At 70.0% G+C, this 55995-nt stretch carries 48 protein-coding genes, 1 pseudogene and 1 riboswitch (1 of these 50 only partly in view); of the genes and pseudogenes, 20 read left to right on the top strand and 29 right to left on the bottom strand.

The features are described from left to right. Together ACWGI6_RS31595 and ACWGI6_RS31590 are read right to left on the bottom strand one after the other, a co-directional pair. Positions 1-37 carry the 5' end (the start) of a hypothetical protein gene (locus tag ACWGI6_RS31595; protein WP_453270676.1) on the bottom strand. It extends 176 nt beyond the left edge of the window, so the window shows 37 of its 213 coding nt (coding positions 1-37); it begins with the start codon at positions 35-37; the stop codon falls past the left edge of the window. Between the two features lie 202 nt (positions 38-239). Continuing rightward, a complete protein-coding gene (locus ACWGI6_RS31590; RefSeq protein WP_453270675.1) occupies positions 240-1838 on the bottom strand; it encodes an acyl-CoA mutase large subunit family protein in 1599 nt (532 codons plus the stop codon). Positions 1839-2008: 170 nt separating this feature from the next. Between ACWGI6_RS31590 and ACWGI6_RS31585 the strand changes: the two genes are divergently transcribed. Then, on the top strand, positions 2009-2848 hold the full coding sequence (locus ACWGI6_RS31585; RefSeq protein ID WP_453270674.1) for a L,D-transpeptidase family protein: 840 nt from the start codon (positions 2009-2011) through the stop codon (positions 2846-2848). A gap of 355 nt (positions 2849-3203) precedes the next feature. Here the strand turns inward: ACWGI6_RS31585 and ACWGI6_RS31580 are convergent, their stop codons facing one another. The 3 genes from ACWGI6_RS31580 to ACWGI6_RS31570 all read right to left on the bottom strand — a co-directional run bounded on the left by ACWGI6_RS31580 (position 3204) and on the right by ACWGI6_RS31570 (position 7370). Then, positions 3204-4244 carry a hypothetical protein gene (locus ACWGI6_RS31580; RefSeq protein WP_453270673.1) on the bottom strand — a complete coding sequence of 347 codons (1041 nt, stop codon included), beginning with the start codon at positions 4242-4244 and terminating at the stop codon, positions 3204-3206. After that, positions 4244-5047 (bottom strand): RNA polymerase sigma factor, encoded by an 804-nt coding sequence (locus tag ACWGI6_RS31575; protein ID WP_453270672.1) that lies wholly within the window; start codon positions 5045-5047, stop codon positions 4244-4246. Before ACWGI6_RS31575 ends, ACWGI6_RS31580 begins: the two co-directional genes overlap by 1 nt. A gap of 610 nt (positions 5048-5657) precedes the next feature. Next, positions 5658-7370 (bottom strand): beta-N-acetylhexosaminidase, encoded by a 1713-nt coding sequence (locus tag ACWGI6_RS31570; protein WP_453270671.1) that lies wholly within the window; start codon positions 7368-7370, stop codon positions 5658-5660. A gap of 194 nt (positions 7371-7564) precedes the next feature. Between ACWGI6_RS31570 and ACWGI6_RS31565 the strand changes: the two genes are divergently transcribed. The 5 genes from ACWGI6_RS31565 to ACWGI6_RS31545 all read left to right on the top strand — a co-directional run bounded on the left by ACWGI6_RS31565 (position 7565) and on the right by ACWGI6_RS31545 (position 11926). After that, positions 7565-8299 (top strand): 2-oxo-4-hydroxy-4-carboxy-5-ureidoimidazoline decarboxylase, encoded by a 735-nt coding sequence (locus tag ACWGI6_RS31565; RefSeq protein ID WP_453270670.1) that lies wholly within the window; start codon positions 7565-7567, stop codon positions 8297-8299. Between the two features lie 203 nt (positions 8300-8502). Further along, positions 8503-8883 carry a succinate dehydrogenase, cytochrome b556 subunit gene (gene sdhC / locus ACWGI6_RS31560; protein ID WP_393906646.1) on the top strand — a complete coding sequence of 127 codons (381 nt, stop codon included), beginning with the start codon at positions 8503-8505 and terminating at the stop codon, positions 8881-8883. Positions 8884-8889: 6 nt separating this feature from the next. Beyond that, positions 8890-9378 carry a succinate dehydrogenase hydrophobic membrane anchor subunit gene (locus ACWGI6_RS31555; RefSeq protein ID WP_393906645.1) on the top strand — a complete coding sequence of 163 codons (489 nt, stop codon included), beginning with the start codon at positions 8890-8892 and terminating at the stop codon, positions 9376-9378. A 20-nt stretch (positions 9379-9398) separates the two neighbouring features. Next, positions 9399-11153, top strand: a complete 1755-nt coding sequence (gene sdhA, locus ACWGI6_RS31550) for a succinate dehydrogenase flavoprotein subunit (protein WP_453270669.1) — start codon at positions 9399-9401, stop codon at positions 11151-11153. Continuing rightward, positions 11153-11926: a succinate dehydrogenase iron-sulfur subunit gene (locus ACWGI6_RS31545; RefSeq protein ID WP_453270668.1), complete on the top strand. Its 774-nt coding sequence runs from the start codon at positions 11153-11155 to the stop codon at positions 11924-11926. The genes sdhA and ACWGI6_RS31545 overlap by 1 nt, the downstream gene beginning before the upstream one ends. Here the strand turns inward: ACWGI6_RS31545 and ACWGI6_RS31540 are convergent. The 7 genes from ACWGI6_RS31540 to ACWGI6_RS31510 form a co-directional block, all read right to left on the bottom strand. After that, positions 11910-12767 (bottom strand): hypothetical protein, encoded by an 858-nt coding sequence (locus ACWGI6_RS31540; protein WP_453270667.1) that lies wholly within the window; start codon positions 12765-12767, stop codon positions 11910-11912. The two genes, ACWGI6_RS31545 and ACWGI6_RS31540, sit on opposite strands and share 17 nt — an antisense overlap. Before the next feature lie 416 nt (positions 12768-13183). Next, positions 13184-13690 carry an FBP domain-containing protein gene (locus ACWGI6_RS31535; protein WP_453270666.1) on the bottom strand — a complete coding sequence of 169 codons (507 nt, stop codon included), beginning with the start codon at positions 13688-13690 and terminating at the stop codon, positions 13184-13186. A gap of 78 nt (positions 13691-13768) precedes the next feature. Further along, on the bottom strand, positions 13769-14950 hold the full coding sequence (locus ACWGI6_RS31530) for a S8 family peptidase (RefSeq protein WP_453270665.1): 1182 nt from the start codon (positions 14948-14950) through the stop codon (positions 13769-13771). Positions 14951-15065: 115 nt separating this feature from the next. Further along, a complete protein-coding gene (locus ACWGI6_RS31525) occupies positions 15066-16493 on the bottom strand; it encodes a hypothetical protein (RefSeq protein ID WP_453270664.1) in 1428 nt (475 codons plus the stop codon). Positions 16494-16549: 56 nt separating this feature from the next. Continuing rightward, positions 16550-16861 carry a hypothetical protein gene (locus ACWGI6_RS31520; protein ID WP_453270663.1) on the bottom strand — a complete coding sequence of 104 codons (312 nt, stop codon included), beginning with the start codon at positions 16859-16861 and terminating at the stop codon, positions 16550-16552. Between the two features lie 212 nt (positions 16862-17073). After that, the gene (locus ACWGI6_RS31515) at positions 17074-18351 is read right to left on the bottom strand and encodes a metallophosphoesterase (RefSeq protein ID WP_453270662.1); all 1278 of its coding nucleotides are present in this window, start codon (positions 18349-18351) and stop codon (positions 17074-17076) included. A 22-nt stretch (positions 18352-18373) separates the two neighbouring features. After that, positions 18374-18664: an SCO4848 family membrane protein gene (locus ACWGI6_RS31510; protein WP_453270661.1), complete on the bottom strand. Its 291-nt coding sequence runs from the start codon at positions 18662-18664 to the stop codon at positions 18374-18376. Positions 18665-18674: 10 nt separating this feature from the next. On the opposite strand from ACWGI6_RS31510, the gene ACWGI6_RS31505 reads away from it, so the two are divergent. Next, complete coding sequence (locus ACWGI6_RS31505; protein WP_453270693.1) at positions 18675-20099, top strand: D-alanyl-D-alanine carboxypeptidase family protein; 1425 nt, start codon at positions 18675-18677, stop codon at positions 20097-20099. A 225-nt stretch (positions 20100-20324) separates the two neighbouring features. Here ACWGI6_RS31505 and ACWGI6_RS31500 read toward each other — a convergent pair whose 3' ends face one another. From ACWGI6_RS31500 to trpS, 3 genes are all read right to left on the bottom strand, one after another. Continuing rightward, positions 20325-21287: a YihY/virulence factor BrkB family protein gene (locus ACWGI6_RS31500; protein WP_453270660.1), complete on the bottom strand. Its 963-nt coding sequence runs from the start codon at positions 21285-21287 to the stop codon at positions 20325-20327. Positions 21288-21576: 289 nt separating this feature from the next. Next, positions 21577-22161, bottom strand: a complete 585-nt coding sequence (locus tag ACWGI6_RS31495; RefSeq protein ID WP_393906634.1) for a 2'-5' RNA ligase family protein — start codon at positions 22159-22161, stop codon at positions 21577-21579. A 204-nt stretch (positions 22162-22365) separates the two neighbouring features. After that, positions 22366-23376, bottom strand: a complete 1011-nt coding sequence (gene trpS / locus ACWGI6_RS31490) for a tryptophan--tRNA ligase (protein ID WP_393906718.1) — start codon at positions 23374-23376, stop codon at positions 22366-22368. A gap of 347 nt (positions 23377-23723) precedes the next feature. On the opposite strand from trpS, the gene ACWGI6_RS31485 reads away from it, so the two are divergent. Then, complete coding sequence (locus ACWGI6_RS31485; protein WP_453270659.1) at positions 23724-25007, top strand: cytochrome P450 family protein; 1284 nt, start codon at positions 23724-23726, stop codon at positions 25005-25007. Positions 25008-25230: 223 nt separating this feature from the next. Here the strand turns inward: ACWGI6_RS31485 and ACWGI6_RS31480 are convergent, their stop codons facing one another. Next, positions 25231-26502, bottom strand: a complete 1272-nt coding sequence (locus ACWGI6_RS31480) for a serine hydroxymethyltransferase (RefSeq protein WP_453270658.1) — start codon at positions 26500-26502, stop codon at positions 25231-25233. A 42-nt stretch (positions 26503-26544) separates the two neighbouring features. Then, positions 26545-26636: riboswitch (ZMP/ZTP riboswitch) on the bottom strand. 291 nt (positions 26637-26927) lie between these two features. On the opposite strand from ACWGI6_RS31480, the gene rocD reads away from it, so the two are divergent. Continuing rightward, a complete protein-coding gene (gene rocD, locus ACWGI6_RS31475) occupies positions 26928-28139 on the top strand; it encodes an ornithine--oxo-acid transaminase (protein WP_453270657.1) in 1212 nt (403 codons plus the stop codon). A gap of 108 nt (positions 28140-28247) precedes the next feature. Here the strand turns inward: rocD and ACWGI6_RS31470 are convergent, their stop codons facing one another. The 4 genes from ACWGI6_RS31470 to pdxR (ACWGI6_RS31455) all read right to left on the bottom strand — a co-directional run bounded on the left by ACWGI6_RS31470 (position 28248) and on the right by pdxR (ACWGI6_RS31455) (position 39028). Then, positions 28248-29438, bottom strand: a complete 1191-nt coding sequence (locus ACWGI6_RS31470) for a glutathionylspermidine synthase family protein (RefSeq protein ID WP_453270656.1) — start codon at positions 29436-29438, stop codon at positions 28248-28250. Positions 29439-29455: 17 nt separating this feature from the next. Then, positions 29456-29863, bottom strand: a complete 408-nt coding sequence (locus ACWGI6_RS31465) for a hypothetical protein (protein ID WP_453270655.1) — start codon at positions 29861-29863, stop codon at positions 29456-29458. 226 nt (positions 29864-30089) lie between these two features. Beyond that, a complete protein-coding gene (locus ACWGI6_RS31460) occupies positions 30090-36971 on the bottom strand; it encodes an Ig-like domain repeat protein (protein WP_453270654.1) in 6882 nt (2293 codons plus the stop codon). A gap of 644 nt (positions 36972-37615) precedes the next feature. Further along, positions 37616-39028 (bottom strand): MocR-like pyridoxine biosynthesis transcription factor PdxR, encoded by a 1413-nt coding sequence (pdxR, locus tag ACWGI6_RS31455; RefSeq protein ID WP_453270653.1) that lies wholly within the window; start codon positions 39026-39028, stop codon positions 37616-37618. Positions 39029-39075: 47 nt separating this feature from the next. Here pdxR (ACWGI6_RS31455) and ACWGI6_RS31450 point away from each other — a divergent pair, with 47 nt between their 5' ends. Together ACWGI6_RS31450 and ACWGI6_RS31445 are read left to right on the top strand one after the other, a co-directional pair. Further along, the gene (locus ACWGI6_RS31450) at positions 39076-39594 is read left to right on the top strand and encodes a carboxymuconolactone decarboxylase family protein (RefSeq protein ID WP_453270652.1); all 519 of its coding nucleotides are present in this window, start codon (positions 39076-39078) and stop codon (positions 39592-39594) included. Continuing rightward, positions 39591-40343: an isocitrate lyase/PEP mutase family protein gene (locus ACWGI6_RS31445; protein WP_453270651.1), complete on the top strand. Its 753-nt coding sequence runs from the start codon at positions 39591-39593 to the stop codon at positions 40341-40343. The genes ACWGI6_RS31450 and ACWGI6_RS31445 overlap by 4 nt, the downstream gene beginning before the upstream one ends. A 41-nt stretch (positions 40344-40384) precedes the next feature. On the opposite strand, the gene ACWGI6_RS31440 is transcribed toward ACWGI6_RS31445, so the two are convergent. Beyond that, positions 40385-40951: a carboxymuconolactone decarboxylase family protein gene (locus ACWGI6_RS31440; RefSeq protein ID WP_453270650.1), complete on the bottom strand. Its 567-nt coding sequence runs from the start codon at positions 40949-40951 to the stop codon at positions 40385-40387. Positions 40952-40997: 46 nt separating this feature from the next. On the opposite strand from ACWGI6_RS31440, the gene pdxR (ACWGI6_RS31435) reads away from it, so the two are divergent. Beyond that, positions 40998-42425, top strand: coding sequence for a MocR-like pyridoxine biosynthesis transcription factor PdxR (gene pdxR, locus ACWGI6_RS31435; RefSeq protein WP_453270649.1), 1428 nt, complete (start codon positions 40998-41000; stop codon positions 42423-42425). An 80-nt stretch (positions 42426-42505) separates the two neighbouring features. Here the strand turns inward: pdxR (ACWGI6_RS31435) and ACWGI6_RS31430 are convergent, their stop codons facing one another. The 3 genes and pseudogenes from ACWGI6_RS31430 to ACWGI6_RS31420 form a co-directional block, all read right to left on the bottom strand. Continuing rightward, complete coding sequence (locus ACWGI6_RS31430) at positions 42506-43363, bottom strand: alpha/beta hydrolase (protein ID WP_453270648.1); 858 nt, start codon at positions 43361-43363, stop codon at positions 42506-42508. A gap of 167 nt (positions 43364-43530) precedes the next feature. Beyond that, a pseudogene (locus ACWGI6_RS31425) lies at positions 43531-43914 on the bottom strand (transposase); the annotation flags it as partial. 269 nt (positions 43915-44183) lie between these two features. Beyond that, positions 44184-44983, bottom strand: a protein-coding gene (locus tag ACWGI6_RS31420) for an IS5 family transposase (protein ID WP_453270692.1) whose coding sequence is annotated in 2 segments (ribosomal slippage) — positions 44184-44644 and positions 44644-44983 — 801 coding nt in all. Because the reading frame shifts where the segments join, the coding sequence is not laid out codon by codon here. Between the two features lie 343 nt (positions 44984-45326). On the opposite strand from ACWGI6_RS31420, the gene ACWGI6_RS31415 reads away from it, so the two are divergent. The 4 genes from ACWGI6_RS31415 to ACWGI6_RS31400 are packed head-to-tail and all read left to right on the top strand — an operon-like array spanning position 45327 to position 47512. Continuing rightward, the gene (locus ACWGI6_RS31415; protein WP_453270647.1) at positions 45327-46082 is read left to right on the top strand and encodes a hypothetical protein; all 756 of its coding nucleotides are present in this window, start codon (positions 45327-45329) and stop codon (positions 46080-46082) included. Positions 46083-46094: 12 nt separating this feature from the next. Next, positions 46095-46400, top strand: coding sequence for a hypothetical protein (locus ACWGI6_RS31410; protein ID WP_453270646.1), 306 nt, complete (start codon positions 46095-46097; stop codon positions 46398-46400). A 12-nt stretch (positions 46401-46412) separates the two neighbouring features. Continuing rightward, positions 46413-47159 (top strand): hypothetical protein, encoded by a 747-nt coding sequence (locus ACWGI6_RS31405; protein WP_453270645.1) that lies wholly within the window; start codon positions 46413-46415, stop codon positions 47157-47159. 2 nt (positions 47160-47161) lie between these two features. Next, on the top strand, positions 47162-47512 hold the full coding sequence (locus ACWGI6_RS31400; protein WP_453270644.1) for a hypothetical protein: 351 nt from the start codon (positions 47162-47164) through the stop codon (positions 47510-47512). A gap of 279 nt (positions 47513-47791) precedes the next feature. Here the strand turns inward: ACWGI6_RS31400 and ACWGI6_RS31395 are convergent, their stop codons facing one another. Further along, positions 47792-48040 (bottom strand): hypothetical protein, encoded by a 249-nt coding sequence (locus tag ACWGI6_RS31395; RefSeq protein WP_453270643.1) that lies wholly within the window; start codon positions 48038-48040, stop codon positions 47792-47794. A gap of 230 nt (positions 48041-48270) precedes the next feature. After that, a complete protein-coding gene (locus ACWGI6_RS31390; protein WP_453270642.1) occupies positions 48271-48663 on the bottom strand; it encodes a nuclear transport factor 2 family protein in 393 nt (130 codons plus the stop codon). Between the two features lie 89 nt (positions 48664-48752). Here ACWGI6_RS31390 and ACWGI6_RS31385 point away from each other — a divergent pair, with 89 nt between their 5' ends. Beyond that, a complete protein-coding gene (locus ACWGI6_RS31385) occupies positions 48753-49196 on the top strand; it encodes a MarR family winged helix-turn-helix transcriptional regulator (protein ID WP_453270641.1) in 444 nt (147 codons plus the stop codon). A gap of 273 nt (positions 49197-49469) precedes the next feature. Here ACWGI6_RS31385 and ACWGI6_RS31380 read toward each other — a convergent pair whose 3' ends face one another. After that, on the bottom strand, positions 49470-50630 hold the full coding sequence (locus ACWGI6_RS31380) for a trypsin-like serine peptidase (RefSeq protein WP_453270640.1): 1161 nt from the start codon (positions 50628-50630) through the stop codon (positions 49470-49472). 515 nt (positions 50631-51145) lie between these two features. Here ACWGI6_RS31380 and ACWGI6_RS31375 point away from each other — a divergent pair. Together ACWGI6_RS31375 and ACWGI6_RS31370 are read left to right on the top strand one after the other, a co-directional pair. Continuing rightward, positions 51146-51697 (top strand): hypothetical protein, encoded by a 552-nt coding sequence (locus ACWGI6_RS31375; protein ID WP_453270639.1) that lies wholly within the window; start codon positions 51146-51148, stop codon positions 51695-51697. Between the two features lie 171 nt (positions 51698-51868). Beyond that, positions 51869-53140, top strand: coding sequence for an MFS transporter (locus ACWGI6_RS31370; RefSeq protein ID WP_453270638.1), 1272 nt, complete (start codon positions 51869-51871; stop codon positions 53138-53140). A 104-nt stretch (positions 53141-53244) separates the two neighbouring features. Here the strand turns inward: ACWGI6_RS31370 and ACWGI6_RS31365 are convergent, their stop codons facing one another. After that, complete coding sequence (locus ACWGI6_RS31365) at positions 53245-53574, bottom strand: ArsR/SmtB family transcription factor (RefSeq protein ID WP_453270637.1); 330 nt, start codon at positions 53572-53574, stop codon at positions 53245-53247. Between the two features lie 90 nt (positions 53575-53664). On the opposite strand from ACWGI6_RS31365, the gene ACWGI6_RS31360 reads away from it, so the two are divergent. Beyond that, positions 53665-54639, top strand: coding sequence for a quinone oxidoreductase family protein (locus ACWGI6_RS31360; RefSeq protein WP_453270636.1), 975 nt, complete (start codon positions 53665-53667; stop codon positions 54637-54639). A gap of 597 nt (positions 54640-55236) precedes the next feature. On the opposite strand, the gene ACWGI6_RS31355 is transcribed toward ACWGI6_RS31360, so the two are convergent. Then, on the bottom strand, positions 55237-55737 hold the full coding sequence (locus ACWGI6_RS31355) for a phospholipase A2 (protein WP_453270635.1): 501 nt from the start codon (positions 55735-55737) through the stop codon (positions 55237-55239). Positions 55738-55995: the final 258 nt, after the last annotated feature.

Here is a 55995-nt window from a genome sequence, read left to right as displayed (position 1 = left end):
GGGTGCAGACGGGGCACGCGCGGCGGGGTGACGACATCACACCAGTGTGACTCAGTCCAGCTCGGCGGTCACAAGTTCCCGCACCCGCCCGGCCGGCGCCCGCGCACACCGCCTTCACGGCCCCCATCGCATTGGCCGGCGCACTGCGTCCATCACGAAGCCTGCGCGGCCCGCCACATCCCCCGGGTCGTAGAGCCGCCCGCACGGTCCGTCCGTCCGGCACCCCTTCAACTGCCCACTCAGAACGCATCCGTGGGCACATACGTCCCCCACACCTCCCGCAGCGCATCGCATACCTCGCCCACCGTCGCCCTCGCCCGCAGTGCCTCGCGCATGGGGTGGAGGACGTTGTCCGTGCCCTCGGCGGCCTTGCGCAGATCGCCGAGGGCCGCCGATACCGCACGGGCATTACGGCGGTCCCGGAGCACGACGAGCCGTTCGATCTGCTGGGCCTCGATCGCCGGGTCGACCCGCAGCGGCTCGTACGGCTCCTCCTCGTCCAGCCGGAAGCGGTTGACGCCGACCACGACCCGCTCGCCGGCGTCCGTCTCCTGCGCGAGGCGGTAGGCGTTGCGCTCGATCTCGTCCTTCTGGAAACCCCGCTCGATGGCGGCCACCGCACCGCCCATGTCCTCGACCCGCCGCATCAGCGCCACGGCCGCCTCCTCGACCTCGTCCGTCATCGACTCGACGGCGTAGGAACCGGCGAACGGATCGACGGTGGCGGTCACATCGGTCTCGTAGGCGAGCACCTGCTGGGTACGCAGCGCGAGGCGGGCCGACTTGTCAGTGGGCAGGGCCATGGCCTCGTCGAAGGAGTTGGTGTGCAGCGACTGGGTGCCGCCGAGCACGGCGGCGAGCCCCTGGAGGGTGACCCGTGCCAGGTTCACCTCCGGCTGCTGGGCGGTGAGCTGCACCCCCGCGGTCTGGGTGTGGAACCGCAGCATCAGCGACTTGGGGTTCTTCGCACCGAACTCCTCCCGCATCACCCGGGCCCAGATCCTGCGCGCGGCCCGGAACTTGGCGACCTCTTCCAGCAGCGTCGTACGGGCGACGAAGAAGAAGGAGAGCCGCGGCGCGAAGTCGTCGACGTCCATCCCGGCGGCAACGGCGGTGCGCACATAGGCGATGCCGTTGGCGAGCGTGAAGGCGATCTCCTGCGCGGGCGAGGCGCCTGCCTCCGCCATGTGGTAGCCGGAGATGGAGATGGTGTTCCACCGGGGGATCTCGGCCCGGCAGTACTGGAAGATGTCCGCGGTCAGCCGCAGCGACGGCTGCGGCGGGAAGATGTAGGTCCCGCGCGCGATGTACTCCTTGAGCACATCGTTCTGAATCGTTCCGTTCAGCTGACCGGCCGCCACCCCTTCCTCCTCCCCCACCAGTTGGTAGAGGAGCAGCAGCAGCCCGGCGGGCGCGTTGATCGTCATCGACGTCGACACCTTGTCGAGCGGGATACCGCCGAACAGCACCCGCATGTCCTCGACGGAGTCGATGGCCACCCCGACCTTGCCGACCTCGCCCGAGGCGATCGGGGTGTCCGAGTCGTGGCCCATCTGCGTCGGCAGATCGAAGGCGACCGACAGCCCCGTGGTGCCGTGGGCGATCAGCTGCCGGTAGCGGGCGTTGGACTCGCGCGCGGTTCCGAAGCCGGCGTACTGCCGCATCGTCCAGGGCCGCCCGGTGTACATCGACGGGTAGACGCCACGGGTGAAGGGGTAGCTGCCGGGCGTGCCGAGGCTGCGCTCCGGGTCCCAGCCGTCCAGCGCCTCCGGCCCGTACACCGGCTCGATGGGCAGGCCGCTCTCGTTGTACCGCTCACTGCCCGACTCGTGCGCCATGGGTGTACGCCTCCCACTGAGTGACCGGCATCGGGGATACGCCTTGCTCACAGCATGCCCGCAGGTTCGCCGCCCCGCAGCACTGGGAAGAGTCTCCGATGGCCGGTCGGGCCGCCGAGATGCGGGGGTTGCGCATGCAGCGGAGCAGTGGAAGACGTACGGCGCCTGCGGTGGCCGCGGTGCTGGTGGTGGCGACGCTGGCGGTGGGCTGCCACCCCGTGACGGTCACCGGATCCGGTTCGCCGGACAGCAAGGGCACCCGCTACGCCCCCACCACCCCCGCTCCCCCGCCTCTCGGCCGTCACGCACCACCGGCCGCGGCCAAGCACACCACCGCGCCGCGCCCCCACCGCACCACCCACCACTCGCCCGCCGCCGCCCGGCCGCTCATGGCGGCCGGCTCGCGCGGCGCACAGGTCCGCGAACTCCAGGCGAGGCTGGGCCAGCTGGGTCTCTTCGACCGCGCCCCGACGGGCTACTACGCATCCGTGACCACCGCCTCGGTCCGCGCCTTCCAGCGGCGGCAGGGCCTGCCCCGTACGGGCGCCCTGCAGCCCACGGCCTGGCGGGCACTGCGGTCCCAGACCCGCCGGCCGTCGCACACCGAGCTCTACCCGCCCACCACGAGGCCGGTCGGCACCCCCGACCCGCGCTGCATGAAGGGGAAGGTGATCTGCATCAGCAAGCGGAGCAACACCCTCACCTGGAGGGTGGACGGCCGGATCGTCTCGGCGATGGATGTCCGCTTCGGCTCGCAGTACACCCCCACCCGCGAGGGCGTCTTCGCCCTCACCTTCAAGAGCCGCCACCACGTCTCGACGCTCTACCACACGGCCATGCCGTACGCGATGTTCTTCAGCGGCGGCCAGGCCGTCCACTACTCCGCGGACTTCGCCGCCCGCGGCTACAGCGGCGCCTCACACGGCTGCGTCAACGTCCGCGACAAGTCCAAGATCGCCGCCCTCTTCGACACGGTGAGGAAGGGGACCAAGGTGGTGGTTTATCACTAAGGGCTGTCCCGTAATCCCTGGCGGATCGGCGCACGGCGTCAGATGCACTGCGTTCTCCCCACGCCTTAAGGGCGCGGGGGCACCCCCACCGCTCACTCCGTCTCGGCTCCTCATTTGATGCACGGATGCCGAGCTGCATCGCAAGGCGGAGGGAGGGGAAGGAAGGGCGCGGGCAGGGCCGGGGGAACGTGCCCCGCCCGCGCCAAATGCGCGGAGCCGTAGGTACGGGGGGAACCCCGGCTCGTCGCGCAGCCGATGACCAGTCGGCTTCATTCATTACTGCGTCACGGGTTCAAAAAACGTCACACCTGGGCCGTGCCCCGGTTCAGCGCGAGCTCGCGACGTCCGGCACGGTCTAGCCGGTGGCGGATGCGCTCGGCGTGGCACTCCCGGGGTCCGGGGCGGTTGCCGAGGGGCCGGGGGCCGGGGTGGAGGTGCCGGAGCTGGGGCCGGCACCGGGCGACGGGGGCGGGTGTCCGTCGTCGTCCTCGTCGCCGCCCGACCCGCCGTTGCTCTGGCCGGATCCGCCGGTGCCGCCGCCGAAGCCGTCGTTGCCGCCCGAGCCGCCACCGTTCTGGTACCGCGCCAGGTAGGCGCGGCAGAAGACGTGCACCTTCGTCGCCCCGCCGGCCTTGCTTTCGAGGCGCCGCAGCGTGTCACGGTCCATGGTGTCCCGTTTGCCGGACTCGTAGTCCCGGCACAGGGCGAGCAGAAAGTTCTTCTTGTCCTCGTGGCCGGGAAGGGTGCCGCCGTCACCGGGCTTGCCGTGGCCGTGCCCCGTGCCGCCGCTCGGAGCGCCGCTGCCGGGTCTCGTGCCGGCGCCGGGGCTGCTGCCGGGTCTGGGGGTCTCGGCGGGTGCGGTGTCCTGTCCGCCGGGGGTGGCGTCGGGGGTCTGCGCCGTGGTGCCGTCGGTCTGGGCGCCGGGCTCCCCGGTGTTGAACGGTCCGGGGCTTTCGGCGGCGGAGACACTGGCGGCGGGTGCGGGTTCGCCGCCCCGGAAAGGGCTGGGTAGGACGCCGGTACCGGCCGCGACGGCGACGCCGCCGATGGCGCAGGCGGCGAGGGCCACGGCGAAGCCGCGCCGGAGGGGGCGGCCGAGCCGGGTGCGTTCGGCGACGTCCGCGGCGTGGGCGGTGCGTGCGCCGGGGAACGGTTCGCCGGCGGCGCGGTGGCGGGCGCCGGAGCCGCTGCGGGCAGCCTGGCGGAATGCGGCGACGGCCGCCTCTTCGCCGGGCAGCTCGACGGTTTCGGGCGTCCTTGCGGCGACCGCGGCGGCGGCATCCAGAAGCTGTTCGAGTTCACGTGCGCCGTCGCCGTGCCGGGCACTGACCGGTTCACCGCGCAGCAATTGCTCCGCGGTGTCCTTGTCGAGCCAGTTGTACCGGTCGTCGGCCATCACATGTCCTTCTGCGTTCGTGCGGCCGTTTCCGTCACACCCGGTACGTACGATTCCGCCACGCCGTCGCGGCGTCTTCTGCCCTGTACGGGCACTCCATTCACCGTTCCGCCACCTCCGTGCGGGCCCTGTACGGGCCGGCCGGAGGGGGCTCCTTCACCCTGGTCGGCGCCCTCGTCGCCGCCGTCCGGGCCGTGCTGCCGACTGCTGTCCCGACGTCCGTCCTGGTTGCCGTCCGGCTCCTCGCCGATCAGCTCGGCGAGCCGCCGCAGTCCGCGGTGTGCGGCGGTGCGCACCGCGCCGGGCCGCTTGCCGAGCACCTGCGCGGCGCTCTTGGCATCGAGCCCGACCACCACCCGGAGCACCACGGCCTCGGCCTGGTCCTGCGGCAGCCGGGCTATCAGCCGCATGGTGCGACCGGTGCCGAGGGCTTCGAGCGCCTCGCCCGCGGTGTCGGAGGCACTGGGGGTGTCGGCCAGTTCGCTTTCGTCGCCGCCGGTCGCCGGTCGGCGGCCGCGCATCCTGATGTGGTCGAGGGCGCGGTTGCGGGCGATGCGGGCGGCCCAGCCGCGGAAGCGGTCGGCGTCGCCGCTGAAGCGGGCGAGGTCGCGGGTGATCTGGAGCCAGGCCTCGGAGGCGACATCCTCCACATCCGGTTCGCTCACCAAGGTCCGTACATATCCCAGCAGTCGGGGATGCACGGCGCGGTAGACGGTACGGAACGCCGCCTCGTCACCGTCCTGTGCCGCCTGCACGGCCACCGTCAGCCGACGGTCGTCCGGCTGAATGTCGTCCCCTCGCACGGGTCCATCCTGTCGCACGCGGAATGTCCGCCGCCCGGTCCTTGCTGCATTACTGCTTCGCTCGGCCGTGTCACCGGCCTTGGCTCCCCGTTCCCGGTGTCGTTCGGGCGGGCAGTGCCCTCCGTACGCGCCGGAGACGGGCCGGCTACCGCGCGCCGCCGGCCGCGGCCGGCCGGAAACCGCCGGTAACCCGGATGTTCCCGCAGACCGTATCCCGTGTGGGCAAACGATCCGAACCCGGGATGGGGGCGCCGCCCGCTGCGGCGGCGTCGAGGGAAGAGGGGCGCCGAGCGACCGACGCTCCGGCGGAGTACGCGCACGGATCCATCTGGAACTCCCGGGGAGGAGGGCTTTTCTCCCGCCGCGGCCGACGGCCTGAACAGTGCGCCGACCGGCGCGGATCCGCACGTTACGGGCCTGTCCCGGCCTGCGTCCAGACCACTGGCCGTACGCCTGCCCGTACCCCGTGTGACGCTTTCGCGCCGTCTGGCGCTGTACCGGATAGGGGGCCGTCACAGGCCCTTCGCGAACGACGGCCGGGGCCTCTCCTGTGGGGGGTGGCGGCCCCGGCCGTCCTCGTTCTCTCACCCGTTTCTTACCGGGTCGTCTCTCACACCCGGCCGGCCAGCGCCTTGAAGTCCGTCCAGGACAGGGCGGGCGTCCGCGGGTCCCAGGTCTTCTGCGCCAGCGCCGCCAGCGGCAGCTGGATTCCGGCCGCCACCTGCGCCGCCGTCTGCGCCTGGGACCGGTCGCACCAGATCGCGAAGCGCGCCCCGGGGATGCGGTCCGGGCCCGTCATGCTCACGGGCACCGCCACCGGCTGGGTGCCGCGGATCACCCGCGGGGTCCAGCTCTGGTAGATCCGCTGCCCGGTCGGATAGGTGAACTGATTGGGCTCGCCGAGCACGTAGTAGAGGTACTCGTCGTTGAAGTTCATGACGTTGCGGCCCTCGCGCAGGAATTCCGCGGGGTCACGCTTGCCGGCCTCCTTGCCGGTCCAGTAGTCGACCATCCGGTTCTTGTCCGCGGCCACGACCCCACCGGCGAAGAATCCGTCGTTCCAGGCCTCGACGCGGTTCTTGCCCTTGGCCGCCACGGTCTTCTGCCGGTCGTTGAGCCAGCCGGTCGTCAGGTCCTCGATGGTGCCGCGGGAGCCGTACTTCTGCCGCGCGGCCCGCGCCAGCTGCGGATACGAGGCGGCGGGGGAGGACGACATCAGCGCCTGGTACTCGTCGCCGCCCAGGTGCCAGTACGCCGGGGCGCCCTTGGGGTTGGTGAACAGCTCACTGAATTCCCGCAGCAGCGAGTCGACCAGCGGGGCCGACTTGGGGTTGGAGATGTCGATCGCGCCATGGATCACCCGGCCCTGGGCGTTGCGCAGCTGCAGAGCGGGATAGTGGTCGAGCACGGCGCCCAGGTGGCCGGGCGAGTCCAGCTCCGGGACGACGGAGATGTGCAGGCTGCGCGCGAGCGCGATGATCTGGCGGACCTGGGCCTTGGTGAGATGGTCGGCGGAGACGATCTCGGGGTGGGTGTCGCTCTGGATGCGGAAGCCCTGGTCGTCGGAGAAGTGCAGCTGGAACTGGTTGAGCTTGAGGTCGGCGATCTCCCTCAGCCGGGCCTCGATCCAGTCCTGGGTGAACGGCTTCCGGGCGTTGTCCAGCGACAGTCCGCGCTGCGGGCGGCCCGGCCGGTCCTGGATGGTGCCCTCGGGAAGTCCGCCGGCGGCGTGGACGGCCTGCTTGACGGTGCGGGTGCCGTAGAAGATTCCGGCGTCGGTGGGAGCCGTGAGAGTGAGCTTGGTGCCGCCGGCGGTGAGGGTGTAGGCCTCGTCGGCGGCGCCCTGGACGGGAACGTTGTTGTCACTGTTCTTGCCCGTCAGCTTCACCTCGATGTCGCCGGGCCGTACCTTCTGGTCGCCGTAGACGACGGTGAGTCCGAGGTCACGGGCCATCAGCTGGGCCTCGTCGGCGACATTGCTCTTCTCGCCGGCCGGCACCACCACACGGGCCCCCTTGGACGGGCGCCAGCCGCGCCCCTCGGCCCGGCGGAAGTCCCGGACGGCGGGGATGACCTGCGGTGATCCGGTCACCGGCGCCCACGTCGGGGTGGCGTCGGACGAGGGGTTCACCTTGGCGCTGGTGCTCCCGGGCGGCTCGGTGTCGGCGGCGCCGGAGCAGCCGGCGAGCAGCAACGCACCGGTGAGGGCCGCGGCCGACAGCGTGTACCGGGCCGTCGGGGCGGTCCGCGTACTCGGGCTCGTCAGGGGGCGCAGGGAGGCCGAGGGCCGCGGGGCGCGCGGCGGCCGCATCGGATTCGACATCGTGCAATCCTCACTTTTCGGGGCGAAGGCATTGCCAGGTGCGCGGAGCCGGTCGTCCACCGAAGGCACGAAAGCTCTCCCATCCGGGTGAAATTCGTGCATCCATCGGACAGCGAACGACAAGCGTCGTTAGCGTGGCGGTTCCGGTCGGCACCCCTTCACAGGGCCCTCCGGAACCACCGGACACGGCCGGGGTGTCGTGTCACACGCACCACCGTCACACCCGCCGCCGCTTCCTACGCGTCCCGGCTTCGGTCCGCTTCCCCCAGCTTCCGTCAGTCGCCCGTCCCGCACCCGTCGAACCGATCCATTCGCATCCGTCCGAGGAGCCCACGCTGTCCGGTGACACCCCGGCCGCCCGGCCGACGACGCTGCGTCATCCGCAGCCCCCGTGGTGCGGCATATCTTCACGGGCCCCCGGATCCGCCCTGCCCCGCCCCCGTCGTGAGGACATCGGGCTCGGCCGTTTCAACGCCCTGACCCCGGACGACACCCTGACCGCGCTCCTGAGCTGCTGCGGCAGCCGCCGCTGGGCCGAGCGGGTTGCCGCTCACCGTCCGTACCCGGATCCGGAGTCCCTGCTCGCCGCCTCCGACGAGGCCTGTTACGACCTGACCGCGGCCGAGCTGGACGAGGCGCTCGCCGAGGAGTCCCTCTCGTCGCAGCCGCTCGTCGGCGCCCGCGGGCCCGGCACCCTCGCCGCCCACACCGCACTGCGCGCGGCACATGCCGAGTACGAGCGGCGGTTTCGCCACGTCTTCGTGATCTGCCTGGACGGCTACCGCGACGACGAGCTGCTCGACCAGGTGCTGTCCGGCATCCGCACCCGGCTGGGCAACGAACCGGACGAGGAGCGGGCGGTCGCCGCGGACGAACTGCGCCGGCTGGCCCGCGGACGGCTGGCGCGGCTGATGAGCTCCGGACAGTAACGGATCAGGGCCTTTGGCCGGTAAAGTCTGGTTCGTACTTGTGTGATAGCCCGTTGGTGCCTGTTTGATCACACCTAAGGACCCCGGCGCAAGGAACCGACAACACGTCGCTACGATGGCCAGGGCCGGTGGACCGTACCCGGCCGGGCCCGACCGACAGAGAAGCCGGCTGGCCCCAATCCCCGCTCCCGGAGGGTTTTTCCGTGCCGGCTGGAACGCTGTACCGCGGCCGGGAAGGCATGTGGTCCTGGGTGGCTCATCGAGTCACCGGCGTCCTCATCTTCTTCTTCCTGTTCGTACACGTCCTCGACACCGCTCTCGTACGCGTCTCCCCCGAGGCCTACGACAACGTCGTTGCGACATACAAGACGCCGATCGTCAACGTGATGGAGTACGGCCTGGTGGCCGCCATCCTCTTCCACGCGCTCAACGGCCTGCGGGTCGTCGCCGTGGACTTCTGGTCGAAGGGCCCGAGGTACCAGAAGCAGATGCTGTGGACGGTTGTCGGTGTCTGGGTCGTGCTGATGGCCGGTGCCTTCTACCCCGTGCTGCAGCACACCCTGCGCACGCTGTTCGGGAGCTGACGCGAGATGTCCGCTGAAACCACCTCCGCAGGTGCCACCGCGACGGGTGCGCCCGACAACGTCCCGCTCTACGACGTGGACCACCCGGCTCCGGTCATCGAGCCGCCGCGCAAGCGCACGAGGAAGACCGGGCGTGCGTCCCGGGGCAACTTCGAGCTGCAGGCCTGGCTGTTCATGCGGCTGTCCGGCATCGTGCTGGTCGTCCTGGTCCTGGGTCACCTGCTGATCCAGCTGGTCCTTGACGGCGGCGTCTCCAAGATCGGCTTCGCGTTCGTGGCCGGCCGCTGGGCCTCGCCGTTCTGGCAGGTCTGGGACCTGGCGATGCTCTGGCTCGCCATGCTGCACGGCGCCAACGGCCTGCGTACGGTCATCAACGACTACGCGCAGCGGGACAACACCCGCTTCTGGCTGAAGATGCTGCTGTACACCGCGACGGTGTTCACCGTCCTTCTGGGCACGCTGGTGATCTTCACCTTCGACCCGAACATCTCCTGAAGCCGGGGCTGACTGGAACCATGAAGATCCACAAGTACGACACCGTCATCGTCGGCGCCGGTGGCGCGGGCATGCGTGCGGCCATCGAGTCGACCAAGCGCAGCCGCACCGCGGTCCTGACGAAGCTCTACCCGACCCGCTCCCACACCGGCGCCGCCCAGGGCGGTATGGCTGCCGCCCTCGCGAACGTCGAGGAAGACAACTGGGAGTGGCACACCTTCGACACGATCAAGGGTGGCGACTACCTGGTCGACCAGGACGCCGCCGAGATCCTCGCGAAGGAGGCCATCGACTCGGTCCTCGACCTCGAGAAGATGGGCCTGCCGTTCAACCGCACACCGGACGGCACGATCGACCAGCGCCGCTTCGGCGGTCACTCCCGTAACCACGGTGAGGCCCCGGTCCGCCGGTCCTGCTACGCCTCGGACCGCACCGGCCACATGATCCTCCAGACGCTGTACCAGAACTGCGTCAAGGAGGGCGTGGAGTTCTTCAACGAGTTCTACGTGCTCGACCTGCTGCTCCAGGACGTCGACGGCGTCAAGAAGTCCGCGGGCGTCGTCGCGTACGAGCTGGCCACCGGCGAGATCCACGTCTTCCAGGCGAAGGCGATCATCTTCGCTTCCGGCGGCACCGGCAAGTTCTTCAAGGTGACCTCCAACGCGCACACCCTGACCGGTGACGGCCAGGCCGCGGCCTACCGCCGCGGGCTGCCGCTGGAGGACATGGAGTTCTTCCAGTTCCACCCGACGGGCATCTGGCGCATGGGCATCCTCCTCACCGAGGGTGCGCGCGGCGAGGGCGGCATCCTTCGCAACAAGGACGGCGAGCGCTTCATGGAGAAGTACGCGCCCGTCATGAAGGACCTCGCGAGTCGCGATGTGGTCTCGCGCTCCATCTACACGGAGATCCGCGAGGGCCGCGGCTGCGGTCCGGACGGCGACCACGTCTACCTGGACCTCACCCACCTGCCGCCGGAGCAGCTGGACGCCAAGCTCCCGGACATCACCGAGTTCGCGCGGACCTACCTCGGTATCGAGCCCTACACGGACCCGATCCCGATCCAGCCGACCGCGCACTACGCCATGGGCGGCATCCCGACCAACGTCGAGGGTGAGGTCCTGGCGGACAACACCACGGTCGTGCCGGGCCTGTACGCCGCCGGTGAGGTGGCCTGTGTCTCCGTGCACGGCGCCAACCGCCTGGGCACCAACTCGCTCCTGGACATCAATGTCTTCGGGCGCCGGGCCGGCATCGCCGCCGCCGAGTACTCCGCGGGCGCCGACTTCGTCGAGCTCCCCGAGAACCCGGCGCAGCAGGTCATCGACCAGGTCGAGCGGCTGCGCAGCTCCAACGGCACCGAGCGGATCACCGAGATCCGCAAGGAGCTGCAGGAGTGCATGGACGCCAATGTGATGGTGTTCCGCACCGAGCAGACGATCAAGACCGCGGTCGAGAAGATCGGCGAGCTGCGCGAGCGCTACCTCAACGTGTCCGTCCAGGACAAGGGCAAGCGGTTCAACACCGACCTCCTGGAGGCCATCGAGCTGGGCAACCTGCTCGACCTGGCCGAGGTCATGGCGGTGTCCGCGCTGGCCCGCAAGGAGTCCCGCGGCGGTCACTACCGCGAGGACTACCCCAACCGCGACGACGTCAACTTCATGCGGCACACCATGGCGTACCGCGAGGTGGGCGCAGACGGCACCGAGTCGATCCGCCTCGACTACAAGCCGGTCGTGCAGACCCGCTACCAGCCGATGGAGCGTAAGTACTGATGAGCACCCCGACTCTCGACAAGCACTCCGCGGCACTGGACGCGGCCGAGGACGGCGCTTCGCAACTGATCACGGTCACCTTCCGGATCCGCCGGTTCAACCCGGAGGTCTCGGAGGACGCCAGCTGGGAGGACTTCCAGCTGGAGATCGACCCGAAGGAGCGCGTCCTGGACGCCCTCCACAAGATCAAGTGGGAGCTGGACGGGTCGCTGACCTTCCGTCGTTCCTGCGCCCACGGCATCTGCGGCTCGGACGCCATGCGCATCAACGGCCGCAACCGCCTCGCCTGCAAGACGCTGATCAAGGACATCAACCCGGAGAAGCCGATCACGGTCGAGGCCATCAAGGGCCTGACCGTGCTGAAGGACCTTGTCGTCGACATGGAGCCCTTCTTCCAGGCGTACCGCGATGTGATGCCCTTCCTCATCACGACCGGCAACGAGCCGACCCGTGAGCGGCGCCAGTCCGCCGAGGACCGCGAGCGCTTCGACGACACCACCAAGTGCATCCTGTGCGCCGCCTGCACGTCCTCGTGCCCGGTGTTCTGGAACGACGGCCAGTACTTCGGCCCGGCGGCGATCGTCAATGCGCACCGCTTCATCTTCGACTCGCGCGACGAGGGCGGCGAGCAGCGGCTCGAAATCCTCAACGACAAGGACGGCGTCTGGCGCTGCCGGACGACCTTCAACTGCACGGACGCCTGCCCGCGCGGTATCGAGGTCACCAAGGCCATCCAGGAAGTCAAGCGGGCACTGATCACCCGGCGCTTCTGAGGCCGGCGGCGATCCGGGTTCCGACCCGGCCGCCGAGCAGAGCCGGTACGTCCCGAAGGGCCTCGCCTCCATGTCCACGGAGGCGGGGCCCTTCGGCATCACCCGCCGTGTCCCGCGCCGGGTACACGAGCACCGGCGGCAGCGCCTCGTCCACCAGCGCCAGCGGGTGGTCACAGCAGAAGTACGAGGGGACGAAGACCAGGCCGCGTCCCTGCAGATGCAGCTCCCGCTCCACCGGATAGCCGACCTCCAGCACCGGCGGCCGCCAGCGCATCGGCGCCCCGAACGTCCGCAGCATCGCCTCCATCCCGGACTGCCCCAGCGCATGCTTGCGCAACTCCCGGTCCGCGCCGACCCGTTGGGCGATCCGCGGCCAGGCCGGCGCCACCGCCAAATGGTGGTACGTCCGCAGGCTGCGCGCGAGCCGGCGCAGTGCGGCCGGCTCGCCCTCGCCGATACCGCGCGCCCATCCCGGCAGCGCCCGGTGCCCCGACAGCCGTGTCAGCTCGGTCCGCAGCCGCTGCCGCGGGGTGCTCATCACGGCCTCCAGACCGGACTCGACCCCGTACTGGGACGCGGACGGCGTGAGGAAGTCCGGGAAGTACCCGTAGAGCGGGACCAGCGCGAACAGCGTCCGCAGCGGCCCCGGCCCGTGCCGCACGGCGTGCTGCCGCCAGGCCGCCAGCGCCGGATCGGTCCGGTCCTCCCGCAGACTGTGCAGGCTCAGCACCGTCTCCCAGAGCGGGTCGGCCCCGTCGGCCACTCGCGTACGCGCCAGATCCTGCGCGGTGAAGTGCACTCGCAGCACATCGACCCCCTGCTTCTGCGCCGCTCCCCTCACGGCGTGGACACGAGGATCTGTCCGACGGGTGGATGGTGGCAAGCAGAACCGGCGGGTAGCATCCGGCACTCTGCCCGGAGATTTCCCCCACCCCTTCAGGCGGGCCGCAGCGCCCTCGCCGCCGGTGCCTCGTCCTGCGCCCGGCGACTCCCGCATGACCTGCGCGGATACCCCCCGGCCGGCTCGACGTCGCGTCAAATCAACTGCCACGCCCTCAAGTTGGGCCGTCTGCCGCCCGACGAAGCCACCGGAGGGCCCACAGGGCGTCAGCCCGGGTCCACCCTGCCCACAGGGCACCAAGGCACGGAGGTCGTCGGTATTCGGCCCCGCGGCGAGACCTTCCGGAGAACCCGTGGCCGCAAAGGAAGGAGGGGGAGCGGATGCCCCCGCTCCCCCTCCTGCTCCCCTCCGGTCCGCTACCGCTCCCCCTCAAGCACCTTGTCCAGAAAGACATCCAGGTTCCGTACGGTGCGTGCGATCCGCTCCTCCAGCGGCAGCGTCTCCTCGTGCCGCCCGGCGAGCTGGGACCGCTTGCGCCCGCGGACGTAGAGGGAGCAGGCGAGGTCGGCACACAGGTACGTCCCGACGGTGTTCCCCTGCCGCCCCAGCGGCCCGGCGCGGCGCGCGGCGAGCAGGCTGACGCCGGATCCCGGATGCCCGGTCACACAGACCGAGCAGACCGTCGTCTTCGTGAAGCTCCGTCGCACGCCCTGCGGCACCCGCAACGTCACCCCGACGATCCCCTCGCCCCGCGGCGCGACCAGATAACTCCGGTCCGGCGCCCCCGGATCACGCCACCCCAGAAAGTCCAGGTCCCCCCAGGGGAGTTCGGCCAGCCCCACGGGCAGATGGAGTCTGCTCGCCTCGCCCTTCGAGCAATTGACGAACGAGGCACGTATGGCTTTTTCACCTACGGGGTCCATGGTTGGGGAAGCTAACAGCGCCCCGGGGCCACGTCTTCCGAATTTCTCCCCGCCGGGGCGGGCCGTGGCAGTCCCGGCTCAGCCCCAGGCCTGGTTACGGGGGTTGTTGCGGCGGCGGACGGCGACCACGACGGCGATGATGATGCCGGCGATGACGACCACGCCGAGTCCGATACCGCCGTAGAGCATGACTGCTTGCTTGCCACCCATGGGCGGGTTGGGGTCGTAGCCCTTGTCGGCGGCGTTCTGGGACACCTTGTCATCCGGCATCGGCAGCGGCCCCTGCTTGGAGCCTGCTGAGATGTTCTTCCGCAGGGCAGGGCCGGGCTGGATGAAGCCGTAGCCGTAGTGGGCGTCCGGAAGCTTGAGGTGCTCGTCCTTCTCCGCCTGTCCCAATCCGGCAGTCTTGACGAGGCGGTTGGCAATCTGGCCGGGAGTGAGGTCCGGGAACTTCTGCTTGAGGAGAGCCGCTGCCGCGGAGACATATGCGGTGGCGGCCGAGCTGCCGTCGGCAGCCGTCCGATAGTCGGAGTCGCTCTTGCCCATGGCGACGGGAACCTTCACTCCGGGCGCGAGCAGATCCATGTCGGAGTTGTAGTTGTTGTCGTCGGACGCCTTGCCGTACTCATCTACCGAGCCGACACCGATCGCTCCTTTGCAGCCCACCGGATAACTCTTCTGGGACCAGCCGTCGTTACCCGCAGCAGCCACGACCACTACGCCCTTTTTCAGGGCGTACTGGATGGATTCACACATGTCACCCATCACACCCCCGCCATAGGACATGTTGATGACATCCGCACCGTGTTCCACAGCCCACCGCGTGGCCTGCCCGCTGTTTTTGTACTGTGGAACGGGGAGGATCTTCGCGTCGGGAGCCAGCCCCTTGACGCCCTGGGAGCCATTCGGGCCGTGTCCGTGACCTGCGATGATTCCGGCCATCGCGGTGCCGTGATCGCGAATGTCCTGATTCGGCGAAAGGTGCTTCGCTCCCTCGGCTTCCGCCGTCTTTCCGAAATCCGGCCCGGGCAGGAACTGCCCCTTCAGGTCTTGATGGGTCTCCCGAAAGCCGCTGTCGAGTACAGCAACTGTTACACCCTTACCCGTGGCGTCCTTCCAGAGCTGCTGGGCCCCGAACGCTTCCAACGGCCATAGATCCTTGCGTACTTGATCCGCGGAGGCGGTCCCGCCCGCGGCCAGCAGCAGCGCTCCGGTCAGCGCCGCACCCACCGTCGCGCGCAGTGTTCGGGTGACCCTCATCCTTCGCTCCTTCTTGCTGTGCTGTCCGGGCGGCATTGTTCCGTCTGAGGAAAAGCCCCGCACATCCGGGTGCGGGGCCATGCCTCAAGGGGCCGCAGGCGACGTTATCGCCGGCTCACTCGATGACGCGAGGGGCAACATTACGTTGCGGGGTCCAGGTCTCCTCGTCCTCGACGAGGTAGTCGGGACGCTGCCCGGTGGTGCGCTCCTTCTCCCCCTTGCCCTTGCCCTTGGCTCCGGCGGCGCCTGCCATGCCTGCCTGCTTGCCGCCACGGCTGCGGTGCAGCCCCGAGCCGCCCTGCTTGGCGCCGCCCGCCGGGCCGCCCGGCCTGCCGGCCATTCCGCCGCGGGTACGTGCCTGCGGACCGCTGCGGCCGGCCTTACCTGCCGCGCCGGCCTTGCCCGCACCGGCTCCGGCACCCGGCATGCCGCCACCACGCATACCTCCGGCACCACCCGCACCGCGCGCCCCGCCGGAGCCCATGGCACCCGGCATCCCGATGACGCCGGGCGGGAACGCGCCGCCAGAGAAGCCACCGCCCGAGCCGCCGGTCACACCATGACCGCCGCCCGCCATACCCCCACCGATGGCACCTCCGCCGCCTGTCGACGGAGCGAAGGTACCGCCCTGCACGCTGTCGAGTCCGGTGGTCACAGGCAGTTCAGGTCGGTGGATCTTGGGGCCGTCGAACCCGTGGGGCACGGCGCCCCCGCCGTTGGGCGTGTGCGCGTCCGAGGATGACTGGCGCGGTCGCGGACCGCCCGTGACCGGCATGTTCACCGGCGGCGGAGGCGGAGTCGTGGACGGATGCTTCGGCCAGTCGCCCACGGGGCCGGCCGGGTCGGTCCCCTCGTTGAGCCGATTGCCCTGTCCGTCGTAGTGGGCTGCCAGCTCATCCATCACGACGACCGCTTCGACCTGGCGCTCCTTGCTCAGGGACAGATTGTCCCTGTTGAGCTCCAGGGCCATACGGGTATCCATCTTGGGATTGGCCATGTCCCGCTTGAACTGGCTGTCGTCGCCGCTGCTGTCGGTCGCCCGGTCCACGACACCCGGGTCATGGATCTTGGACATGGCCTTCTTGGCCTCGCGCAAATTGTGCGCGACACCGGCTTCCGGCCCCGACGAACGCGTGCCGATCAGCGTGGACTCGACATTCCGGGAGTGCTGGTACGTCCGGTCGATCTTCTCCAGCACCTTGCCGGCTTCCCTGCGGAACGCCTCGGCCGCCGAACCCTCCCAGTGCGCCGAGGCGTGATCGACGGCGTCCATGAAGGCCTTACGGATACCGCCATGCCCATCGTCACCGCCCAGCCGGTCCGCGGAGGCGCGCCAGTGATTTCCGGAGGTCTCGATCGCCTCAGGGTTGGCGTTCTCGATCATCGCTCGGAGCGCGTTGATGCCGTGGTGGTGGAAGTCGGAGGCGGACCGGGGAGTCAGCCGCTGCCCCTTGAACGACTTCAGCCGCTCTTCCCGCTCGTGATTCTTCCGCTGCTGCTCCATCGCCTTGGCGTTGTCGTACTCCTGCTTGGCGTCAACCATGCCGGCCCCCCTTCGTCTGCACCTTCGCGTCCCGCCCGCACGTCGTCACGAGCCACTCAGCCATTCATCGACGTCTTGGTCTCGTGCTCCTGGTCTTCGTACGCACCCCGGCTGGCTTCCGTCTTCTCACCGAACTTGTGGATGAGTTCCTGGAGCGCGTTGATGACCTGCGACATGTACTCCTGCATGCCGTCATGAGCCTTGGCGAGCCCCTCTGCCTCAAGGAAGTCGACCCCGAATGCCGATTTCGGAATCGTCGTGCTGTATTTCACCTTCTGGCTGGGTTCATCCATATCGGCCCGAAGGTGCCTGAGCTGACGCACGACGCTGTCCAGTTCGTCGAGATCGACCTTGAACCGCTCGCTCATGTCCCGCTCTCCCCGTTTCCGTACACCCCGCTCGCCCTCGCGCCGCGCCGTGGAGCCGGAACGGTAAGGGCAACGTAAAGTCAATAAATACTAGGGAGTTGAGCCCTGTTGTTGCAAGATCGAAAGTCATGATCTGTCCGATTTAACGCAGGATGGCTCCGCACTTTGTAGGGGGGTTGTTATCTTCGCGGCGCAGCCTCGCCGGATATCGATCACGCACGCAGCGCAGCGAGTTCGACCACCGTGATGTCCGGCGGTGCCCCCAGCCGTACCGGTGGTCCCCAGGTGCCCGCACCGCGGGTGACATAGAGCTGGGTGTCGCCGTAGCGCTTCAGGCCGGCGACGGTGGGGTTGGTGGCGGCGACGACGTAGGTGAAGGGCCACATCTGGCCGCCGTGGGTGTGGCCGGAGAGCTGGAGGTCCACGCCGAACCGCACGGTGTCGTGGATGGTGACCGGCTGGTGGGCCATCAGGACGACGGCGCGGGACGGGTCCCGGCCGCCCAGGGCCAGGTCGTAGTCCGGGCCCGCGTGTTCGGTCTGGCCCGTGACGTCGTTGACGCCGGCGAGGTCGAAGCCGGGGAGTTCGGTGCGGGCGTTCTCCAGCGGGTGGATGCCCAACTCCCGTACGTGGTCGACCCAGGGGGCCGCGCCCGAGTAGTACTCGTGGTTGCCGGTGACGAAGAACGCGCCGTGCCGGGAGCGCAGCCCGCGCAGCGGTTCGGTGGCCGGGGCCAGGTCGGCGACGCTGCCGTCGACCAGGTCGCCGACGATGGCCACCAGGTCGGGCTGGGTGCGGTTGATGGTCTCGACGATCCGCCGGGTGTGGGCGCGGCCCAGGACCGGGCCCAGGTGGATATCGCTGACGACGGCGATCCGGAAGCCGTGGGCGGCGCGCGGCAGTTTGGCCAGGGGGACGGTGACGCGCTTCACGACCGGTCCGCGGAGGGTGGTCGCGGTGCCGTAACCGACGGCGGCCGTGGCGGCGAGGGAGGCACCGGCGGCGACCGCTCGGGCGAGGAAGAGGCGGCGGGGCGGAACGGCGAGCGGCGGCAGGGCGGGGGTGCGGGGCGGGAGGAGCGTGGGCGCCTCGGAGGGGGACGGGGCGCGGGGCGGGTCGGGGGACGGTGCGGGAGCCGGGACGGCGGCGGCCGGCGGCGTCGCTCCGTCCGGCTCGCGGCCGCGGAGCGCCCATAGCCCCACCCCCCGGACCACCTCCCCCACCAGCAGCGCCAGTGTGAGATAGAGCACCAGCGCCAGCCAGAGATAGCCGGGCCAGGCCAGTGCCTGCTGGAGGGGGAAGGGGGCGCCGGCGCGGCCGGCCAGCAGGGCGGCGAGGGTCGTCAGGGGGAGGACGAAGGCGGCGGCGGTGCCCGTACGGCGCGGCCGGCTGCCCGGTGTCGTGGTGTCGCGGACGAGCCGGCACCACAGGTAGCGGTGCACGCCGAAGAACAGTCCGAGGACCGGGACCACGATCAGGGCGAAGATCACGGCGTCTCCCCGTGGCCGTGGGTCAGGAGGCGGACGAGGAGGGGGCGGTGGGCTGGTCGGACCTGCCCTGAGGGGCCTCGCGGCGCAGGGCCCGCACGCCGCGGAACCCGATCACGCCAATCGCCGTCCCCAAGAGAAAGGAAGCCACCGCGAGCAGCAGATGGACCCAGAAGTAGGCAGTCGGGTCACCCGCAGCGTCGAAGGCGAGACCGCTCCCGTCCTTGCAGAGGTTTTTGACGAAAGTGATCCAGATGAACCAGCTCCACACCCCGAAGGCGAGCAGGAACCAGGACACGGGGCGAGAGAGCTTCATGTGTCCCAGTATGGGCAGCGGCTCCATCCGGCGGTCGGCAGGGGCACTCTTCCGTGGGGTGCTGTCGGCGTCCGGGGCAAAGACGGGTACGTTCACCGACGTGCCGACGACCTTCTGTGCTTCCACGGCTTCCACCGATCCGACCTCCTCGACCGCATCGGCTGCCTCGGCCGCGACCGGCAGCGCCGGCCGCGCGGCGCGCAACGGCTTTCCCCTGCGCACCGTCGCCGCACTGGCCGCCTCCGGACTGCTGGCCGCCCCGCTGCTGGCCGGCACCGCACACGCCGATCCCAAGGCTCCCGCGCCGCCGACGAAGATGTCGCAGATCGGCGGGGACCGGCTGGGCACGCCCGGCGTCCAGGTGGCCCAGACGCCCGGTGCCCCGAAGCTGCCGGGCCCGGACGCGCTGACGGCCCGCTCGTGGATCGTGTCCGACGCCCGGTCCGGCAAGGTGCTGGCCGCCAAGAACCCGCACTGGCGGCTCGCGCCCGCCAGCACCCTGAAGATGCTGTTCGCCGACACCGTGCTGCCGAAGTTCCCCAAGGACCAGAAGCACACGGTCAAGCCCGCCGACCTGGCGGGCATGGGCGCGGGCAGCAGCCTCGTCGGGATAAAGGAGAACCTGAGCTATACGGTCCATGACCTGTGGCTGGGTGTCTTCCTGCGGTCCGGCAACGACGCGGTGCACACCCTCTCGGCGATGAACGGCGGGACGGCGGCCACCGTCACGCAGATGCAGCGGCATGCGAAGGAACTGAACGCCAACGACACCCACGTGGTGACCCCGGACGGCTATGACGCGCCGGGCCAGGTCTCCAGCGCGTACGACCTGAGCCTGTTCGCCCGGTCGGGGCTGCAGAACGCCGACTTCCGCGAGTACTGCTCGACGGCCAGCGCGCAGTTCCCCGGCGAGAAGGGCAAGGGCGGCAAGCGCGCGACGTTCGGCATCCAGAACACCAACCGGCTGCTCAGCGGCGATTACGACATGAAGCCGTACCCGGGTATCGCGGGGGTGAAGAACGGCTCCACCACCAACGCGGGGTCGACCTTCACCGGCGTCGCCCAGCGCGGCGACCGCAAGCTCCTCGTCACGGTCATGAACCCGCAGAAAAAGGAGCACAACGAGGCCTACAGGGAGGCCGCCAAGCTGCTGGACTGGGGCTTCGCGGCGGCCGACAAGGTGGAGCCGGTCGGCCGGCTCGTCGGCCCCAAGAGCGAGGACGACGGCACCGGCGCCGTGAGTGCCAAGGGCAAGGGCAAGGGCGCGCACGAGAGCACCCAGGCCGCGCTGAACAGCTCCGGCGGCGCGGGCGGCGCCTGGACCGCGGTGGGCATCGGAGGCGGCGTGCTGGCGCTGCTGGGCGTCGTGGCGTTCGCCGTGCACCGGCGGCGGCCGCTGCCGGAGCTGCTGCGGGGCCGTCAGTCCCGGAAGTGACCGCAGGGCCGGCAGTGACCGCAGTCCCGGAAGTGACCGCAGGGCCCGGAGGCAGCCGGAGTCGGCCCGGAAGTGCGCCGGGCCGAGCCGGAGTTGAGGCACGCGTCTGAGACGGTGCCGAGCCGGACGCCGGGCCGGGGCCGCGGGTGCGGCGAGCGGCAGGCAGAGGGCGAAGGGCGGAGGGCGGAGGATGGGTGACCGCGGGCGGCGCGAGGGCGGATGACGTCAGGCCGCCCGGGGCCGCTCCCGCTCCTCCGGCCCGCCCGGCGTCTCCCGCCCCTCCGGCACCTCCGGCCGCTCCGGTCCGCCCGGCACCTTGCGCTCCTCGTCCTCCGCGCGCTCCTCCCCCTCCGTGGCCGTCCAGGAAGCGCAGTACACCAGCAGCTTCGCGGTGAAGTTGATCCACAGCAGCAGCGCGACCGGGGTGCCGAAGGCGCCGTACATGCTGCGCGAGGCGACGCCCTGGAGATAGCCGCTGAGCAGCAGCTTCAGCAGTTCGAAGCCGATCGCGCCGAGGAGGCCGGCGATCACGACGGCGCGGCGCGGCGGATGGACGCCGGGGAGCCTGGTCAGTATGTAGGCGAGCAGCAGGAAGTCCGCCAGAACGGCGATGACGAAACCGGCGGCCGAGAGCAGGATGCTGCCGATGCCGCCCTCCGGAAGGCCGATCGCATCGGCCACCTTGCCGACCGCGGCGGACGCGAAGGTCGAGCAGGCGAGGGAGAGCACGGCGACGCCGCCGACCCCGAGCAGCAGGACACCGTCCCGGAGCTTGCCGAGGAAGAAGTTGGTCTTCTCGTTGTCCTTCTCCCATACGGCGCGCAGACAGTCGCGCAGCGACTCGACCCAGCCGATGCCGGTGAGCAGCAGCGCGGCACCGGCGACCAGGCCGATGGTGCCGGCGTGGTCGACGAGTGCGGCGATGTCGAGCTGTCCCGAGATGCCGGGGAGCTGCTCGGCGATCTTGCCCTCCAGCGTGTGCAGCCGGCTGTCGCTGAGCAGCGCGGCGCCGATCGCGGCGGCGACGGTGAGCAGCGGGAAGAGCGCGACGAAGCTGGTGAAGGTGATCGCGGCGGCGAGCCTGGTCCAGTGCACCCGGAGCATCCGCTCGTAGGCACGCCAGAGGTGTGTGGTCATCAGCCGGCCGGCGGCCGGGCCGATCACCGGCAGTTTGCTCAACCAGTCCATGGCGTCCCCTCGTACGGTCGAAGGCGTTCGTTGCCCTCGTGCCCTTTTGCCCGCCGGTCCGTGCAGGATGTCAGGCCGCTGTCCGGGAAGATCCGGAACGCCGGGGTGTGTCTTTGGGATCAGCCGAGATCGCGCCGCGGTCCCCGGGCGCTCGAAGGACACGCCGTCCTCGCGGTGGGGCTACCGGCGGCCCGGGTACCGGGACGCCCTGCGCCCGAGGGGGCGGCGCCGCGGCGGGTGCCGCGGGCGGTGCGCCCCTGGCCGCCGCTCCGCGGGCAGGCCGCGGCGGTCAGCAGGACGGCGCCGGCGGCCTGGAGAGATCGGCTGCCTGGCGCGGGACGCCGGCCGTCTGCGGCCCGAAGGGGTACTCCCGCTCCAGCCGCCACACCGCGTCCGGGCCCTGCTCGTAGAGCGCGAAGCCGCCGATCGTCCAGGTCGCGCAGAAGTCCCTGAGCCCGGTCTGGGCGCGGTCCATGGCCTCTTCGTCGATGCCGTGGGCGACGGTCACATGCGGGTGGTACGGGAACTGCAGCTCGCGGGCGCAGGGGCCGGAGGCGGCGCGGATCCGGGCCTGGAGGGCGGTGCAGCCCGTCACGCCCTCGGTGACCTTGACGTAGACGACCGGGGAGAGCGGCCGGAAGGTCCCGGTGCCTTCCAGGCGCAGCGGGAAGGGGCGGCAGCCGGCGGCGACCTCGGCGAGGTGGCGTTCGATGCCGGGCAGCGCGTCGGCGTGGACCTCCGTCGGCGGGAGGAGGGTGATGTGCGTGGGGATGCCGAATGCGGCGGGATCCCCGAAGCCCTCGCGCGTCCTCTGGAGGAAGCTGCCGTATGGCTCCGGGACCGCGATCGAAACGCCCAGCGTTACGGTCCCCACTGCGTTCTCCCTCCTGATGTGTGTGCGGCGCGCTCGCGCACCCTCTTAGTGTGCCGGGTGCGCGCCCTTCGCGGGGAGCGTCCTCGGTCGACTTGTGAGCGGGCATATGAACCCTCACGGGTGAGGGCCCCGGGCTCTGTGCAGCCCACGCGGCCGGGCGCGGCCCGCCGTAAGGACGCTCCCGGCCGTGCGCGGACGGTCCCGTCAGTGCTTGGCCGGCAGCAATCCGAGCCGGTCATAGGTGGTGGCGAGGGTCTCGGCGGCCACCGCACGAGCCTTCTCCGCACCCTTGGCCAGGATCGAGTCCAGCGTCTCGGGGTCGTCCAGATATTCCTGTGTACGGTCCCGGAACGGTGTGACGAATTCGACCATCACGTCGGCGAGATCCGTCTTGAGAGCGCCGTACATCTTGCCCTCGTACTTCTGCTCCAGCTCCGGGATCGTGGTGCCGGTGAGGGTGGAGTAGATGGTGAGGAGGTTGGAGACACCGGGCTTGTTCTCGGCGTCGTAGCGGATCACGGTGTCGGTGTCCGTGACCGCGCTCTTGACCTTCTTCGCGGAGACCTTCGGCTCGTCGAGGAGGTTGATCAGGCCCTTGGCGCTGGCGGCCGACTTGCTCATCTTGGCCGACGGGTCCTGGAGGTCGTAGATCTTGGCCGTCTCCTTGAGGATGTACGGCGCCGGGATCGTGAACGTCTCGCCGTAGCGGCCGTTGAAGCGCTCGGCGAGGTCGCGGGTCAGCTCGATGTGCTGGCGCTGGTCCTCGCCGACCGGGACCTGGTGGGCCTGGTAGAGCAGGATGTCGGCGATCTGCAGGATCGGGTACGTGAACAGGCCGACGGAGGTGCGGTCGGCGCCCTGCTTGGCGGCCTTGTCCTTGAACTGCGTCATCCGCGACGCCTCGCCGAAGCCGGTGAGGCAGTTCATCACCCAGCCGAGCTGGGCGTGCTCGGGCACATGGCTCTGGACGAAGAGTGTGCAGCGCTCCGGGTCGAGGCCGGCGGCCAGCAGCTGGGCGGCCGCGATCCGGGTGTTGCGGCGCAGCTCCGCCGGGTCCTGCGGGACGGTGATCGCATGCAGGTCGACCACCATGTAGAAGGCGTCGTGGGACTCCTGGAGCGCCACCCACTGGCGCACCGCACCAAGGTAATTGCCGAGGTGGAAGGAGCCGGCGGTGGGCTGAATGCCGGAGAGCACACGCGGAGGACGCTGCATGGCGGAGCCATTCCCCTGAGGGTGGTGGTGGGCGACGGGCGGGCGATCGAGAGCCATGCCATCGATTGTCTCAGGTCCGCAAGGGGCCCCGGCGCATGGTGGCAGCAGACGGTGGAGACAGCGGCGTTCCGCCCGCGGGCAGGTCGTGCCAACGGCCGCCGCGGGGCCGGACGGCGGCCTGTTCGGGGCGGCCGGGAGCTGGAATCGTGGCCCGCAGTGGCTCCGTGATGACCAGGCACAGGTCGGGTGCCGGCCGCGGCCCGACCGTGCGGGCGGCCGAAGTCGTGGCCGCGCTCATGGGCCCGTGCACCGCCCGGATCTCCGCCCCCGATCTGTGAGGACCGCCGATGACCGACGCCCGCCGTCCCGCGCCCCCGACCGGCACCGCCTGCCCCGCACGCTCCGACGGGCCGCACCCGCTCGCCCCCGGCGGCGCCGGCCGGGCCGCGGCCGATGCGCTGCTGCGGGAGGCCGGGGCGGTGGTCCCCGTCCTGCTGCCCGGGGAGGTGCCCGCGGTCGCCGTCACCCGGCACGAGGTGCTGCGCGAGGTCCTCGCGCACCCCGAAGTCGCCAAGAACGCCTGCCACTTCGCCGCCCTGCGCGACGGCACCGTGCCGCCCGGCTGGCCGCTGACCACGTTCGCCACCGTCGACGGTATGACCACGGCGGACGGGGCCGATCACCGGCGGCTGCGCGGCCTGGTGACCAAGGCGTTCACCGCGCGGCGGGTGGCGGAGCTGCGGCCCCGGGTGGCGGAGCTGACGGCCGGGCTGCTGGACGGGCTGCCCCGGGCCGCCGCGGCCGATGGCACGGTGGATCTGCGCCGGCACTTCGCCTATCCCCTGCCGATGAGTGTGATCTGTGAACTGCTGGGTGTGGACGCCGCGTTGCGCGACCGGCTGCACGAGCTGTCGAACCTGATCGTGAGCACGACCGGCACGACCGGCACGGCCGACGAGGCGCAGGCCGCCCACCGCGAGATCATCGCCGTCCTCACCCAGGTCGCCGAGGCCCGGCGGGCGGACCCGGGCGACGATCTGACCAGTGCGCTGCTCGCCGCCCAGGAGGAGGACGGCGACCGGCTCAGCGCCCGGGAGCTGGTCGGCACCCTGCTGCTGATGATCATCGCCGGGCACGAGACCACGCTCAATCTGATCACCAACGCGGTCCGGGCCCTGTGCACCGACCGCGGGCAGCTGGAGCTGGTGCTGACCGGGCGGGCCACCTGGGACGACGTGGTCGAGGAGACGCTGCGCTACGACAGCCCGGTCGCCCACTTCCCGTTCCGCTATCCGGTGCGGGACCTGGAGATCGGCGGCACGGTCGTCCCCCGCGGCACCCCGATGCTGGCCTCCTACTCCGCGGCCGGCCAGGACCCGGACGCCTACGGCCCCGACGCGGACCGGTTCGAGGTCACCCGGCGGCCCGCCGCCCGGCACCTCTCCTTCGGCCACGGGCCGCACTACTGCCTGGGGGCGCCGCTGGCCCGGCTGGAGGCGACCGTCGCCCTGGAGGCGCTGTTCACCCGCTATCCGGCGCTGGACCTCGCCGTCCCGGACGCGGAGCTGCCGCCGCACCCGAGCTTCATCGGCAACAGCACCCACGTCCTGCCGGTCCGGCTCACCGGCTGATCATGGGCCGGGCCTGCCCCACGGGCCGGGCCTGCCGCATGGGCCGGGCCTGCCGCATGGGCCGGGCCTGCCGCATGGGCCGGTTCCTGCCCCACGGGCCGAGACCTGTCCGACGGTGCGAGCCCACCAGGATCGGTGCGGGCCCGCCACGGTCCGTCGGACAGGTCCCTGCCACACGGGGAGCCAGACCCCCGGGAAAGCGGGAGCCGAGGTGCCGCGGACGTCAGTCCGTCGGCAGCCCCGGCGCCGGGTAGCCGGCCATCAGCTCCGCGACCTCGCCGCGGATCACCGCCAGCGCCTCCTCATCGCCCTTGGCCGCGGCCTGGACGCTGCGGTCGATCCACTCGGCGACCAGCGGCATCCGGTCCGTACCCAGCCCGCGGGAGGTGAGGGACGGGGTGCCGATGCGGATGCCGGAGGGGTCGAAGGGCTTCCGCGGGTCGAAGGGGACGGTGTTGTAGTTGACGACGATGCCGGCCCGGTCCAGCGCCTTCGCGGCGATCTTGCCCGGTACGCCCTTCGAGGTGAGGTCGATCAGCACCAGGTGGTTGTCGGTGCCGCCGGAGACCAGGTCGTAGCCGCGGGCCAGCAGCGCCTCGGCGAGCGCCCTGGCATTGGCGACGACCGCGTGCGCGTAGTCACGGAAGGACGGGGCGGCCGCCTCGCGCAGGGCGACCGCGATGGCGGCGGTGGTGTGGTTGTGCGGACCGCCCTGCAGACCGGGGAAGACGGCCTTGTCGACGGCCTTGGCGTGGCTCGCCCGGGACATCAGCATGGCGCCGCGCGGGCCGCGCAGGGTCTTGTGGGTGGTGGTGGAGATGACGTCGGCATGCGGCACCGGCGACGGGTGGGCGCCGCCCGCGATCAGGCCCGCGATATGGGCGATATCGGCGACGAGTACGGCGTCGACCTCACGGGCGATCTCACCGAACGCGGCGAAGTCGATGGTGCGCGGGACGGCGGTACCACCACAGAAGATGATCTTCGGGCGTTCCTTGCGGGCGAGGTCGCGCACCTCGTCGAAGTCGATCAGTGCGCTGTCCGCACGGACGCCGTACTGCACCCCGCGGAACCACGTACCGGTCGCCGAGACACCCCAGCCGTGCGTGAGGTGGCCGCCCATCGGCAGCGCCATGCCCAGCACGGTGTCACCGGGCTCGGCGAAGGCGAGGTAGGCGGCGAGGTTGGCCGGCGAGCCGGAGTACGGCTGGACGTTGGCGTGTTCCACGCCGAAGACGGCCTTGGCCCGCTCGACGGCCAGCGTCTCGACACGGTCGATGTTCTGCTGGCCTTCGTAGTAGCGACGGCCCGCGTACCCCTCGCTGTACTTGTTCTGCAGGACGGTGCCGGTGGCTTCCAGAACGGCGGCGGAGACGTAGTTCTCGCTGGGGATCAGTCGCAGCGTGTCGGCCTGGAGCTGCTCCTCGGCGCCGACCATCGCGGCCAGTTCGGGGTCGGCAGCGCTCAGCGCGGGATGCGAAAGGGGAAGTGTCATGGCGTCCTCCGGGGCGGTCGATCGGTGTTGCCGGTCGTGGTCCCGGGGTGCCCAGGCGGGGCGGCACCTCGTGATGGTTGCCGCACACCGCTTCCTCGAGGTTGCTTCCCCGTACGCCAGTCGCGGTGCGCACCGCAGAGTCTAAGGGCTGTCCCGTAATCCCTGGCGGATCAGCGCACGGCGTCAGATGCGGTGCGTCGCAAGGCGGAGGGACGTCCGGATACTGGGCGTATCCGGATGTCCCGACAACGCGGCGAGGTGCCGTAGCTGTCGTCGTGCGCCCGCCAGGGATTACGGGACAGCCCTTAGGACAACCCGCTCCCTGTCCGGCGGATCTTCGCAGGCCCGCGGCACTGGGCGAGCGCAACAATGGAGGGGGACGCGGCAGCGCCCGCGCCCCAACGGCCTACCGAACGGAGTCACCGGTGACGTCCACGGAACGCAGCATCGCCGCCGCCGAAGCCCACAGCGCGCACAACTACCACCCGCTGCCCGTCGTCGTGGCCACCGCCGAGGGTGCCTGGGTGACGGATGTGGAGGGCCGGCGCTATCTGGACATGCTCGCCGGGTACTCCGCGCTGAACTTCGGGCACGGCAACCGCCGGCTGCTCGACGCGGCCAAGGCCCAGCTGGAGCGGGTCACCCTCACCTCTCGCGCCTTCCACCACGACCGGTTCGCCGACTTCTGTACGCAGCTGGCCGAGCTGTGCGGGATGGAGCTGGTGCTGCCGATGAACACCGGCGCGGAGGCGGTCGAGACGGCGGTGAAGACGGCCCGCAAGTGGGGTTACCGGGTCAAGGGCGTCCCGGACGGCAAGGCGAAGATCATCGTCGCGGACCACAACTTCCACGGCCGGACGACCACCATCGTCTCCTTCTCCACCGACCCCGAGGCACGCGCCGACTTCGGCCCGTACACCCCCGGCTTCGAGATCGTCCCCTACGGCGACCTGGCCGCGCTGACGGCGGCCGTCGACGACCACACGGTCGCGGTGCTGCTGGAGCCGATCCAGGGCGAGGCGGGGGTGCTGGTACCGCCGCCGGGCTATCTGGCAGGCGTACGGGAGCTGACCCGCAGCCGGAACGTGCTGTTCATCGCCGATGAGATCCAGTCGGGACTGGGCCGCACCGGCCGGACCTTCGCCTGTGAGCACGAGGACGTGGTCCCCGACATGTATGTGCTGGGCAAGGCGCTGGGCGGGGGTGTGGTGCCGGTGTCGGCGGTGGTGTCCTCCCGTGAGGTGCTCGGCGTGTACGCGCCGGGCGAGCACGGCTCGACCTTCGGCGGGAACCCGCTCGCCTGCGCGGTGGCGCTGGAGGTGCTGGCGATGCTGCGGACCGGTGAGTTCCAGCAGCGGGCCACGGAGCTCGGCGAGCATCTGCACAGCGAGCTGGCGCAGCTGGCGGCCAGCGGCGCGGTGGACGCGGTGCGCGGCCGTGGACTGTGGGCCGGCGTGGACATCAACCCGTCACGCGGCACCGGCCGGGAGATCTCCGAGCGGCTGATGACGCGCGGGGTGCTGGTCAAGGACACCCACGGCGCCACCATCCGGCTCGCGCCGCCGCTGGTGATCAGCAAGGAGGACCTGGACTGGGGGCTCGGCCGGCTGAGGGGCGTGCTGGGAGCGGGCGGATAGGAAGGACGCGGGACGCGGGGGTCCCGGGCGGGCAGCGGGCGGCCGGCGTGCGAGCAGCCCCGCCGGCCGCCCGCTGCGCCCCGCCCCTGCGGACGCGACGCCCGCCGCTCAGCGGATCACATGCGGCAGAAAGCGGGCGTACTCATCGGTGACCGGCCCCGCCGACTCCCGGATGCCGAGCCCCGCCGACTCGTCCTCGACGACCCAGGCACCGAGCACGACCCGATTGCCGTCGAAGTCCGGCAGCGGCGCCAACTCCTGGTAACAGCACGGGTCTTCGGGCCCTCGCAGCACCGGTTCGGCGCCCGGCTCGTGCAGCGTGACACCGGCCCCCTCCCGGCCGAGCAGCGGCTTGGCGACATAGCCACGGGTGTGCGCCAGCTCGCGCGGCCCGTCGAGGTAGGCGGGCAGCAGATTCGGATGCCCCGGATACAGCTCCCAAAGGACCGCCAGCAGCGCCTTGTTGGAGAGCAGCATCTTCCAGGCGGGCTCGATCCAGAGGGTGGAGCCCGTACCGCCGCCGTTGTCGAGGGTGTCCAGGACGAACGGGCCGAAGTCGTCGGTGGCCAGCCACTCCCACGGGTAGAGCTTGAAGCAGGCCCGCAGGAAGCGCAGCCGCTGGTCGACGAAGCGGCCCGACAGCCCGTCCCAGCCGATGTCCTCCATCGAGACGGCGACCGTCTCCAGGCCCGCCTGCTGCGCCGTCTCCTCCAGATAGGCGACGGTCATCAGGTCCTCGCCGAGCTCATCGCCCGCCGAGTGCGCGAAGTGCACCGGCGCGCCCGGCGGCAGCAGCGGCGCCTGCCGCTTCCAGGCCGCCACCAGCCGCTCGTGCAGCGAGTTCCACTGGTCGGCGCCGGGGAAGCGCTCCTCCATCCAGAACCACTGCGGACTGGCCGCCTCGACCAGCGAGGTCGGCGTATCGGCGTTGTACTCCAGCATCTTGGCCGGTCCGCTGCCGTCGTAGTGCAGATCGAACCGTCCGTAGAGGGAGGGAAGTTCCTCGCGCCGGCGCCAGGACTCGGCGACCAGGCGTGCCAGCCGCGGGTCCTCGATGCCGAGGTCGGCGAAGCGGTCGTGCTCGACGATGTGCGCGGCCGCGGCCAGGCACATGCCGTGCAGCTCCTCGACGACCTCCTCCAGGGCCTCGACCTCGGGGAGGGTGAACGCGTAGTACGCGCTCTCGTCCCAGTACGGGCGCAGCGAATCGTCCGGGTAGCGGGTCAGCGGATAGATCAGGCCCTGCGCCTCGACGGTCTGCTGCCAGCCGGGGCGGGGCTCGATGGTGTGGCGTTCCATACCGTTTCCGGGTCCGCTCAGCCGCCGTAGGAGCCGTGCCGGCCGCCCGATCCGGAGCAGCCGAAGCCACCGCGGTTGACGGCCGTGGTCTTGCTGAAGGTGCCCTCGTCGGCGTACTTGCCGCCGGCGTTGTCCGGGTCGTAGTACCACTGGCCGTCGACGGGCTTCTTGCCGAGCCCGCCACCACGGCCGGCCTTGCCGTATCCGCCGGAGCCGGAGCTGCTGCTTCCGGAGGACGAACTGCCGCCTGTGGAGCAGTTCTTGGAGTCGACGATGCGGTAGCCCTGGAGGGTGTCGTAGCTGTTGCGGTCCACACAGCGCTTGTCGGGCTCGGAGCCGCAGGACGTCAACGCGGCGGCCAGCGCCCCCATGCCGCCCAGGATCACCGTGCTCGACCGCAGCCGCCGGCGTGCTTTCTCTGCCATGCCTTGCCTTCCCCCGTGAACATTTGTTGGAGCGGAGCCAGCGTAAACGGCACCCGCCGGCCCGGCGCAATGAGGTGGCGTCCGCTTCCCGTACCGCGCTCCGCACCGGCACCGGAACACCGCGCGACGCCGGAACACCGCGCGACGCCGGACACAGCGCGACGCCGGGCCGCCCTCACGGGGGCGGCCCGACGCCGTTGCGCTGTACGGGAGAAGGGACGGCGGGTTACACGACGGTCTGGGTGTCGGTGTCGCTGGAGCCGGTGAAGTTGCTGTCACCGACGTAAAGCGCCGTGATGAGGTAGTTGCCGGTGGTCAGCGGGGTGCTGACCGCGGCGACACCGGAACCGTCGAGCGTCCCGGTGAGGTTGATGGTGGTGATCCCGTCGGTGATGGTGAAGTTGACCGTCCCGGTCGGGACGCCGCTGCCCGGGGCCACCGCCGACACGAACGCGAGGATCGCGACGGTGTTGCCGGAGACGGACGGGTCGGGGAACGAGGTGGCCGTGGTGGTCGTGGATGCCAGGTTGACGGTCTGGGTGTCGGTGCCGCTGGAGGTGGTGAAGTTGGCGTCACCGCCGTAGGTCGCGGTGATGTTGTGGGTCCCTGCGTCGAGTGTGCTGGTGGTGACGGTGGCGACGCCCCCGGAGACGGTGCCGGTCAGCGTGCCGCCCCCACCGCCGTCGATGACGAAGACGACCGTGCCGGTCACCGTGCCGGCGCCGGGTGAGACCGGCGTCACCGTGGCGGTGAGAGTCACCGTCTGCCCGAACACCGTCGGGTCGGGAGACGAGGAGACCGTGGTGGTCGTCGCCGCCTGGGCCACCGTCTGGGTGTCGGAGCCGCTGGAGGCGGCGAAGTTCCCGTCACCGCTGTAGGTCGCCGTGACAGGGAAGCTTCCGGCGCCCAGCGCGGTGGTCGACGCGGTGGCCGTCCCCCCGGAAAGGGTGCCGGTCAGCGTCGGGCCACCGGTGATCACGAACGTGACCGTTCCGGTCGGGGTACCTGCCCCCGGCGAGACCGGCGCGACGACTGCCGTGAAGGTCACCAACTGCCCTGCCACGGACGGGTCGGGGGACGAGGAGACCGTGGTGGTGGTCGCCGCCGGATTCACCGTCTGGGTGTCGGAGCCGCTGGAGGTGGTGAAGTTGGCGTCACCGCTGTAGGTCGCCGTGACGGTGTAGAGGCCGGCGGTCGCCAGCCCACTGGTGCTCACGCTGGTGGTGCCACCGCTGAGCGTCCCGCTGAGAGTCACCGTCGTCACGCCGTCGGTGGCCACGAACGCGACCGTGCCCGTCGGCGTACCTGCCCCTGGCGAGACCGGCGCGACCGTCGCACTGAAGGTCACCGACTGCCCCACCACAGACGGGTCGGGAGATGTCGAGACCGCGGTGGTCGTCGACGCTTGGTTGACGGTCTGAGTGTCGGTCCCGTTGGAGGTGGTGAAGTTGGCGTCACCGCTGTACGTCGCGGTGACGGTATAGAGGCCGGCGGTCGCCAGCCCACTGGTGCTCACGCTGGTGGTGCCGCCGCTGAGCGTCCCGGTCAGCGTCACCGTGGTGACCCCGTCGGTCGCCACGAACGTGACCGTGCCCGTCGGTGTGCCCGCACCCGGCGAAACCGGAGCCACGGTGGCCGTGAAGGTCACCGACTGCCCCACCAGAGACGGGTCAGGAGACGAGGAGACCGAAGTGGTCGTCGCCGCCTGCGCCACCGTCTGCGTGTCCGTACCGCTGGAGGTGGTGAAGTTGGCGTCACCACTGTAGGTCGCGGTGACGGTGTAGGAGCCGGCGGTCACCAGCCCGCTGGTGCTCACGCTGGTAGTGCCACCGCTGAGCGTCCCGGTCAGCGTCACCGTCGTCACGCCGTCGGTCGCCAGGAACGTGACCGTGCCCGTCGGTGTGCCCGCACCCGGCGAAACCGGAGCGACCGTGGCCGTGAAGGTCACCGACTGCCCCACCACCGAGGGATCGGGGGACGAGGAGACCGTAGTGGTCGTCGCGGCCTGGGCCACCGTCTGGGTGTCGGTGCCGCTGGAGGTGGTGAAGTTGACGTCACCGCTGTAGGTCGCGGTGACGGTGTAGAGGCCGGCGGTCACCAGCCCGCTGGTGCTCACGCTGGTGGTGCCACCGCTGAGCGTCCCGGTCAGCGTCACCGTGGTGACCCCGTCGGTCACCAAGAACGTGACCGTGCCCGTCGGCGTACCCGCACCCGGCGAAACCGGAGCCACGGTGGCCGTGAAGGTCACCGACTGCCCCACCACAGACGGGTCGGGAGACGACGAGACCGAAGTGGTCGTCGACGCTTGCGCCACCGTCTGCGTGTCCGTACCGACGGAACCCGTGAAGCTGCCGTCACCGCTGTAGGTCGCCGTCACGGTGTACGCGCCCGCGGTCACCAACCCGCTCGTGCTCACGCTGGTCGTCCCACCACTGAGCGTCCCGGTCAGCGTCACCGTGGTGACCCCGTCGGTGGCCACGAACGTGACCGTGCCCGTGGGAGTACCCGCACCCGGTGAGACCGGCGCGACGACTGCCGTGAAGGTCACCAACTGCCCCACCACAGACGGGTCGGGAGACGACGAGACCGAAGTGGTCGTCGCCGCCTGCGCCACCGTCTGGGTGTCCGTACCACTGGAGGTGGTGAAGTTGACGTCACCGCTGTAGGTCGCGGTGACGGTGTACGCGCCGGGGGTGACCAGCCCGCCGGTGGTCACGCTGGTGGTGCCGCCGCTGAGCGTGCCGGTGAGAGTCACCGTGGTGACCCCGTTGGTGGCCACGAACGTGACCGTGCCCGTGGGAGTACCTGCCCCTGGCGAGACCGGTGCGACCGTCGCAGTGAAGGTCACCGGCTGCCCCACCACAGACGGGTCGGGAGACGAGGAGACCGTAGTGGTCGTCGACGCCGGATTCACCGTCTGGGTGTCATTCCCAGTGGAACTGGTGAAGTTGGCGTCACCGCTGTAGGTCGCCGTGACGGCGTAGGAGCCGGCGGTCACCAACCCGCTCGTGGTCACGCTGGTCGTGCCACCGCTGAGCGTCCCGGTGAGAGTCACCGTCGTCACGCCGTCGGTCGCCACGAACGTGACCGTGCCCGTCGGCGTACCCGCACCCGGCGAAACCGGAGCCACCGTCGCCGTGAACGTCACCGGCTGCCCGACCACCGACGGGTCGGGGGACGAGGAGACCGTAGTGGTCGTCGCGGCCTGGGCCACCGTCTGGGTGTCGGTGCCGCTGGAACTGGTGAAGTTGGCGTCACCGCTGTAGGTCGCCGTGACGGTGTAGGAGCCGGCGGTCACCAACCCGCTCGTGGTCACGCTGGTCGTGCCACCGCTGAGCGTCCCGGTCAGCGTCACCGTCGTCACGCCGTCGGTCGCCACGAACGTGACCGTACCCGTCGGCGTACCCGCACCCGGCGAAACCGGAGCCACCGTCGCCGTGAACGTCACCGGCTGCCCCACCACAGACGGGTCAGGAGACGACGAGACCGAAGTGGTCGTCGACGCCTGCGCCACCGTCTGCGTGTCCGTACCGACGGAACCCGTGAAGCTGCCGTCGCCGCTGTAGGTCCCCGTCACGGCGTAGGAGCCCGCGGTCACCAACCCGCTCGTGGTCACGCTGGTCGTGCCACCGCTGAGCGTCCCGGTCAGCGTCACCGTGGTGACCCCATCGGTCGCCACGAACGTGACCGTCCCGGTGGGCGTACCCGCACCCGGTGAAACCGGTGCGACCGTCGCCGTGAACGTCACCGGCTGCCCCACCACCGACGGATCCGGCGACGAGGAGACCGTCGTGGTCGTCGACGCCAGGTTGACCGTCTGGGTGTCCGTACCGCTGGAGGTGGTGAAGTTGGCGTCACCGCTGTAGGTCGCCGTGACCGGGTGGCTGCCGACGCTCAATGTGCTGGTGGTGACGCTCGCCGTACCGCCCGAGAGCGGCGCGGTCAGCGTGGGGCCACCGGTGATCACGAAGGTGACCGACCCCGTCGGCGTCCCCGCGCCCGGCGGCACCGGAGCCACCGTGGCCGTGAACGTCACCGGCTGGCCGAAGACCGACGGGTCGGGAGACGACGAGACCGTGGTGGTCGTCGACGCCGGATTCACCGTCTGGGTGTCCGTACCGACCGAGCCGGTGAAGCTGCCGTCACCGCTGTAGGTCGCCGTGACGGTGTACGCGCCCGCGGTCACCAGCCCGCTGGTGGTCACGCTGGTCGTGCCGCCACTGAGCGTGCCGGTGAGAGTCACGGTGGTGACCCCGTTCGTGACCAAGAACGTGACCGTGCCGGTCGGCGTACCCGCACCCGGTGAGACCGGAGCGACCGTCGCACTGAAGGTCACCGGCTGCCCCACCACAGACGGGTCAGGCGACGAGGAGACCGTGGTGGTCGTCGCGGCCTGGGCCACCGTCTGGGTGTCCGTACCGCTGGAGGTGGTGAAGTTGGCGTCACCGCTGTAGGTCGCCGTGACCGGGTGAGTGCCGACGCTCAAGACGCTCGTCGTGACACTCGCCGTGCCCCCGGAAAGGGTGCCGGTCAACGTGGGACCGCCCGTGATGACAAAGGTGACCGTGCCCGTCGGCGTCCCCGCACCCGGCGGCACCGGAGCCACCGTGGCCGTGAACGTCACCGGCTGGCCGAAGACCGACGGGTCGGGAGACGACGAGACCGTGGTGGTCGTCGACGCCGGATTCACCGTCTGGGTGTCCGTACCGACCGAGCCGGTGAAGTTGCCGTCACCGCTGTAGGTCGCCGTGACCGCGTGCGTACCGGCGCCCAGTGCGCTGGTGGTCACGCTCGCGGTGCCTCCGGAGAGGGTGCCGGTCAGCGTCGGGCCACCGGTGATCACGAAGGTGACCGTCCCGGTCGGCGTACCCACGCCCGGCAGGACAGCAGCCACCGTGGCGGTGAATGTCACGGGCTGCCCCGTCACGGACGGGTCAGGAGACGAGGTGACCGTGGTGGTGGTCGCCGCCAGTGCCACGGTCTGGGTGTCGGTGTCACTGGAGCCGGTGAAGTTCGCGTCGCCGCCGTAGGTCGCGGTGACGGTGTAAACGCCCGTCGTGACCAGCCCGTTGGTGCTGACGGTGGCGACGCCGGCGCCGTCGAGGGTATCGCTGAGGGTCACGGTCGTGACCCCGTTGGTGATGACGAAGGTGACGGTTCCGGTCGGCACCCCGCCGCCGGGGAACACCGGGCCCACAAAGGCAGTGAAGTTGACCGTTTGCCCCGTCACGGAGGGGTCGGGGAAGGACGTGACCGTGGTGGTCGTGGAGGCCTGGTTGACGGTCTGGGTGTCCGTGCCGCTGGAGCCGGTGAAGTTCGCATCACCGCCGTACGTCGCGGTGACCGTGTGCGAACCGGCGGAAAGCGCACTGGTGCTGACGCTCGCCGTACCTCCGGAAAGGGTGCCGGTCAGTGTGGGACCACCGCTGATCACGAAGGTGACCGTGCCCGTCGGCGTACCCGCACCCGGCGACACCGGAGCCACCGTCGCCGTAAAGGTCACCGACTGCCCGAACACCGACGGGTCCGGCGACGAACTGACCACCGTGGTCGTCGACGCCTGGTTCACCGTCTGGGTGTCCGTGCCGCTGGAGGTGTTGAAGTTGACGTTGCCGCCGTAGGTCGCGGTGACCGTGTGCGAACCGGGAGAAAGAGAGCTCGTGCTCACGCTCACCGTGCCCCCGGAAAGGGTGCCGGTCAGCGTCGGACCACCACTGATCACGAAAGTGACCGTCCCGGTCGGCGTGCCCGCACCCGGCGACACCGGAGCCACCGTCGCCGTGAACGTCACCGACTGCCCGAACACCGACGGGTCGGGAGACGAGGTCACCGTGGTCGTCGTGGACGCCTTGTTGACGGTCTGGGTGTCCGTGCCGCTGGAGGTGTTGAAGTTGCCGTCACCGCCGTAGGTCGCGGTGACCGTGTGCGAACCGGGAGAAAGAGAGCTCGTGCTCACGCTCACCGTGCCCCCGGAAAGGGTGCCGGTCAGCGTCGGACCACCACTGATCACGAAAGTGACCGTGCCCGTCGGCGTACCCGCACCCGGCGACACCGGAGCCACCGTCGCCGTGAACGTCACCGACTGCCCGAACACCGACGGGTCCGGCGACGAGGTCACCGTGGTCGTCGTGGACGCCTTGTTGACGGTCTGGGTGTCCGTGCCGCTCGACGCCGCGAAGCTGCCACTGCCGCTGTAGGTCGCCGTGACGGTGTGGGGGCCCACGCTCAGGCCGCTGGTGCTGACGCTCGCCGTTCCGCCCGAGAGCGTCGCCGTCAGCGTGGGGCCGCCGGAGATGACGAAGGTCACCGTGCCGGTCGGCGTACCCGTGCCGGGTGGGACGGGGGCGACGGTGGCCGTGAAGGTGACGGACTGCCCGAACACCGACGGGTCGGGCGACGAGGTCACCGTGGTGGTCGTCGGCAGCAGACTCGGCTGCACCGTTTGGGTGTCGGTGCCGACGGACGCATTGAAGTTGGTATTGCCGTTGTAGGTCGCGGTGATGGCATGTGTACCGACGCTGAGGGTGCTCGTGGTGACGGTCGCCGTACCGCCCGAGAGCGTGCCCGTCAGGGTGGGCCCGCCGGAGATGACGAAGGTGACCGTGCCGGTCGGGGTACCCGCACCCGGCGCGACCGGCGCGACGGTGGCGGTGATGGAGACCAGCTGCCCGAAGGTCGACGGGTCCGGCGATGACGTGACCGCCGTGGTCGTCGATGCCTTGTTCACCGTCACGGAGGCCAGGCCGGAGGACGACGAGAACTGGGGGCTGCCGTTGTAGGTCGCGGTGATGGTGTGAAAACCCACGTTGATATTGCTGACGGTGGCGGTCGCGGTGCCGCCTACGAGGGTGCCCGTCACGGTGGGCCCGCCGGCGATGACGAAGGTGACGGTGCCGGTGGGTGTTCCCAGCCCTAGTGGGATGACAGTGGCGGTCAAGGTGACCGTCTGTCCGAAGACTGCCGGATTTGGCGTCGCGGACGCCAAAGTAAAGGTGGGTGCCATGTGATGGCCCTCCGGATGCGGTGATGGTGGCGGGCCGTTCAGCTCCCCGAAGACCTTGAGCTTCTGCGGGAAGTGGGCATCAACCTGGGGAAGGAAATCGGTCATGAAAGCCGACGGAGATTCGCATCTGCATACCGACGTCCTCCCGCCAGGTAGGCAACCCGCCGGTCGATAGCATCAGTAGGCGCGCCGATCAGGCCGCCACGCCATAGTCGTTCCCCGCATTTACCCTGAATGGCGCAGCGCGCAGCGGCTTGCACAGCGCCTCGCGGCGCGCGCCGCGGGGCGCAGATGTGACGGGCGTCGGCACTGGTGACGCGCGGTCAGTACGGGACATCATCGAGAGCTTCCTCCGCACCACCCTCAACGCCGTTGCACAACAGCGCAGTTCACGACGAGGCGCGCTCCGGTGACAGAATCCGCGACATGAGATCTCGTTTGCTACTGCAATCCACTTCGAGCGCCCGAGGGCCGGCGGCGGATAACTCAACTTCCCGCAATTGCCCTTTCCTTCAAGGGAGTTGGGGGTGCGAGGGAGAGTGGTGACGAGAGCGGAATGATGAGGACTTATACCGAGCGGATCGCAAGGGAGCCTGCGCACCGAGGGAGATTTTCCGCCGGTCGCCCGTTCCGGTCCGCCGTCCACGCCGGCCGACGGGCCGGGGCTCGACCGGGTGTCGTTCGTACGGGAGTGGTGATCCGGAATTCCGGCACCCTCGGAATTCCCGTACTCTCGTCTCCTCCCCCGCCTACTCCCCCGGCGGCAGCGCCCTGAGCAAGGCGTCCAGCGCGCCGGCGAAGGAGTGGTCGGGCGGGGTGCCGTAGGCCACTACCAGTGCGTCGCGGGAGGCCTGCGGGGCGGTCGGGTCGTGGAAGCGGCTCAGTCCCTCCAGGGCGAGGCCCTGCCAGCGGGCGGCCTGGAGGATGGACTGTTCGGTGCCGGGCGGGAGTTCCAATACGGCGTGCAGGCCGGCGGCGATGCCGGAGACCCGGACGTGGGGTGCGTGGTCGGCCAGGGCGGCCACCAACTGATCGCGCCGGCGTCGGTAGCGCAGCCGCATCCCGCGCAGATGGCGGTCGTAGGCGCCCGAGGACAGGAACTCGGCGAGGGTGAGCTGGTCCAGCACCCCGGACTGCCATTCGCCGGTGCTCTTGAGGGCCAGCACCGGATCGACCAGACGGTCCGGCAGCACCATCCAGGCCAGCCGCAGCGCGGGGGCGAGGCTCTTGCTCGCGGTGCCCAGGTAGACGACGTGGTCGGGGTCCAGCCCCTGGAGGGCGCCGACCGGCTGGCGGTCGTAGCGGAACTCGCCGTCGTAGTCGTCCTCCAGGATGAATCCCCCGCCGGCGCGTGCCCAGTTGACGGCGGCGGCCCGGCGGTCTGGGTGCAGCGGTACGCCGGTGGGGAACTGGTGGGCGGGGGTGAGGAGGGCCGCGCGTACGTCGTCGAGGCCGGTCAGCTCCTCGGTGCGGGCGCCGCGTTCATCGACGAGGAGCGGCACGGTGCGCAGGCCCGCGCGGGTGATGACGGCGCGGTGGAAGTCCAGGCCGTACGACTCGACGGCCAGCCGTCCGGCACCCAGGGCGCGGCTGAGCAGGGCCAGGCCCTGCATGAAGCCGGTGCAGACGACGATGCGGTCGGGGTCGGCGCGTACGCCACGGGCGCGGGCGAGGTAGTCGGCGAGGACGGTGCGCAGTTCGGGGCGCCCGTGGGAGGTGTGGTAGCCGAAGGCCTCACTGGGGGCGGCGGTCAGCGCGCGGCGGGCGGCGGCCAGCCAGGCGGTGCGCGGGAAGGCGGAGACATCGGGGCTGCCCGGGGTGAGGTCGAAGCGCGGCCGGTCGGCGCGGCCGGTCGGGCCGGGGGCGCGCCGGGCGGTGGGCGTGGCACGCGGCAGCGCCCTCTCGGCGACGCGGGTGCCGGAGCCCTGGCGGGCGCTGAGCCAGCCCTCGGCGACCAGTTCGGCGTAGGCGTCGGCGACGGTGTTACGGGCGATGCCGAGGTCGACGGCGAGCGAGCGGGAGGAGGGCAGGCGGGTGCCGGGGGCCAGCCGCCCGGACCGTACGGCGTCCCGCAGCGCCCGCAGCAGCGCGGCGCGCGGCCCGCCGGGGCCGGTGAGATCCAGGTGCAGATCACGGCCGAAAGTGGCCCAGGAATTCTCCATGAAAGTGGACCATACAGCTGCGCCATTGCCGCCGTAGCGTCGTAGGCATGACGACACAGACGACACAGACAGCACACACGACACAGACGACGGCGCCCGGGGCAGCGGCACCGGCACACCGGCACGGCCCCCGTCTGCAGTGGGCCAAGCTTGCGCCAGAGGTCTACAAGGCCATGATCGCGCTGGATGTGGCGGCGAAGAAGGGCCTCGACCCGACGCTGGTCGAGCTGGTGAAGATCCGTGCCTCGCAGCTCAACCACTGCGCGTTCTGCATCGATATGCACATCAAGGACGCCCGCGCGGCCGGCGAGACCGAGCAGCGCATCTACCTCCTCAACGCCTGGGAGGAGGCCACCGACTTCTACTCCCCCAGGGAGCAGGCCGCCCTCGCCCTCACCGAAGCGGTCACCCTGCTCACCGAGGGCTTCGTTCCCGACGCCGCCTACGACGTCGCCGCCGCCCACTTCGGCCAGGCCGAACTGGCCCAGCTGATCGCGCTGATCACCACGATCAACGCCTGGAACCGCTTCGGCGTGTCCACCCGCATGGCCCCGGGCCAGGCATGACCGCCACGGACCGCCCTCAGGCTGCCACGGCCCTGCGCGCCCTGCACCACGGGCCCCAGCTGCCCCTGGTTCTTCCCGGTCCATGGGACGCGGCCAGCGCCCGGGTGTTCGCGGACGCCGGTTTCCCGGCGCTCGCCACCCCGAGCGCGGGCATCGCGGCCTCCCTCGGATACGAGGACGGACAGACGCCGGCCGACGAGATGTTCGCGGCCGTCGCCCGCATCGTGCGATCCGTGGACATCCCGGTCTCGGCCGACGTGGAGGCCGGATACGGGCTGTCCGCAAAGGAGTTGGTGGGCCGCCTCGCGGAGGCCGGAGCGGTGGGCTGCAACCTGGAGGACACCGATCACGCCACCGGCGCCCTGCGGGACCCGCAGGAACAGGCGGACTGGCTGGCCGGGGTACGGGCCGAGGCGGGCGATGCACTGGTGATCAACGCCCGGATCGATACCTATCTCCACGGCGTCCAGGACACGCAGGAGACGGTCCGACGGGGCCGGCTGTACGCGGCGGCGGGCGCCGACTGCGTCTATCCGATCCTCGCCCCACCGCCACTGCTCGCCGACCTCGCCGCCGGTATCGGCCTCCCCCTCAATGCCGTGGTGACACCGGACGGTCCCGCCCCGCGCGAGCTCGGTGCCCTGGGCGCGGCCCGGATCACCTTCGGCCCCGGCCTCCAGCACCGGGCAATGGCGGCGCTGACGGGGATGGCGGAGCGGCTGCGGGAGGAGCTGGCGGCGGACGGCTGACGGCCGGGGCCCGGCGCGCGGGTGCCGGGCCCGACGTGCCCCTAACGCTCGTCGGTCCCCGGCACCTTCCCCGTGCTGAGGGCGATCCGGTTCCACGTATTGATCGTGAAGATCAGCGCCAGCAGCCGGGCCAGCTCCGCCTCGTCGAAGTGGCGGGCGGCGCGCTCGTAGACCTCGTCCGGCACACCGCCTCGGGCGACCAGCGTCACGGCCTCGGTGAGCGCCAGCGCCGCCCGCTCCTTCGCGGTGAAGAAGTGCGCCGCCTCCTCCCAGACGGCCACCATGTGCAGCCGCTCCGCGCTCTCGCCCGCCTTACGGGCATCGGAGGTGTGCATATGGAGGCAGTACGCGCACTTGTTGAGCTGCGAGGAGCGGATCTGGACCAGCTCGACCAGGGCCGGGTCCAGCCCCTCGCGGGCGGCGGCATCGAATCCGATCAGCGCCGTGAATGCCTTCGGGGCGGCCTGGGCGAAGTTCACCCGGGGGCTGCGCACGACCGCTTCGGTCCCCGCCCCGTTGGCCGCTTCGTTCGCCGGGCTCGCTCCCGTCACCGGGCCCGCCGCCTTGTTCCCCGCGCCCGCTTCGCTGATCTGCGTTTCCTTCGTCATACCTGGAATCTAGAAGCTCAGGCGACCCGCTATAAGGTGCATTCCCATGCCGGAATCATGGGTCAATCTTGCCGAGAGCCTGGGCGCCGATCTGCATCTGGAGCTGACCGGCCCCGGCAGCCGCCGCGCCGTCCTCATCCGGGCACTGCGCGACGCCGTACGGTCCGGCCGCCTGGCCCCCGGCACCCGCCTGCCGCCCTACCGCTCGCTCGCCGCCGACCTCGGCATCGCCCGTAACACCGCCGCCGACGCCTACGCCGAACTGGTCGCCGAGGGCTGGCTCAGCGCCCGCCAGGGCTCCGGCACCCGCGTCGCCCAGCGCGCAACGCCGCTGACGCCCACCCGTGCCCCGGCCCACCGCACCCCGGCGAGCCGCCCCGCACACAATCTCCTCCAGGGCCGGCCGGACGCCGCCTCCTTCCCGCGCACCGCCTGGCTCGCCGCCGCCCGCCGCGCACTGACCGCCGCCCCGAACGACGCCTTCGGCCCCGGCGACCCCCGCGGCCGCCCCGAACTGCGCAGCGCCCTCACCGACTACCTGGCCCGCACCCGCGGCGTACGCACCGACCCCGAACGCATCGTCATCTGCTCCGGCTTCGCCCACGCCCTGCGGCTGCTCCTGCCCGCCGTGCTCCCCGGCCCCCTCGCCGTCGAGTCGTACGGCCTCCCCTTCCACCGCCGGCTCCTGACCGCGGCCGGTACCCCCACCCGCCCCCTCGTCATCGACGAACACGGCGCCGACACCGGACAGTTGACCCACCTCGATGACCTGGGCGCGGCCCTCCTCACCCCCGCCCACCAGTTCCCCACCGGCGTACCGCTGCACCCCGACCGCCGGGCCGCCGCCATCAACTGGGCGAGAACCACCGGGAATTACCTTCTGGAGGACGACTACGACGGCGAGTTCCGTTACGACCGCAAGCCGGTCGGCGCCCTCCAGGGGCTGGATCCGGAGCGCGTCCTCCACATCGGCTCGGTCAGCAAGAGCCTGTCCCCCGCGGTGCGCCTGGGCTGGATGGTGCTCCCCGACCGTCTCGTCGACGCCGTACTGGAGGCCAAGGGCGAACGTGAGGCCTGGGCGAGCGTCACCGACCAGCTCACCCTCGCCGAGTTCCTCACCCACGGCGCCTACGACCGGCACATCCGCCGTATGCGCCAGCGCTACCGCCGACGCCGCGACCAGCTGATCGACGCGGTGACCGCGCACGCCCCGCACCTCACCGTCACCGGCATCGCCGCCGGACTGCACGCCGTCCTCCAACTCCCCGACGGCTCCACCGAGTCGGACGAACACACCGCCCTGCGCGCCGCCCGATGGCAGAGCCTGGCCCTCGACGGCCTCTCCGACTACCGCCACCCCGCCGCGACCATGCCACCCCGCCACGGCCTGGTCATCGGCTATGCGACACCCACCGACAGCGCCTACCCCGGCGCCCTGGAGGTGCTGTGCCGGGCGCTGCCGCCGAGGGCTTGAGGAGCCGAGGTCGCGTGGTGCGAAGTCCCGGAGGCTGTGCGCTCGGGGAGGGCAGCAGCACCCGGTTGCTCAGCGGCGGGTCAGTTGGTGCAGGTGCTGTGGGGTGCGGGCAGGAGGCGGGTGGTCAGGTAGCGGTTGGTGGCGTCCCGGGCGCACCGGGACAGCAGGAACATGCTGTAGTCGTCGCCCGCGCGGCTGAGGACGACGCTGCCGGGCAGCTGGGCGGCCATGGCGAAGCCCGCGCGGTGTGGAGCCAGCGCCTGGAGGGTGGACTGCAGGATCAGGGCGGGCGGTGCGCCGTGCACCGGGGCGCCCGTCTTGAGGGGCTTGGCCGGGGTGGGCCGGCCGAGACAGCCGGCGATGGCCTTGTACGAGCGCACGGCCCCGCCGAGGTGCGGGGACACGCGGGCAAGCTGCCTTTGCAGGCGGGTGAGCCCGTTGAAGGTGTGCACGGGGCGGGCGTTGTCCAGGCAGGCGGGTACCAGGACCTGCACGGGGTCGAGGGTGTCGTCGGGGTCGATGGTGAAGTCCGCCGCGTCGCCACTCTGAGCCTTGACGATGGCCCGTGCCAGGGCCGGCCAGGCGCTACCGGAGAGGGTCAGGTAGTCCTGGGTGGCTTCACGGATGTCCTCTCCGGTCAGCGGCCGGTGGCTGCCGTCCGCGACCGGTAGGGGGACGCGGTCGGCACGGGCGACGAGGGCGTCGTACTCGGCCGCGGCGTCTTTGCCGTGCAGCGCGCAGTCCTTCGACGTGGAGCACCAGGCGGTGAAGCGGTCAAAGGCGGCCTCGGCGGTGGCCGCCTCCTGCACGACCCGCGAGTGGGGTGAGCCGGTGTCGTCCAGCGCGGTGTCGAGGGCCATCGTGCGCAGCCTGCCGGGGTAAAGGTCGGCGTAGGTCCGCCCGAGTAGCGTGCTGTAGTGGATGCCGTACCAGTTCAACTGCCGTTCGCCCAGCCCGTCCGGACCGCCTCGAAGTCCCGCGCGGTGCTGGTCAGGTCGACATGGGCGGCAAGCGAACCGTTGTGGCGCAGGCAGTCTTCGGCGAATGCCCGGTTGTGGGCCATGAGCGTGTCGAAGGCGGCGCGTTTTTTCGGAAAGTAGCCCGGGTCGATGCCCTGGCTGGTCAGGGGGACAGTGGCGGAGGTTTTGATGCTCTGGCTGTCGATGAGGCAGGCGGTGGGCTCACTTGTCCGGCCTTCCGCTTGGCGAACTTTGCCGCGTAAGAGCCCTGTCAGCTGATCGAAGATGCCGTCGGCTTCCCAGTGGGCGAAGTAGCCGTAGACGGTCTGGTGGGGCGGGAAGTCGTGGGGCAGGTAGCGCCAGGGGATCCCGGTGCGGTCGACGTAGAGAATGGCGTTCATCAGGGTGCGCAGGTCGTGGGTGGGTTTGCGGATGCCGTTGCGGGCCTGCCGCCAGGTTTCGAGGGTGGGGCGGATGAGTTCCCAGCGGGCCTCGGACAGGTCACTGGGGTAGGTCCGTGGTGGCTGCATGGTGACTGGGTATCGGGCGGTGGTGGGCCTGGGCAGGGCGTGTGCGGGGGTGTCCGGGGCACTCGGGGCGCGGGTCCGCAATCTCGCGTGAACCGGTCGGTTTCTAAATGAGACGGGAGCTCTCGCTAGGAAACCGGCGCATCACTGGTCTGCTGATTGCCGCAAGAGCCGTTTTCCGGGCGAATCACCAGGCCGATATCCGGGCTTGGTAGCTCAAAATTATCCCGAACCATCCAGTAAGCGAACGAAACGCTCACTTAGAGGTCATCTCATTTGGCGAGTCTGCGGTAGCAGATGAGGGCGCAGGCGATGCTGGTGAAGGCGAGGAAGTGGTCAGCCTTGCGCTCGTAGCGTCGGTGGAGACGGCGGCAGCCGGCGAGCCAGGCCATGGTGGGTTCGATGGTCCAGCGGTGCCGGCCCAGTCGCTGCGATGTCTCGATGCCTTTTCGGGCGATGCGGTGGGTGATGCCGCGTTGGCGTAACCATCGCCGCAGGTGGGAGTAGTCGTAGCCCTTGTCGGCATGGAGCTTTGCCGGCTTGCGTCGTCGGCGTCCGTGGCGGGAACGGATTGGCGGTATGCCCTTCACCAAGGGGATCAGGGCCTGGCTGTCGTGCAGGTTCGCCGCCGAGATTCCGACGGACAGGGGCAGACCGGTCCGCTCGATGATGAGGTGGATCTTCGACCCGTACTTGCCCCGGTCGACAGGATTCGGACCTGTCAGGTCCCCCTTTTCAGGGCCCGCATGTTCACGGAGTCGATCGCGCAGCGGGTCCAGTCCAACTCGCCGCGGGCGCCGAGCCCGTCGAGGGCCAGGCGGTGCAGCTTCGCCCACACACGGGCCTTCGACCACTCGGCAAAGCGCCGATGGGCTGTCGCTCCCGACGGCCCGAACGACGCGGACGGCAACTGCTGCCACGTGCAGCCTGACGTGGCCACGAACACGATCGCGGCCAGCACTTCCCGGTCACCGTGACGGCGTCGGCCACCGCCTTGAGGCCGCGAGGGCGCCTCTGGCACCACTCGCTGGAACAACTCCCACAACTCTTCCGGCACCAGCCGCTCAACGATCCCCACAAGTTATAGCCTACCGAGGCAGCCAAATGAGATGACCCCTAAAGGGCGTGGGAGGTCCCAGCGGCGGGCGTTGTCTTTTCTCTTGGGCGGAGAAGGGGGCTATTAGCCTCTGTATAGGGGCATCACCTGTTTTTCAGCGCATTTCTCGCCTCTCGCCTGACCGTGGAAATTTTTACCAGCCACGTGGCCATGCAGTGAAAGATTCCGGGACGTGTTGAAACCTTCTGACTGTGCGCCGAGTTGACGGTCCGCGTCCACGGTGCCGTTGCTAGCGTCGACGCGATCAGTTCTCCACGCGAACGCGTGTAGACAGGCCGACATGCAGGGGGGAAGTCGCATGGACAATGTGTTTCGCCAGGAGCTGGAGAAGTTCCAGAATGACGCGGCTGAATTACACGGAATGCTGTCCGACCTGGCAGGAAGCCGCCCCGATGGGGCGGAAGCAGCGGACGCACAGGGTGCAGTGCGAGTCAGGGTGGGTGGTGACGGGCTCCCGAAGGACATAACGGCCGCCTCGGACTGGGAGAGGCGTTGCAAGACCGGCGGCCTCGGCACGGCTGTGGTCGAGGCCGCCCGCAATGCAATCCATGACCTCATGAATTCCTGGTCGCAGGATCTCCCCAGTGGACCCTGGGATTCGAGCTCGGGGGTGGGAACCATGGGCGCCGCCCCGGCATCTCGCCCCAATGCGCTGGGCATACCTGTCCCGCCGGAGCGGGACACTCGGTACGTGATTTCCCGCCCACTGGACCAGTTCGTGGAAGATGTCATCTCCTCTCTGAGCGCTGCGGGCAACTTCGAAACCGTTCTCGACCAAGGAGCGCAGGCATCGGGTTCGGATCGGGCCGGCCGCGTGACGGTCACTCTCACCCGTGCATCCCTTGCGTCGTGTGACGTGGAGGAGAGTTGGGCGGCAGGGGCATCGGTGGCCCAGATCAACCGGGCCCTCGGCGAGGCGCTGGCGGATGCACGTTCCGCCCTGGCCCGCAGCAGCGCTTCCGAGCAGGCAGCGGGAGAGGGGCGGCGGCTCGACGGCCTGATCGACGAAGCGATGGCTGCCCTCCGCGACCCCGGCCGCCTCAACAACCTCTGACAGGAGTACCCCGTGACAAATCCCGACATCGAGACGGTCACCGATGTGCTGCGCTCCGAAGCGCGTATGTGGGATGAACAGAGCGACGCTCTGGGAAAGCTTCACCATGCCGTAGAGGGGCTGCACATCAGCGGCCTTGAAGCAGGCATATACCAGTGGGTGCTTCCGGCTTACGAGATTGCGATCCAGGAGATATCTGACCGATGCAAGGAAGGTCAGCAGCGCACGCAAGAAATAGCTGATGCCCTCGTCAAGAATGCGACGGCCTACGACAATCAAGAAGAAGAAACAAAGGCGCACGTCGAGGGTGCATACTAAACAGGGGGCGGCATGACTACCTTCAACCTTTCGCAGTACCAGGCTTTGACGGACGAGCTGCGGTCCGGCGTGAACAAGCTTTCGCTAAAGAAGGAGCAACTCGCTCCGGCGGCACAGAAGTCGGCCGATGCATGGTACATTCCCCAGAAAATAGGTGATGCCATCATGTGGATCGCCGAGAAGATGGAGGAACTCGCGAAATGGGTGCTCGAAAAGATTGACGACGCACTGAAGGCTGCGATGGCTCCCAAAACGCTTTACGATATTTCGACTGACTGGGTCGACAAGATCGAGATCCCCGCATCGGCGGTGCAGGGGCAGACGGACTTCAAGGCCCTGCAGGCTCCCCGTCACTGGAAAGGGGACGCAGGCACCCTCTACCTGGAATCGGTGCGGAGCCAGTCCGCGGCCGCAGGGCGGATCGGGACTATCGCGAGCCAGGTGTCCTTGTCCTGCACGATCTGCGCCGCCACCGGGCTCGTGTTCTACGGCGCGCTGGCAGCGGTCCTAGCGAAGTTCATCATAGGTACGATTGCAGCTATCGGCGCGCTGATGACCGGGGTCGGTGCTGTCGCCGCTGGCGGGATCTTCCTGGAAGAAGCAGCGTTTAACGCCACGGTCATAGGCGCAGCGTTCACGGCGGCGCTCGCAGCCTTGCTGACCCAGAAAGAGGAACTGAACCGCATCAAGGGGGAGGCGCAGAGCGTCAGCGATTTCCCCGGCCCTCCCGTTGGCAAATGGCCCAATGGCACGAAGTGAGCATGCGCGAGCCGAAGCGCGTGCATCCGTTGGCGGCACTGCTGGTGTTTCTGGGGATCGGTTGCCTTTTCGCGGCGTTGTCGATCCGTTCTAGGGTCGGGGACGCCCTATTTCTGCTCTCCTTCGTCCTGTTCATTACGGCCGGGGTCTTCAACCACCGCAAACGACAGCGTGACTGGTTCTACCGAAAGTTCCGCACGTACGAGAACTTCCGTGCCGAGGCGATCGAGGAAGCGCGCCAAGTGCGGGACGAGAAGAGCGAGGCGGCGGTGGTGCAGCATCTGAAGACGCTGTACCCGGAGCTTCCGCCGTCTGAGCTCGTACGGATGCTCAAAGAGCTCAAAGAGCTCTGACAGTGAGGATGTGACGTGGTGACGCCACCGGCGGGTCTGACCCGTGCTCTGACTGACGTCTCGGCTGTCGTGTGTGGGATCTGTCGGCCCGCCGGGCGTCACCACGCACGCGGCCGGACGGGCGCTTGTGACCTCATAGGAGTTTGGTCCAGAAACCCCGTCACTGTCGACGACCTGTCCCGTCCGCTGGCCGCAACCCGTGCCTCGCTGCGGCGGCTCGCCCGCCGTTACCAGGCGCTGGATGCCGAGATCACCGATCGGCGGTTTCCGCGTCGGGCATCACGGTTTAATGATCGCCCACGCTGCGGCGCGTTCCCGGCGCGCCTCAGGAACGGCCGGATTGATGACCATGGTTCCTCGTGTTCCGGGAATGAGAACGCCGTGAGCGGCTACTACCGTGTCGCATTCTGCGGCTCGGTCCAAGTGTTCTTCGGCAAACCCTAGCGCTTCCTCACACCAATCGTCAGGCCCGCAGACTTCGCGAAACAGCTTGACCAGCCGGGCACCGGCGCCGTTTCCCTCGCCCATGTCACCTCCTTTGGGGTGGTGGTGTGCACGCGCACGCATAGTCCTGCGCATGCATAAGGGCGATGGCTATACGGCTCCGGTACCTGAGCACAGGTTGAGGGGGTCACCCCCCCAGGCCCTACGGTGTGAGCGTCACCTTTGCGACTGCCGCCTGATGCGGATAGCCGACAGCGGAACGCCTGCAATCACGCGCCGGGTTGGCGTGGTCGGATCGGAACCGAGTAGCCGCTTTAGCGGGCGCTGCCGATGTTGCGGTCGGCATCGGTGCCCTGGAGCATCAGGGTGGTCTCCTCGATGCGGCTGAATCGGCCGTCGGGCGCGAGGTCGGCGAACACGTAGACCTCCGTGCGCACGGTCGAGTCGTCCGTCTTCGTGATGTGGGCGGTGTGCCGGTCCGCGTACTTGCTGCCGGCGCACAGCTCTTCGTGCACCTGGACATGGCCGCCGGCAACGACGGTGCGCAAGTGGGTGATGTGCTCAACGAACCCGGCGCGGTCGGCCCACTGCCCGTCCGTGCGCTGGCGGTACTCCGGAGTGAAGTGGCGGTCGGCGGCCTCCTGCACCGTGATGTCGCGGTTGAAGAGCAGGTCGTTCAGCGCGGCCTCTATACCGGTACGAGCCATGGGATTCCCCTTCGACAGTGCGTGCGCGCCGCACGCATCTCTCTTACCGTAGCAGCAAACGCGTGCGCAGCGCACGCTATTCTTGAGGCGTGGAGAACGAAGTGGGACATGAGATCGCAGAGGCTCTGGGCATCCTGCTCAGGCGCACGACTCGCACGCGGCTGCACAAGCGGCTCACCGAGGGCATGGGGGAGTCGCTGGACGAACTGACGTACCCGGTGCTCAGCGCCCTGGCACGGACCGGACCCCGCAGCGCGGCCGACCTGGCTCCGGACGTCGGACTCGATCGCTCCGGCGTCACCCGCCGTGCCTCACGGCTGGAGGACGCCGGCCTCCTCCGTCGTGAGGCGGACCCCACCGACCGGCGCGCACATCTGCTCGTTCTCACCGAACAGGGCGAGTCCGCGGTGGAGGAGCTGCGGGCGCGTCTGGCTGCCCACATCATGGCGAGCATGTCCTCGTGGCCGCCGGGTGAGGCCGAGCGGTTCGCCCACCACCTGCGCCGCTTCATCGTCGAGGGCCCGTTCACCTAGCGGAGGCAGGACCAAGCCCAGGGCGCCCTATGACGGTCGGCGGCGCTGCGCCGGCGCTGTGCCGATGCCGGCGCTGTGCCGGTGCGGGCGCTGTGCCGATGCCGGGCGCTCGCCGCCGAACTGGACTGTGGCCGGAAGGCGGCTCCGGCAGCTGCGGTGCTTCCGCCGGTGCGAGCCAGGAACCGCGACGCCCCCGGCTCACCTTCAAGCCGGGGGCGTGGGTCGGCTTCCTCGCGTACGTGCCCGTGCCTTGGCCGGGGTCCGCGATCGTGTCTACCGGTTCGCGAACTTCTGGCTGATGTTGTTGAAGACCCGCTGGGCCTCCGGGCCCAGGTGGGGTCCGGCCAGCCAGGTGTGGGCGTTGGAGCTGATCGAGGTGTTGGACACCAGCGTCAGCTTGCCGCCGTGGTTGACGAACCAGCCGCCACCGGAGGTGCCGCCGGTCATGGTGCAGCCGATGCGGTTCATGGCGGGCGTGCCCTGCTGCATGACGAGGCGGCCGGGGCGGGCGGGGCAGTTCATCATGCGCGCACCGTCGAACGGCGGCGCCGCCGGATAGCCGAAGGCGTCCAGCGAGGCGATGCGGTCGGCGGAGGGGGTGTCGAAAGCGACCCGGGCCGCGTTGCCCACGGTCTCCTGGAGCGACTTGCCGCTGCCGTTCTCCGGCTTCACGTGCAGCACCGCGAAGTCATAAGCGGAGCCGCCGTTTCCGGTGTCCTCGCTGCCCATGTTGATCCACTCACCGGAGGTGGTGATCCAGTCGGCCCAGAACCGGCCGTACGGGGTGACCTGCTGGGAGGGCGTGCCGCTGACCTGGTTCATCGGCACGCCGTTGTCGTTGTAGGACGGCACGAAGACGATGTTGCGCATCCAGCCGCCCCGCTTGCCGGAGTGCACACAGTGGCCCGCGGTCCACACCAGGTTGGACTTGCCCGGGTGCGCGGGGTCCTCGACGATCGTGCCGGAGCAGACCATCGAGCCCTTCGGGCTGTCGAAGAAGATCTTCCCGACCGGCGCCATGTGCTGGTGGTACGGGCGGGCGACCTGCTCGGCGTTGACCGGCCGCGGCTCGGGGTCCGTGGCGTCGAACTCGCTTCCGGCGCCGGTGGCCTTCACCCCGATCTCCGGCGAGGTCTTCGTCTTGGCCAGCCGGTCCGTCTTCCAGTGGTCCTTGATGACCGGATTGGCGAAGTCCGAAGCCTTGCGGGCCCACTTGTCCCAGTTCTGCCAGCCGCCGTCCTTCCACTTCTTCAGGTCGTCCAGGCTGGTCGGCATGCCCTTGGGGATCTGGAGCCCCCCGCCGCCCTGGCCCTTCTGGTCGGCGGCACCCGAAGCGGCGGCCTTGTCGTCACTGGGGCCGCAGGCGGTGACGGTGCCCGCGAGCAGCGCGACCAGTGCCGCGGCAGCGGCGGTGGAGCGGCGGATGGATGGCATGGCGCGGAGTCCCCCTGATACGTGGCGACGCCGGGCGAGCGGCGCGCCGTAATTGTCATGTCCCTCATCGGACTGCGCTCTACTATGCCGTCACGCCAAGACCGCGGGGCAACCAGGGCCCGGCAGCCCGACGGACGGCAGGACGGGGACGTACGCGATGCCACCCTCGTCGATCCTGGTCCGGACGGGACGCGCCGCCGAAGCCGAACTCGGCCACCGGCTGCGCCGGAAGGCCTGGGGATCTTCACATAAGTGAGGGTCCTGTGAATTTCGGTCAATTCTTTTGGGCGGTGGCGGGGTTGCGAGACCGCGAGACCTGAGGGGATCGGCGCTTCCAAGGGCGATGGTCAGGCAGATCTTCCGTGAGGTACCCCGTGTGGCGTGTGGTGAGGGAATGCGGGCGCCGGGCGGGCGTTGTCCGGAAATTTCCTCGGGTTCTGGTCAGGTCTCCCGTCGCCCAGCAGGATCACCGGACCTGCCGGCTCCGGCGGGCCCGACAGTGAAGGAGCTCCTCCATGGCACGCTTCAGACGTATGTCCCGGGCGGCGAAGATCGCGGCGGTGGCCGGTATGACGGCCGCCTGCCTCACCGTCCTGCCCGGCACCTCCGCTGTCGCCAAACCCGCGCACTCGTCCGGTGCGGTCCTGATCGCCAATGGACTGTGGTCCGACCGCATTCTCTGCGCCGGCCCCAACGACGACTCCGTCTGGCTCCAGAAAATCACGTACGGCAACCCGTACTGCCAGTGGATCCAGATCGGGGACAACGGGCACTTCATGCTCTACAACGCCGCGAAGAACAAGGTCATGGCGTATGAGGGAGGCAACGAGGGGCCGGTCGTCATGGAAAACCTGACCTTCCCCACGCCGAACCAGCAGGCATTCTCCTTAGGCGGCCGGGAAGGGTGGGGCGCGAACGCACTCCAGTCGTTCCTGGACAGCGGCCAGAACGTCGACGCCAAGGAGTCGGGCAGCGACGCCCCGAGGACCAACGAGCCCGTTCACACCCGGGGCTGGCGCCACGGTCACCAGATGGAACTGACGTGGAACATGGTGTCCGTCTCCTGAGCGTGCCCACCGGAGGCGGGCAGGGTGGCGGCTACCGCCGCAGGATGCGGCGGCGCCGCTGCCCCTCGCCCGTGTCAGAACTCTTCTCCTGCCGTCTTCCCTCCTCTCAGCTGTGGTGAGATTTCCTCGGTCAACCAGAGGGCATTCGCACCGAGCAGCTGGAGCCAGGGAATGAGATACAGGCAAGCGTTGGGCCGGGAGTTCGGATGGTTGTGGGCGGCCTACGCCGCCAGCGCGGCCGGGACCTGGCTTGCGTTCGATGCGTTCCCGCTCACCGCCGTCATGGTGCTGCACAGCAGCACGGCGCAGGTGTCCGTCCTGTCCGCTGTGAGCCTGGCGGTGGGGGCATTGATTGCGATGCCCCTGGGGCCGTGGGTGGAGTTCCGTCGCAAACGACCGGTCATGGTGGCCATGGACCTGCTCCGGTTACTGGCCTTGCTGACCGTGCCCGCCGCGTACGCGCTCGGAGGGCTGAGCTTCGCGCAGCTTGTCGTCGTATCGGTGGTCGTCGCGGCTGCCAACATCGTGTTCAATGCCGCGAGCGGCGCGTACCTGAAGGCCTTGGTCAGGCCCGACGACCTCTTGGTGGCCAACGGCAGGTTCGAGAGCACGATGTGGACGGCGACCGCCCTCGGTCCGCCCCTGGGCGGTGTCGCCATCGGAGTGTTGGGGCCGTTGACGACGGTGGTGATGAACGCGGTCAGCTTCCTGCTCTCCGCACTCGGCATCCGGGCGATCCGCAGCCATGAACCGCAGCCGCCGGCCCGCCCCGCACAGCGGTTCACCGTGGCCGACGTCGTTGAGGGATGGCACTACATCCTGCGCCACCCCCGTCTGCGTCCGCTGTTCTTCAACACCGGCCTGGTGAACGGGCTGATCATGGCGACCATGCCGCTGCTGGCGGTCCTCCTCCTTCGCGACCTGGGCTTTTCGCCGTGGCAGTACGGTCTCGCCTTCGGCGTGCCGTGCATCGGCGGTCTGGTCGGTTCGCGGCTCGCACGGCCCTTGGTCGCGAGGTTCGGGCAGCACCGGGTGATGCTCACCAGTGGCACCCTCCGGGCGTGCTGGTCCCTGGGGCTGGCATTCATCGGGCCCGGCCCCTTGGGGCTGCTGCTCATCATCGTCATCGAGTTCGGCCTGATCACGTGCATGGGAATCTTCACCCCGGTGTTTGCCACCTACCGGCTCGAACACACCGCCACGGACCGGGTGACCCGGACCCTGTCGGCCTGGTCCATCACAAGCAGTGCCACCACCGCGACCCTGACGGTGTGCTGGGGGCTGCTCGCCGGCCTCACCGGCCCCCGCACCGCCATCGCCCTCGCCGGTGTGCTCATCCTGACCACGCCCGTACTGCTGCCCCGCCGCGCACACGACGACGCTCCGCAGACATCCCCTGAGCCCGTCCGGGACGGCGTACGACCCCCCACCGCCACCTCGTGAGTCGGTCGGGAACGGCGTACGCTCCTTCACCGCCACCTCGTGAGTCCGTCCGGGCCGACGCGCGTCTTCCGGACCGGCCCCGGGGTGCTGCTCCGAAAGACGCCCTAACCCTCCTCGCGGAGCACCAGGTCGAGCAGCCCTGGGAAGCGGTTGTCGAACTCCTCGCGGCGCAGGCGGTTGAGGCGCTTGGGGCCCTGGTCGCGCTGTTCCACCAGGCCCGCGGCGCGCAGCACCGCGAAGTGGTGGCTGAGCGCGGCTTTGCCGACCGGTACCCGGAAGCTGCCGCAGCTGTGTGACCAGTCGGCGGAACCGGCCAACTCGCGTACGAGCTGGAGCCGTACGGGGTCGGCGAGGGCGGCGAGGGCGGTCTCGACGGGGACGTCCCCGGGGTGGGTGTGCGCCGGCACGGCGCGGTGGCTGCTGCGGTCCGGCATTCCACGATCCCCCTTGCAGAGTGTTCGATCCAGATCATACAGTCGGGGTGTTCGCATTCCATTGAACACTCGTGAGGGGCGTGTGCTGTCATGCGTGCGGTTGAGTTCCAGGAGTACGGCGGTCCCGAGGTTTTGAAGGTCGTGGAGACCGACCTTCCCGAGCCGGGGCGCGGGCAGGTGAGCATCGATGTCGCCTACGCCGGTGTGAACTTCGCCGATCTCAAGGCCCGCGCCGAGGCCTACCGCGTCCCGTCCCTGCCCTTCCGGCCGGGCCTGGAAGTCTCCGGGCGTATTCGCGCGGTCGGCGCGGAGGTCGAGGGGCTGCGGCCGGGGCAGGAGGTCGCGGCGCTCACGGACGGCGGCGCGTATGCGGAGACCGTCGTGGCCGCCGCGGCCACCGTGTTCCCGCTTCCGCAGGGGGTGAGCCCGCGCACCGCGGCCACCCTGCCGACGGTACTGCCCACTGCGCATGCCCTGGTGCACGAGGTGGGCCGGCTGCGGGCGGGCGAGAGCGTGCTGGTGCAGGGCGCGGCGGGCGGGATCGGCACGGTCGTGGGCCAGTTGGCGAAGGCGGCGGGGGCGGGTGCCGTCCACGGGGTCGTATCGGACGCGTCGAAGGCGGAGCACGCGCGCACGTACGGCTATGACGAGGTGTTCGTGGGGCCGGACTTCGACGAGGAGGTGCGGCGGGCCACGGGCGGACGGGGAGTCGATCTCGCCCTGGACCCCGTCGGCGGTGACACCTTCCGGCGCAGCTTGGACTCCCTTGCGGTCTTCGGCCGCCTGGTCTCGTTCGGTAACGCGAGTTCCGCCGAGCCGTGGCAGGTGGGCCAGCCCCAGCTGTATCCCTTGGGACGCTCGGTCGCCGGATTCTCCGTCCTGTCCCTGGCTCAGACGGCGCCTGAAGCGCTGCGTGCGCTGGCCGAACGGGCCTTCCGTACGGTGGCCGACGGCACCGTGGAGCTCCCCGTGACGGCGGAGTTCCCGCTCGCCGATGCCGCCGAGGCACACCGGCTCCTCGGCAGTCGCAAGAGCACCGGCAAGCTGCTGCTGCGGGTGGGGTGACACGAAGGGCACCGGTCGACGGTCCTGCCCTTGAGTGTGATCGCCGGGGATGCCGCCTGGGGTCCCCTGGCCACGTCGGCGTCGGCCGCATCTGGCCGGGGAGGGAAGCGAGCTGCAGCAGATCCTGTTGCAGCGAGGGAACGTTCGGACGCTGATGGGTGCCAGGGAGGCCATTTGCCGTGTCCCCCGCTTACCGCCGGGCACCCACCCTGGGATCCCGGTAGACGGGAATGTTCGGGCCTCCCGATGTCCCATGGCGGAACTTCTGGAGCTGTTCCGCCGTGGGATACCACTGCTTGCGGCAACGGCAGCACCACCACCGCCAATTGTCCCAGTCGGTGTTGGTGTTCGTGGTGTCCTTCCACAGCCAGTCGTCGCAGTCTGGCGTGGGGCATTTCGGCGGCAGCGGCATGACGGGCCTTTCGTCGGTGGCGGCTGCCCAGCCTTCTGCGCCTGCCGCCGCGCCGTGCGGCGGTTCGCCGCTCGCCACCCGAACGGGTAGGGGTCCGGCGGTACCCGGCAGGGGGAGCCGGGATCGGGCCGGAACGTGCCCGCGGGCAGCCGCACACACTGTGTGACTGCCCGCGAGATCCCGCGTCAGCCGCTGACCCGGTCGTAGTACTGCTTGGCGGTCGTCCGGCACTGCCGGCGCTCCGCGTCCGTCTTGTGCGGCTGCACGGCGCACTGGTTGTTCATGTCGAACAAGAAGGCCTTGTCTATGCGCCTCTCGTGCTTCGAATGCCGGAACGCCTTCTTTCCCATCATTTTCTTGTAGTTGCGGTAGCCGAAGTCATGGCGCGCGCATGACAACTTGAAATTGAAGCCGCCCGGCTTGTCCGCGAGCTTCGTGCACCAGTCGGTGCTCCAGATGAATCCCCAACGGTCGATCCCCGACTTGGCGAGTTCGCGCGTATGACGCCAGTCCTTGACGCTCGTCGTGGTGGAGCGGGTCAGCTGGTAGAGCCGCTGGTACTTGGCCTGCTTGCTCGGGCCGGCCTTCACCGCGGCGGAGCCGTCGGCGGCGACGGCCGCACCCGACCCCGCAAGAAGAACACCGGCTGCCGCGACCGCGGCGAAGGTACTGCGCTTGATGAGCATGTCGTCCCCGTTTTCTGTTCTCTGTGGCCCTGATAGCGCCGGCGGAAGCAGGCGCTATCAGGGGGTCGAAAACATCATCGGGCGCGGCCTGCGGCACCGCCATCGTCTCTTTGGGAGGTGTCCGTCAGGGCAATGTTGCCGGGCAGTTCACATGCGGGGGCACCACGCACAACGAGGTCCTGTCGTCGAAATGCCGCCGTCACCCGAGGGGGACGGCGGCATTTAGTGGACAGGACCACGGGCGGTCACACGACGAAA

This window comes from Streptomyces sp. NPDC054786 (assembly GCF_053611685.1).
Note: the sequence above shows the minus strand (reverse complement) of the source record. Positions and strands in the feature narration are given on the sequence as shown.

Bases quoted from the DNA above. Each gene is read 5' to 3' on its own strand.
- ACWGI6_RS31500 (WP_453270660.1), bottom strand. From the start codon at position 21,287: ATGGACTGGTTGAGCAAACTGCCGGTGATCGGCCCGGCCGCCGGCCGG.
- ACWGI6_RS31590 (WP_453270675.1), bottom strand. From the start codon at position 1,838: ATGGCGCACGAGTCGGGCAGTGAGCGGTACAACGAGAGCGGCCTGCCC.
- ACWGI6_RS31395 (WP_453270643.1), bottom strand. From the start codon at position 48,040: ATGGGCGAGGGAAACGGCGCCGGTGCCCGGCTGGTCAAGCTGTTTCGC.
- ACWGI6_RS31400 (WP_453270644.1), top strand. From the start codon at position 47,162: ATGCGCGAGCCGAAGCGCGTGCATCCGTTGGCGGCACTGCTGGTGTTT.
- ACWGI6_RS31480 (WP_453270658.1), bottom strand. From the start codon at position 26,502: ATGACACTTCCCCTTTCGCATCCCGCGCTGAGCGCTGCCGACCCCGAA.
- ACWGI6_RS31580 (WP_453270673.1), bottom strand. From the start codon at position 4,244: ATGGCCGACGACCGGTACAACTGGCTCGACAAGGACACCGCGGAGCAA.
- ACWGI6_RS31415 (WP_453270647.1), top strand. From the start codon at position 45,327: ATGGACAATGTGTTTCGCCAGGAGCTGGAGAAGTTCCAGAATGACGCG.
- ACWGI6_RS31505 (WP_453270693.1), top strand. From the start codon at position 18,675: ATGGGCAGCGGCTCCATCCGGCGGTCGGCAGGGGCACTCTTCCGTGGG.
- pdxR (WP_453270649.1), top strand. From the start codon at position 40,998: ATGCCGGAATCATGGGTCAATCTTGCCGAGAGCCTGGGCGCCGATCTG.
- ACWGI6_RS31375 (WP_453270639.1), top strand. From the start codon at position 51,146: ATGGCACGCTTCAGACGTATGTCCCGGGCGGCGAAGATCGCGGCGGTG.
- ACWGI6_RS31460 (WP_453270654.1), bottom strand. From the start codon at position 36,971: ATGACCGATTTCCTTCCCCAGGTTGATGCCCACTTCCCGCAGAAGCTC.
- sdhA (WP_453270669.1), top strand. From the start codon at position 9,399: ATGAAGATCCACAAGTACGACACCGTCATCGTCGGCGCCGGTGGCGCG.
- pdxR (WP_453270653.1), bottom strand. From the start codon at position 39,028: ATGGAGAATTCCTGGGCCACTTTCGGCCGTGATCTGCACCTGGATCTC.
- ACWGI6_RS31485 (WP_453270659.1), top strand. From the start codon at position 23,724: ATGACCGACGCCCGCCGTCCCGCGCCCCCGACCGGCACCGCCTGCCCC.
- ACWGI6_RS31465 (WP_453270655.1), bottom strand. From the start codon at position 29,863: ATGGCAGAGAAAGCACGCCGGCGGCTGCGGTCGAGCACGGTGATCCTG.
- trpS (WP_393906718.1), bottom strand. From the start codon at position 23,376: ATGCAGCGTCCTCCGCGTGTGCTCTCCGGCATTCAGCCCACCGCCGGC.
- ACWGI6_RS31370 (WP_453270638.1), top strand. From the start codon at position 51,869: ATGAGATACAGGCAAGCGTTGGGCCGGGAGTTCGGATGGTTGTGGGCG.
- ACWGI6_RS31520 (WP_453270663.1), bottom strand. From the start codon at position 16,861: ATGAGCGAGCGGTTCAAGGTCGATCTCGACGAACTGGACAGCGTCGTG.
- ACWGI6_RS31355 (WP_453270635.1), bottom strand. From the start codon at position 55,737: ATGCTCATCAAGCGCAGTACCTTCGCCGCGGTCGCGGCAGCCGGTGTT.
- ACWGI6_RS31440 (WP_453270650.1), bottom strand. From the start codon at position 40,951: ATGACGAAGGAAACGCAGATCAGCGAAGCGGGCGCGGGGAACAAGGCG.
- ACWGI6_RS31530 (WP_453270665.1), bottom strand. From the start codon at position 14,950: ATGAGGGTCACCCGAACACTGCGCGCGACGGTGGGTGCGGCGCTGACC.
- ACWGI6_RS31390 (WP_453270642.1), bottom strand. From the start codon at position 48,663: ATGGCTCGTACCGGTATAGAGGCCGCGCTGAACGACCTGCTCTTCAAC.
- ACWGI6_RS31555 (WP_393906645.1), top strand. From the start codon at position 8,890: ATGTCCGCTGAAACCACCTCCGCAGGTGCCACCGCGACGGGTGCGCCC.
- ACWGI6_RS31470 (WP_453270656.1), bottom strand. From the start codon at position 29,438: ATGGAACGCCACACCATCGAGCCCCGCCCCGGCTGGCAGCAGACCGTC.
- ACWGI6_RS31570 (WP_453270671.1), bottom strand. From the start codon at position 7,370: ATGTCGAATCCGATGCGGCCGCCGCGCGCCCCGCGGCCCTCGGCCTCC.
- ACWGI6_RS31380 (WP_453270640.1), bottom strand. From the start codon at position 50,630: ATGCCATCCATCCGCCGCTCCACCGCCGCTGCCGCGGCACTGGTCGCG.
- ACWGI6_RS31360 (WP_453270636.1), top strand. From the start codon at position 53,665: ATGCGTGCGGTTGAGTTCCAGGAGTACGGCGGTCCCGAGGTTTTGAAG.
- ACWGI6_RS31510 (WP_453270661.1), bottom strand. From the start codon at position 18,664: ATGAAGCTCTCTCGCCCCGTGTCCTGGTTCCTGCTCGCCTTCGGGGTG.
- ACWGI6_RS31445 (WP_453270651.1), top strand. From the start codon at position 39,591: ATGACCGCCACGGACCGCCCTCAGGCTGCCACGGCCCTGCGCGCCCTG.
- ACWGI6_RS31365 (WP_453270637.1), bottom strand. From the start codon at position 53,574: ATGCCGGACCGCAGCAGCCACCGCGCCGTGCCGGCGCACACCCACCCC.
- ACWGI6_RS31535 (WP_453270666.1), bottom strand. From the start codon at position 13,690: ATGGACCCCGTAGGTGAAAAAGCCATACGTGCCTCGTTCGTCAATTGC.
- ACWGI6_RS31405 (WP_453270645.1), top strand. From the start codon at position 46,413: ATGACTACCTTCAACCTTTCGCAGTACCAGGCTTTGACGGACGAGCTG.
- ACWGI6_RS31450 (WP_453270652.1), top strand. From the start codon at position 39,076: ATGACGACACAGACGACACAGACAGCACACACGACACAGACGACGGCG.
- ACWGI6_RS31525 (WP_453270664.1), bottom strand. From the start codon at position 16,493: ATGGTTGACGCCAAGCAGGAGTACGACAACGCCAAGGCGATGGAGCAG.
- ACWGI6_RS31545 (WP_453270668.1), top strand. From the start codon at position 11,153: ATGAGCACCCCGACTCTCGACAAGCACTCCGCGGCACTGGACGCGGCC.